50 protein-coding genes, 2 tRNA genes and 1 riboswitch (1 of these 53 running past the window's edge) are annotated in these 57671 nt (G+C 69.1%); of the genes, 33 read left to right on the top strand and 19 right to left on the bottom strand.

Features of this window, described 5'->3' with window-relative positions:
* Positions 1-220: 220 nt before the first annotated feature.
* The 3 genes from ACIN94_RS28160 to ACIN94_RS28170 all read right to left on the bottom strand — a co-directional run bounded on the left by ACIN94_RS28160 (position 221) and on the right by ACIN94_RS28170 (position 5132).
* Positions 221-2191, bottom strand: a complete 1971-nt coding sequence (locus ACIN94_RS28160) for a hypothetical protein (RefSeq protein ID WP_400712271.1) — start codon at positions 2189-2191, stop codon at positions 221-223.
* A complete protein-coding gene (locus ACIN94_RS28165; RefSeq protein ID WP_400712274.1) occupies positions 2188-3930 on the bottom strand; it encodes a hypothetical protein in 1743 nt (580 codons plus the stop codon). Before ACIN94_RS28165 ends, ACIN94_RS28160 begins: the two co-directional genes overlap by 4 nt.
* Before the next feature lie 62 nt (positions 3931-3992).
* Positions 3993-5132, bottom strand: coding sequence for a hypothetical protein (locus ACIN94_RS28170; protein WP_400712277.1), 1140 nt, complete (start codon positions 5130-5132; stop codon positions 3993-3995).
* Between the two features lie 785 nt (positions 5133-5917).
* Between ACIN94_RS28170 and ACIN94_RS28175 the strand changes: the two genes are divergently transcribed.
* The 4 genes from ACIN94_RS28175 (at position 5918) to ACIN94_RS28190 (ending at position 9258) form a co-directional block, all read left to right on the top strand.
* Positions 5918-6133, top strand: a complete 216-nt coding sequence (locus ACIN94_RS28175) for a hypothetical protein (RefSeq protein WP_400712280.1) — start codon at positions 5918-5920, stop codon at positions 6131-6133.
* Positions 6134-6176: 43 nt separating this feature from the next.
* Complete coding sequence (locus ACIN94_RS28180; protein WP_400712283.1) at positions 6177-6407, top strand: hypothetical protein; 231 nt, start codon at positions 6177-6179, stop codon at positions 6405-6407.
* A gap of 161 nt (positions 6408-6568) precedes the next feature.
* On the top strand, positions 6569-7060 hold the full coding sequence (locus ACIN94_RS28185) for a hypothetical protein (RefSeq protein WP_400712286.1): 492 nt from the start codon (positions 6569-6571) through the stop codon (positions 7058-7060).
* 73 nt (positions 7061-7133) lie between these two features.
* A riboswitch (M-box (ykoK) riboswitch) is annotated at positions 7134-7310 on the top strand.
* 286 nt (positions 7311-7596) lie between these two features.
* Positions 7597-9258: an NRAMP family divalent metal transporter gene (locus ACIN94_RS28190; protein WP_400712289.1), complete on the top strand. Its 1662-nt coding sequence runs from the start codon at positions 7597-7599 to the stop codon at positions 9256-9258.
* 98 nt (positions 9259-9356) lie between these two features.
* Here the strand turns inward: ACIN94_RS28190 and ACIN94_RS28195 are convergent, their stop codons facing one another.
* From ACIN94_RS28195 to rpmG, 8 genes are all read right to left on the bottom strand, one after another.
* The gene (locus tag ACIN94_RS28195) at positions 9357-10409 is read right to left on the bottom strand and encodes a serine hydrolase domain-containing protein (RefSeq protein WP_400712292.1); all 1053 of its coding nucleotides are present in this window, start codon (positions 10407-10409) and stop codon (positions 9357-9359) included.
* A gap of 293 nt (positions 10410-10702) precedes the next feature.
* Positions 10703-11638, bottom strand: coding sequence for an ornithine cyclodeaminase family protein (locus ACIN94_RS28200; protein ID WP_400712295.1), 936 nt, complete (start codon positions 11636-11638; stop codon positions 10703-10705).
* 38 nt (positions 11639-11676) lie between these two features.
* Positions 11677-11901, bottom strand: coding sequence for a 30S ribosomal protein S18 (gene rpsR, locus ACIN94_RS28205; protein ID WP_400712298.1), 225 nt, complete (start codon positions 11899-11901; stop codon positions 11677-11679).
* A complete protein-coding gene (locus ACIN94_RS28210) occupies positions 11898-13049 on the bottom strand; it encodes a CobW family GTP-binding protein (RefSeq protein ID WP_400712301.1) in 1152 nt (383 codons plus the stop codon). The genes rpsR and ACIN94_RS28210 overlap by 4 nt, the downstream gene beginning before the upstream one ends.
* 28 nt (positions 13050-13077) lie before the next feature.
* Complete coding sequence (rpmF, locus tag ACIN94_RS28215) at positions 13078-13242, bottom strand: 50S ribosomal protein L32 (protein ID WP_400712304.1); 165 nt, start codon at positions 13240-13242, stop codon at positions 13078-13080.
* Between the two features lie 9 nt (positions 13243-13251).
* Positions 13252-13551, bottom strand: a complete 300-nt coding sequence (gene rpsN, locus ACIN94_RS28220; RefSeq protein ID WP_400712307.1) for a 30S ribosomal protein S14 — start codon at positions 13549-13551, stop codon at positions 13252-13254.
* Entirely contained in the window at positions 13551-13787 is a 237-nt protein-coding gene (gene rpmB / locus ACIN94_RS28225) for a 50S ribosomal protein L28 (RefSeq protein ID WP_400712310.1), read from the bottom strand. The genes rpsN and rpmB overlap by 1 nt, the downstream gene beginning before the upstream one ends.
* A 43-nt stretch (positions 13788-13830) precedes the next feature.
* Positions 13831-13995, bottom strand: coding sequence for a 50S ribosomal protein L33 (gene rpmG / locus ACIN94_RS28230; protein ID WP_400712313.1), 165 nt, complete (start codon positions 13993-13995; stop codon positions 13831-13833).
* Positions 13996-14161: 166 nt separating this feature from the next.
* Here rpmG and ACIN94_RS28235 point away from each other — a divergent pair, with 166 nt between their 5' ends.
* Both ACIN94_RS28235 and ACIN94_RS28240 read left to right on the top strand, forming a co-directional pair.
* Positions 14162-15145, top strand: a complete 984-nt coding sequence (locus ACIN94_RS28235) for a permease (RefSeq protein WP_400712316.1) — start codon at positions 14162-14164, stop codon at positions 15143-15145.
* Positions 15146-15150: 5 nt separating this feature from the next.
* The gene (locus ACIN94_RS28240) at positions 15151-15882 is read left to right on the top strand and encodes a TIGR03943 family putative permease subunit (RefSeq protein WP_400712319.1); all 732 of its coding nucleotides are present in this window, start codon (positions 15151-15153) and stop codon (positions 15880-15882) included.
* Between the two features lie 83 nt (positions 15883-15965).
* Here ACIN94_RS28240 and ACIN94_RS28245 read toward each other — a convergent pair whose 3' ends face one another.
* From ACIN94_RS28245 to ACIN94_RS28255, 3 genes are all read right to left on the bottom strand, one after another.
* The gene (locus tag ACIN94_RS28245) at positions 15966-17381 is read right to left on the bottom strand and encodes a glycoside hydrolase family 43 protein (RefSeq protein WP_400712322.1); all 1416 of its coding nucleotides are present in this window, start codon (positions 17379-17381) and stop codon (positions 15966-15968) included.
* Positions 17382-17405: 24 nt separating this feature from the next.
* A complete protein-coding gene (locus ACIN94_RS28250) occupies positions 17406-19895 on the bottom strand; it encodes a beta-L-arabinofuranosidase domain-containing protein (RefSeq protein ID WP_400712325.1) in 2490 nt (829 codons plus the stop codon).
* A 92-nt stretch (positions 19896-19987) separates the two neighbouring features.
* Positions 19988-23248, bottom strand: coding sequence for a discoidin domain-containing protein (locus ACIN94_RS28255; RefSeq protein ID WP_400712328.1), 3261 nt, complete (start codon positions 23246-23248; stop codon positions 19988-19990).
* Positions 23249-23525: 277 nt separating this feature from the next.
* On the opposite strand from ACIN94_RS28255, the gene ACIN94_RS28260 reads away from it, so the two are divergent.
* The 8 genes from ACIN94_RS28260 (at position 23526) to ACIN94_RS28295 (ending at position 33201) form a co-directional block, all read left to right on the top strand.
* Positions 23526-24569 carry a LacI family DNA-binding transcriptional regulator gene (locus ACIN94_RS28260; protein ID WP_400712331.1) on the top strand — a complete coding sequence of 348 codons (1044 nt, stop codon included), beginning with the start codon at positions 23526-23528 and terminating at the stop codon, positions 24567-24569.
* Positions 24570-24689: 120 nt separating this feature from the next.
* Positions 24690-25862 carry a hypothetical protein gene (locus ACIN94_RS28265; RefSeq protein ID WP_400712334.1) on the top strand — a complete coding sequence of 391 codons (1173 nt, stop codon included), beginning with the start codon at positions 24690-24692 and terminating at the stop codon, positions 25860-25862.
* Complete coding sequence (locus tag ACIN94_RS28270; protein ID WP_400712337.1) at positions 25859-28066, top strand: tetratricopeptide repeat protein; 2208 nt, start codon at positions 25859-25861, stop codon at positions 28064-28066. The genes ACIN94_RS28265 and ACIN94_RS28270 overlap by 4 nt, the downstream gene beginning before the upstream one ends.
* Positions 28063-28962, top strand: coding sequence for a PP2C family serine/threonine-protein phosphatase (locus tag ACIN94_RS28275; protein WP_400712340.1), 900 nt, complete (start codon positions 28063-28065; stop codon positions 28960-28962). Before ACIN94_RS28270 ends, ACIN94_RS28275 begins: the two co-directional genes overlap by 4 nt.
* A complete protein-coding gene (locus tag ACIN94_RS28280; RefSeq protein WP_400712343.1) occupies positions 28959-30248 on the top strand; it encodes a VWA domain-containing protein in 1290 nt (429 codons plus the stop codon). The genes ACIN94_RS28275 and ACIN94_RS28280 overlap by 4 nt, the downstream gene beginning before the upstream one ends.
* A 2-nt stretch (positions 30249-30250) precedes the next feature.
* Positions 30251-30916: an FHA domain-containing protein gene (locus tag ACIN94_RS28285; protein WP_400712346.1), complete on the top strand. Its 666-nt coding sequence runs from the start codon at positions 30251-30253 to the stop codon at positions 30914-30916.
* Between the two features lies 1 nt (position 30917).
* Complete coding sequence (locus tag ACIN94_RS28290; protein WP_400712349.1) at positions 30918-32363, top strand: hypothetical protein; 1446 nt, start codon at positions 30918-30920, stop codon at positions 32361-32363.
* 13 nt (positions 32364-32376) lie between these two features.
* Positions 32377-33201, top strand: coding sequence for a glutamate ABC transporter substrate-binding protein (locus ACIN94_RS28295; RefSeq protein ID WP_400712352.1), 825 nt, complete (start codon positions 32377-32379; stop codon positions 33199-33201).
* Between the two features lie 274 nt (positions 33202-33475).
* Here ACIN94_RS28295 and ACIN94_RS28300 read toward each other — a convergent pair whose 3' ends face one another.
* On the bottom strand, positions 33476-33676 hold the full coding sequence (locus ACIN94_RS28300) for a hypothetical protein (protein WP_400712355.1): 201 nt from the start codon (positions 33674-33676) through the stop codon (positions 33476-33478).
* Between ACIN94_RS28300 and ACIN94_RS28305 the strand changes: the two genes are divergently transcribed.
* Positions 33648-33956, top strand: coding sequence for a MarR family winged helix-turn-helix transcriptional regulator (locus ACIN94_RS28305; protein ID WP_400712358.1), 309 nt, complete (start codon positions 33648-33650; stop codon positions 33954-33956). The genes ACIN94_RS28300 and ACIN94_RS28305 overlap by 29 nt on opposite strands.
* Positions 33957-33962: 6 nt before the next feature.
* Here ACIN94_RS28305 and ACIN94_RS28310 read toward each other — a convergent pair whose 3' ends face one another.
* Positions 33963-35072: a LuxR C-terminal-related transcriptional regulator gene (locus ACIN94_RS28310; protein WP_400712361.1), complete on the bottom strand. Its 1110-nt coding sequence runs from the start codon at positions 35070-35072 to the stop codon at positions 33963-33965.
* 116 nt (positions 35073-35188) lie between these two features.
* On the opposite strand from ACIN94_RS28310, the gene ACIN94_RS28315 reads away from it, so the two are divergent.
* Both ACIN94_RS28315 and ACIN94_RS28320 read left to right on the top strand, forming a co-directional pair.
* A complete protein-coding gene (locus tag ACIN94_RS28315) occupies positions 35189-36577 on the top strand; it encodes an FAD-binding oxidoreductase (protein ID WP_400712364.1) in 1389 nt (462 codons plus the stop codon).
* A 177-nt stretch (positions 36578-36754) separates the two neighbouring features.
* Entirely contained in the window at positions 36755-36940 is a 186-nt protein-coding gene (locus tag ACIN94_RS28320) for a hypothetical protein (protein WP_400712367.1), read from the top strand.
* A 42-nt stretch (positions 36941-36982) separates the two neighbouring features.
* On the opposite strand, the gene ACIN94_RS28325 is transcribed toward ACIN94_RS28320, so the two are convergent.
* A tRNA-Leu gene (locus ACIN94_RS28325) sits at positions 36983-37071 on the bottom strand.
* Between the two features lie 165 nt (positions 37072-37236).
* Here ACIN94_RS28325 and ACIN94_RS28330 point away from each other — a divergent pair.
* The 3 genes from ACIN94_RS28330 to ACIN94_RS28340 all read left to right on the top strand — a co-directional run bounded on the left by ACIN94_RS28330 (position 37237) and on the right by ACIN94_RS28340 (position 41377).
* The gene (locus ACIN94_RS28330; RefSeq protein WP_400712370.1) at positions 37237-38544 is read left to right on the top strand and encodes a M20/M25/M40 family metallo-hydrolase; all 1308 of its coding nucleotides are present in this window, start codon (positions 37237-37239) and stop codon (positions 38542-38544) included.
* Positions 38545-38666: 122 nt separating this feature from the next.
* Complete coding sequence (locus ACIN94_RS28335) at positions 38667-39275, top strand: hypothetical protein (protein ID WP_400712501.1); 609 nt, start codon at positions 38667-38669, stop codon at positions 39273-39275.
* Positions 39276-39502: 227 nt separating this feature from the next.
* A complete protein-coding gene (locus ACIN94_RS28340; protein WP_400712373.1) occupies positions 39503-41377 on the top strand; it encodes a chaplin family protein in 1875 nt (624 codons plus the stop codon).
* A 200-nt stretch (positions 41378-41577) separates the two neighbouring features.
* Here ACIN94_RS28340 and ACIN94_RS28345 read toward each other — a convergent pair whose 3' ends face one another.
* Positions 41578-41763, bottom strand: a complete 186-nt coding sequence (locus ACIN94_RS28345) for a DUF5703 family protein (RefSeq protein ID WP_400712376.1) — start codon at positions 41761-41763, stop codon at positions 41578-41580.
* 157 nt (positions 41764-41920) lie between these two features.
* On the opposite strand from ACIN94_RS28345, the gene topA reads away from it, so the two are divergent.
* The 13 genes from topA to ACIN94_RS28410 all read left to right on the top strand — a co-directional run bounded on the left by topA (position 41921) and on the right by ACIN94_RS28410 (position 57387).
* Complete coding sequence (topA, locus tag ACIN94_RS28350; RefSeq protein WP_400712379.1) at positions 41921-44578, top strand: type I DNA topoisomerase; 2658 nt, start codon at positions 41921-41923, stop codon at positions 44576-44578.
* Between the two features lie 192 nt (positions 44579-44770).
* Positions 44771-46081, top strand: a complete 1311-nt coding sequence (locus ACIN94_RS28355) for a metallophosphoesterase (RefSeq protein WP_400712382.1) — start codon at positions 44771-44773, stop codon at positions 46079-46081.
* A 152-nt stretch (positions 46082-46233) separates the two neighbouring features.
* The gene (gene tmk / locus ACIN94_RS28360) at positions 46234-48300 is read left to right on the top strand and encodes a dTMP kinase (protein WP_400712385.1); all 2067 of its coding nucleotides are present in this window, start codon (positions 46234-46236) and stop codon (positions 48298-48300) included.
* Between the two features lie 21 nt (positions 48301-48321).
* Entirely contained in the window at positions 48322-49503 is a 1182-nt protein-coding gene (locus ACIN94_RS28365) for a DNA polymerase III subunit delta' (protein ID WP_400712388.1), read from the top strand.
* Positions 49504-49712: 209 nt separating this feature from the next.
* Positions 49713-50492: a hypothetical protein gene (locus ACIN94_RS28370; RefSeq protein ID WP_400712391.1), complete on the top strand. Its 780-nt coding sequence runs from the start codon at positions 49713-49715 to the stop codon at positions 50490-50492.
* Entirely contained in the window at positions 50489-51643 is a 1155-nt protein-coding gene (locus ACIN94_RS28375) for a glycosyltransferase family 4 protein (protein WP_400712394.1), read from the top strand. The genes ACIN94_RS28370 and ACIN94_RS28375 overlap by 4 nt, the downstream gene beginning before the upstream one ends.
* 200 nt (positions 51644-51843) lie before the next feature.
* Positions 51844-52359, top strand: coding sequence for a sigma-70 family RNA polymerase sigma factor (locus tag ACIN94_RS28380; RefSeq protein ID WP_400712504.1), 516 nt, complete (start codon positions 51844-51846; stop codon positions 52357-52359).
* On the top strand, positions 52356-53036 hold the full coding sequence (locus ACIN94_RS28385) for a permease-like cell division protein FtsX (RefSeq protein ID WP_400712397.1): 681 nt from the start codon (positions 52356-52358) through the stop codon (positions 53034-53036). The genes ACIN94_RS28380 and ACIN94_RS28385 overlap by 4 nt, the downstream gene beginning before the upstream one ends.
* A gap of 114 nt (positions 53037-53150) precedes the next feature.
* Positions 53151-53999, top strand: coding sequence for a stage 0 sporulation family protein (locus tag ACIN94_RS28390; protein WP_400712507.1), 849 nt, complete (start codon positions 53151-53153; stop codon positions 53997-53999).
* A 103-nt stretch (positions 54000-54102) separates the two neighbouring features.
* Positions 54103-54948, top strand: a complete 846-nt coding sequence (locus ACIN94_RS28395) for an alpha/beta fold hydrolase (RefSeq protein ID WP_400712510.1) — start codon at positions 54103-54105, stop codon at positions 54946-54948.
* Positions 54949-55054: 106 nt separating this feature from the next.
* Positions 55055-56554, top strand: a complete 1500-nt coding sequence (locus ACIN94_RS28400; protein ID WP_400712400.1) for an alpha/beta hydrolase — start codon at positions 55055-55057, stop codon at positions 56552-56554.
* Positions 56555-56621: 67 nt separating this feature from the next.
* Positions 56622-56698, top strand: a tRNA-Thr gene (locus ACIN94_RS28405).
* A 209-nt stretch (positions 56699-56907) separates the two neighbouring features.
* On the top strand, positions 56908-57387 hold the full coding sequence (locus tag ACIN94_RS28410) for a hypothetical protein (protein WP_400712403.1): 480 nt from the start codon (positions 56908-56910) through the stop codon (positions 57385-57387).
* Positions 57388-57465: 78 nt separating this feature from the next.
* Here ACIN94_RS28410 and ACIN94_RS28415 read toward each other — a convergent pair whose 3' ends face one another.
* Positions 57466-57671, bottom strand: the final stretch of a protein-coding gene (locus ACIN94_RS28415; RefSeq protein WP_400712406.1) for a tyrosine-type recombinase/integrase. Its footprint extends 1024 nt past the window's final position; only the last 206 of its 1230 coding nucleotides appear in the window; the start codon falls outside the window, past its right edge — the gene reads right to left on this strand; the stop codon is at positions 57466-57468.

The raw sequence follows: 57671 nt of genomic DNA on the forward strand, positions 1-57671 counted from the left end.
GATTCCAGAGCGGCAGGCTGAGGAAGCACCTGCCGGTGGGTCTGCGATCTTGTGTTCAACGTAGCCATCAAAATGCACCTCCTTGAGCTGACGGCTGGGGCTGGTCAACGCGGGGCTTCAAAGCGCATTACCGCGCCTCAAGCCCCCTCCCTCAGGAGGGGGTCGTTGACAGCCAGGGTCCTTTCGAAAGAACGTGCACAGCGCAGGTGGGACGGGGTTGTCAGCAGGTGAGCCAGCGCACCGTCGTGGTGATCGAGTCGTTGAGTCCGTAGAAGGTCAGGGGGGCGGTGACGGAGGCGGGAACGCCACACCAGCGGCGGATCCGAAGGGCGCGCAGGTTGATCACGTCTCTGCGCCCCTGTTTCAGCGTGCCGCTGGACGGGGTCACGGCCAGTCCGGGTGCCGTTATCCGCCAGTCCAGGGATGCCTTGGAGTCGGTGAGGACCAGGCTGCCCTGGCCGAACTCGTCCAGTGTCACCACGGGTGGGATCCGTACCCGTTCGGCGAGCTCGTGCGGGACCGCGGGGGCGGCGTCACCGGTCGTGACGGTCCGGGTGACGGAGGACTCGAGCGATCTCACCGACCCCTGACCCCCGATGACCGGTCCCAGAAGGTTCATCCCCGTCAGGGTGCCCGTCGCGCCCGCGACCACGATGATGACGATCTTGATGGTCGTGCTCCGGACCCGTTCCCCCGCCCACGCGAGCGCCTCCGCGAACCGGACTCCGGGACCGAACCGCACCCCTTCCGGCTCGCCGATCGACTCGGCGTAATCCTTGATCGCGGGCGTCCGAGTGCCACCGGACCCGCGGGGGACGGCGGGGATGGCGGGGTCGGTGGCGGTCACGTCGTCCGGGCGGGCAGGCAGCTCACGCGCCCAGACCTGGGAGAGCAGTGCGTCGTAGAGGGGGGTGTCACGTCCGGGTGGGGGCGGAGTGGACGGCGGGCGGGGCTGGCGGGCCGGAACGGGCGGGAGTGTGGAGCGGTCCGGCAGCACGGGATGGTACGGGAGTCTGGAGCGGTCGGAGCGGCTCGGACGGTCGGGACGATCAGAGGAACCTGAACGGTCGGGACGGTCAGGGGAGGGCGGAGGGTCCGGGTGCTCGGGGGAGGCTGAACGGTCAGGACGATCGGGGGACCCTGAACGGTCGGGACGGTCAGGGGAGGGCGGAGGGTCCGAGGGGTCCGGCCGGGAGGGGCGGCGGGGTGTGGAGCGGTCCGGCCGGACGGGGAGGTAGGGGAGCGTGGAGCGGTCAGGCCGGGCGGGTTTCACGGCCCGCCCGGGCTGGGTCTCCTCCTGCGGTCTCTCGAGCCGCGGTCTCTCGGGCGAGCCGGGATCCGTCACCTGGGCCGGCTCGGGGCCGGCGCCGGACCGCGGTGGTTTCACGGCGGGTGGGAGGGAGCCGAGGAGTCGCTTCCGCACCTTGGCGGTGAGAGGCGAGATCCTTGGGTGAGAGATCATCTGCGGGACCGTGTAGCGGATGTTGATCGGCCGCGTACACGTGGAGCATTTGATCATGTGAGACAGCAGGTCCGCGCGGGCGCTGTCGAACTCGGGGGGTGAGAGCGTCCGCTGCTCCTCGGGCTCTTCGGGTTCCTCCGGTTCCTCGGATTCCTCGGGTCCCTCCGTTTCCTCGTGCTCGCGGAACTCCCCGGGAAACAGGGCGTCGACCAGCGGGGAGAGTTCCGGGCAGGTGTGACGGCCGTGGACGATGGCGTCCAGCCCGCTCACCAGGGTTTCGATCAGGTCCTGGGTGCGGGTCGCGAGCCTGATGACCTCCTCCACGGGCATCGCCAGCACGTGGGAGAGATCAACGGTCGCCAGCTCGTGGCGGTACATCAGCCTGAGCGTCTCGGTGCCCAGCGGGTCGACGATCGTCCAGACGCGCGTTATCAGCCGGATGTCCGGCATGCCCGGCCCGGCCTCCGGCACGTACTGTTCTCGGTAGCCGGGGGCGGCGCGGCAGTCACGCCGTAGTAAGGCCAGCAACCGCCCCCGTGCCGTGACGCCCCTGGGCGCAGGCTGGGCCTGGCAGGCGGCCAGCACGGAGGCGACCGCCGCCTGTGTCCGGTCAGGGGTGAGGTGGTAGACGGCGTAGTCCATCAGGTGCGCGCCGTGCTCGCCCACCCAGGCGGCCGCCCCCTGGCCGGGACCGAGCACGGCACGCCCAGCTCCAGGGGAGTTGCTCATGGGCCGGTGTACTCGGCCCGACCCGGGGTGGTCTGTCCGGTGTCGGGCTGTATGACCCAGCTCCGCTGGGTCTGTCCGGTATAAGGCTGTACGGCCTGGCCTCTCTGCATCTGTCCGGTGTCGTGTTGTACGGACCAGTCCTGCTGGGTCTGTCCGGTGTAAGGCTGTACGGCCTGGCCCTGGTTGATCCGTCTGGTGTCGGGATGCACGGCCTGGCCCTGGTGGGTCTGTCCGGGGTCAGGCAGGCCGGCCGGCTCCAGCGGGGTCTGTCCGGTGTCAGGCTGTCTACCCTGGTCCGGCTCGACCTGGCTGGTGCCGGACGGCACGGGCGGCAGGGTGGAGGGGTTCGTCACCACGAGTTCGAGGTTCCGCTCAGGCAGCCCGGTCAACTTGGTCCAGTTGCTGACCTGGCCGGGTGCCGGATCCGCGTAGAGCCAGCGGATGAAGGCGGGCCACTGGCACGAGTCGCGAGGTATGGCCGGGCCGCCGCTCTGGGCGGCCGAATCGAGTCCCTGGAGCTCGGCGGCCGAGTAGTCCCGGCACGGAGGAGTACCGGGCGGGGCGATGTTGAGATCCCATACGCCGTTCTCGTCCGTGTAGCGCATGTTCCTGTCCAGCCCCAGAGCCTCCTGAGCCCGCCGGAGAAGCTCCGGATCCCGGAAGATCGGCAGGGAGTTGCCGTCTCCGGCGACCTCGCCGTTCGGAAGTGGCGGAGTGGCGGGCTGCACGGTCCTGTCGGAAGCCTGGGGCAGGTTCTGGCCCGGACCGGGCTCAGGGGTGGGTAGCTGCGCGTTCTGAGGTGGGTTCTGGCCCGTGCCGGGATCAGGGGTGGGCAGTTGCATGTCCGGGGACGGCTCCGGCGTCGGCTGGGAGGGTCTGGCCCTGTACGACGGCCGGGCAGGCCAGGGGGTGTGTGAGGAGTGGTGGCGGTGCCTGCGGGCGTGCGAGGACTTCGGAGTCGCCGGGGGCTGGGCCGGTTCCGCGGTGGTGGGCGGAGGCGTGACGACCGGCTCCGCCGTGTCTGCGGGGACCTTGGGCTGGGCCGTGGTTGAGGGCGTCTTCGGCCCGTCACTGTCCGATGGTGCCGCAGGTTTGGGCGTCGACTTACCGTTCGAAACCTTGAGTGCGATCTGCGTCTCGGCCTGCTTCGCGGGCTGCTGGATCTGGCTCCCGCTCTCCGAGATGCTGCCGGCGACCTTCTTGGTCGGCGCGGGGGCGGGGACCGGCTTCGCCGGGGGCGCCTGCACCGCTGTCGTGCGGCCGGGGTCGGGGACGTTCCGCACCGGCGCCGCACGGGAGTCGGGGGCGGGCTGCGCCGCTGTCGAACGCTGGGGTTCCGGAGCCGAGGATGCCTTCTTGGGCGGGGCCGCCGCCGTGTCATCGGGACTTCCGGGCCGTTGCAAAGGGGCGATGGCACTGGCCAGCACGGCGAAGGATACGCAGTCCCCTCCGCTACCGCCGACCGCGTGCCCGTCGACGGTGGCGGTCAGGCAGAGCCGCGGATCCTTGGAAACCTTGCCCGTGATCATGCTGCCCTCGTCCGCTCCGGAGAGCGGGACGGCCTGATCCCCGTCGGCCGGCCCGCGGGACTTCCACGCCCGCGCACTGTCGTCGAGGTGGTAGGTGCCCGCCGCCAGACGCATCGTGTTCCCCTCGACAGGATGCGAACGGGCGGCGATGACGGTTCCCAGCCCGGCACCGACACCGAACACGCCGATGGCGATACTCGCGGTGATCACCGTCGCACGTGAGGGTTGACGTGAGGGTGTCATCATGGATGTTCCTCTTCTTCCAGGGGGTGTCAGTCGCCGTGGCTCTCCAGGACATCGCTCCACTCACCCAGCACGCGGACGGGCTCGGTGGAACCGGCGGGAGGGACATGGGCTACGTACATGCGTCCGTAGGTCGCGCTGACGGAGTGAGTGAAGGCTCTGTTCGCGGTGCGGACGGCGGCCGAACCTTTGAGGCTGACCTTCGCGCCCACGTACTGAGCCCTGCGTGCGTCGACGGAGCGGGCCGCGTACCAGACCAGGGCGCCCCCGTCGCTGGTCCTCAGTGCGCGGACCGGACCTTCCTGCTGGTAGGAGAGCCGGAGGGTCCAGCCCGCGTCCTCCAGCCGGGCCCGCTCCTGCTGCCAGAACTCCACGACCTCGCTGGTCCACGGCCCGTCGGCGAACATCGGGTCCGGTTCGGCGTCCGCCATGCTGGCCAGGTGCGCGGCGGCGACCTGACGCGGGGTCGCGAGCAGTCCGGGAGCGTTCTCCGGCAGGCTCGTGGCGTAGCCGTCGGAGTCGGCCGCGATCTTGGGGAACTGGGCGGGAGTGGACTGTGTGTCGGCCGCGGAGGCCACCAGCCGCCAGCCGGCGGGAGTGGAGCTCATCACGTCGAAGACCCGGGCGATCCCCGGCCTGTAGCAGATCGCCACGAACCAGTCGGGGGTGCCGTCGACATGCCGGGGAATCCACACCTTCGGATTGGGCCACATCCCGGATGCCACTCCGGTGCCCTCCAACCGGGCGGTCTTGAAGCTCGCCCGTGACATCTCCAGCGCGAGCCCGTGCTCCAGCTTCCCCATCGCTTCCTGGTCCAGCGCGATCTGCGCCTTTGACAGCTCCCGCTGGTAGCGGCCGTGGATGCCGTACACCTGCTTGGCGGAGAGCCCGAGGGGGTGGGCGGCAGCCGAGGCCTCGACGGCCGGGGGGACTGTGACCAGGACCCTCGCCTCTTCCGTGGCGACGGTCCTGGGCTTGGAAGACGGCTGCGGCGTGCTCCGGCCGTCCTGCCCGGAGCCGGAGGGGACCGGGGTCGGCGGGAGAGGGGTCGTTGCTTCCACGCCGGTCTCGGAGGGCAGCGGAGCCGGATTGGCGACCAGGGCCTGTGGCTCGGAGGGACTCCTCAGGGTGAGCCAGATCCCGGCTCCCGCGAAGATCGATAAAATCACTCCGGACAGAATGACCTTCCGCCAATCGAATGCGGCGAGTCGCTCAGGGTGCCAGTCCTGAGGATGATCCCATTCATGCTCGGCGGAAGCGTCACCGCGGCCAGAGGGCCCAGCCTGCCTATCTGGGAAATCTGATGCGCGCCATGACATAGGTCCAAATATTAGACTGACCGTGATCTGTTTGGAAGGTAAAGGGGTTGGATAATCGGCAGTTATGGCTATTGGTTTATAAATAATACATAAGCCATAATAGGGTGGGTCCGAAATCTGCAGGGCGGTGACCTGGGGATGTTCCGACAACTGGACCATATCGTGACATATCTTGACTTGTGCTCCTAGTGGCGCTGACTGCCCCGCCGGCTTTCCTGTTGATCCACTATTTCCCTGACCTGCTGCCGGTGTTCACCTCGCGTTGATTTCCGGATCGCTGGCCGGAGACGGGAGGGGTGAGAATGGAATCGTTTTCACGTTCGGATTTCCGCAGGGCCGTTGCCCTGTCCGGTATGAATGGCCTTCGCGTATTTGGTGGGGTGTCCCGGGGATGAAATGAGGTTTCGGTCTTTCCGGACTGCGCGCGGTCGGTCCAGCTCCCCCGTGACGCGGACCCCCTTGGTGAGCGTGTCGGCCAATCCGCCTCCGGCCTGCCGTACGGGGGCTGCCGGGCGCCGAGGTTGAGGAGGCGCGGCGTAGTCTGAAAGTGACGCCGGGTAGTTCCGCGGCGCCTCCTTCGCTTGGACGGCAGATCAATGGCGAACAGTGAGCCAACGTGCGAGCTCCATCTCCGGATGACCGGGCAGCCTCGCGACCTGATGCTCCGTCTGCACGGCGCCGAGCCCACCGAGGAGGAGCTGGCCGGATGGATGCGGGATGGCGCGGTGATCCGTCTTGAGGTCTCCGAGGCGGGGAGTCACCAGATGCCGTACAGCATGTTGGTGAACTTCAGCAGCGTCGCCTTCGCGTGGATCGTGCCCTTGAGGCCCGGCAGAAGAGTGACCTTCTAGCGGGGTATGGACCTCTTGAGGACAACCAGCGCGGGGGGCTGCCATGACCGTCTACACCCTGTCGATCGTCGAAGGCGACATCGACCACATCCCGTCAGGCGAGGACATCTTCTCCTCACACTCCCCGATCACCTTCGATGACCTGGACCTCTTCACCCTGATGTGGCTGACGGAGCACGGTTACGAGGAACCGGGCAGGAAGGTCGTGGTCACCTCGCCGGGCGGGAGCCTGGACGGGGTCCGTGTGATCGCCTCCCAGGACGTGGACCTCTGAGTGCCGTCTGCCGCCGGGTGGCATCACTCTCAGCGGCCGTCCCCGCCTCCGTCACCGGTGAGTCCACCACCTCCGAGGGGCAGAGACCCATGGGGGCCGGGCCGTACTCGCCGGCGCGTTCGGATATCGGAGCACCAGACGGTGAAGAGCGGAGTCGCGGTATGAACGACGAGACGGTAGCCCTGCTCTTCGACGTGGTCAGGCTGTTGGAGGTGAGCATCGTGGCACACGACTGCCCGGCCATGGTGGTCATGGACGGCGAGCGCCGGCTGGTGCTCAGCGACGAGGACTATCTCCGCGACGAGCCCGCCGCGGCCGCCTTCGAAACGAGAGCCGCCGCCGCGGCCCAGGAGGTCGGCGCCACCCGATGGGTGCTGGCCGTGCCCCAGGTGTGGGTGTTCAAACCACCGAACACGGTCGCCATGCGGGCGGTCTCCAATCACCCCCTGCGCGAGGACGAGCAGGAAGCGATCACCTGGATGAGCTGTGACCACGACGAGGGTGTGGACTACGGGCGGGTCGCATACACCCGGCCCGACGGCGAGCCGGTCTTCGACGATCCAGAGGTGTTCACCGTGGGAGTCCAGCCGCACCAGAGCATGCCGGGCTTCAAGATGCTCCAGGCCTACCTCGCGGACGGGCCGGGCGGGTGACCGGATCTCGCCTTCTTCCTTTTTGCCCTTCGATGGTTGTCGCGCCTGACAGGGCGTACCTACCCTTTTCAAGTAGGCACCTCGTTAGGTGAGGCGTCTGTCCGGATACAGGCCACTGACCCCACGACGTCGAGAGACGCCCAGGTTCAGGACACCTCTCCCCGGCTTAAGGGGTGAGGCCAGGTGGCTTCCCGCAGGAGTCCTGCGGGCATACGCCGGGCAGTGCCGAAGCTCTTACGAGATGTGGGGTGCGCCACCCGTTGTGAGGTGGGTTCCCCGTCATGGATGCGGCATCGCAGATTGCGGTGTCCGGCCGGGCGGAGGTGAGGACGTGTCAGGAAGTAGTCCGGGTCGAAGTCGAAGTCGGTCTGTCGTTCGCGTGTCCTCATCTGTTCTCGGCACGCGGTAGTCACCTTTCTCGCGTCTCGCACCTGCCCCGCCCCCCGGGTTCAGCCTGCGGACCCGCGCCCTGCGCGCGAGGAGGATGACCGCGCGCGTGCCCCCGACAGTCTGTTCCGGGCTGAGAGGGGTCCACCATGACCACCACCGACCCCACCCTGACCGGCGGCGGCATCGTCGAGCGCCGTGTCGCGGCGCTCGACGATGCCCACGTCGGCGATATCCGTGGCGCTCTGGGCACCATCCGGTACGGTGACACGGCAGCCCGGCGGGGCCTGTCGGCCAAGTTCAGGACGTTGCTGGCGATCCTCGGTCCCGGCCTGATCGTGATGGTCGGCGACAACGACGCCGGCGCGTTCGCCACCTACGGCCAGGCCGGCCAGAACTACGGCACCAAGCTGCTGTGGACGCTGCTGCTGCTGGTCCCCGTCCTGTATGTCAATCAGGAGATGGTGCTGCGCCTGGGCACCGTCACCGGCGTCGGCCACGGCCGCCTCATCCTGGAACGGTTCGGCAAGTTCTGGGGCGCGTTCAGCGTCATCGACCTGTTCATTCTCAATGCCCTCACCCTCGTCACCGAGTTCATCGGCATCACCCTCGCCGCCGGATACCTCGGCCTGCCGAAGATCCCCGCGGTGGTCCTGGCCGGGTTGGTGATCGTGGCGGCGGCCTTCACCGGGTCCTTCCGCCGCTTCGAGCGGATCGCCATCGTGCTGTGCGGCGCGTCGCTGCTGCTCGTCCCCATCTATTTCATGGCGCACCCCGCCGTCTCGCAGATGGCCCACGACCTCGTCGTCCCGTCGCTGCCCGCCGGTTCCGGCGAGATGGCCACGCTGATGCTGCTCGTCATCGGAATCGTCGGCACGACCGTCGCGCCGTGGCAGCTGTTTTTCCAGCAGTCCTACATCGTCGACAAGCGCATCACCCCCCGCTTCATGAGGTACGAGAAGGCCGATCTGTGGATCGGCATCGTCGTGGTGATGATCGGCGCGGCCGCGATGATGGGTTTCACCGCCGTGACCTTCGCGGGGACCCGGGGCTTCGGGAACTTCACCGACTCGGCGGGCATCGCGCACGGCCTGGAGGCCTACGCGGGCAGGACCGTGGGGGCGTTGTTCGCCATCGCGCTGCTGGACGCCTGCGTCATCGGCGCGTTCGCGATCTCCCTGTCCACCGCCTACGCCATCGGGGACGTCCTGGGCCTGAAGCACTCACTGCACCGGCGGGCCACGCAGGCCAAGGGGTTCTACGCCGTGTACGCCGGTCTGATCGCCCTGTCGGCGACCGTCGTTCTGCTCCCCGGCTCGCCGCTCGGCCTGCTCACCGAGGGCGTGCAGACCCTCGCGGGGGTGCTGCTGCCCAGCGCCTCGGTGTTCCTGCTGCTGCTCTGCAACGACAGGCAGGTCCTCGGGCCATGGGTGAACGACCGCAGGACCAACCTGTTCACCTCGGCGGTGGTCGGCGTGCTGGTCACCCTGTCGATCATCCTCACCGCCGCGGTACTGTTCCCCGGCATCACCGCGGCCCAGATATTCATGATCATGGGGGTGTGCGGTGCGGTCGGGGTGCTCGCCGCCGGGTACGCCCTCGTCCGTCGCCGCCCCGCCGCCGCGGGTCCGGCCGGTGAACCGATCGACCTCATCGCGAGGGGGGACTGGCGGATGCCGCCGCTGGCCATGCTCACCAAGCCGGTCATGTCCACCGGACGGAAGGTCGGCATGGGAGTTCTCCGTCTCTACCTGGCCGTCGCCATGGTGCTGGTCATCGTCAAGATCGTTCAGATGGCGCTTGGCCACTGAACCTCGTGACCGCGGAACCACTCATCCACACAGCCGTCCCAACGACGGCATGCCGGACCCCGACGGCTGAGGTCCGGCCAAGGCCGCGTGACGGGCCACTAGCTCCGGCTGTAGGCCGCCTGTCGCAACGTGTTGTCGAGCGCGTTGCGCGCGGCGACCGTCAGGTTCCGGTCGTAGGTGACGACCACCGCTATCCCGTTGTCCCACATGGCGAAGAAGGCGCTGAACTGCTGCGGGGTCGTCGCCGTCGAGCTCCAGTTTCCGAAGTGGAACAGGTTGTACCCCGACGCCGTGGGCACCACGTACATTCCCAGCGAAGCGGTCGGCTTACCTGGGGTGGTGAGAGCCCTGATGAATCTGTGGCCCGCCGGACTCAGGAGCCGGGCGCGAGGGTCGTAGGCGCGCGCGAACATCGCGTAGTCGACCGCTGAAATCTGCCAGCCGCCGAACGCTCCCATGGCACGTGTGCCTGAGCCGATGCTGCCCTGCGCACCGCGCGGCGCCAGTGCCGTCCGCTGGCAGTAGCTCTCGTAAGGTTCCCGGGTGATCGTCTGGATGACGAGACCGAGAATCGCGTAGTTGATGTTGTTGTAGACCTCGCTCGCGGGCGAGGTGCCGAGAGGCCGCGCCAGGGCGCGGCGGATGAGGATCACATCTGAGGAACCGGCGTTGGGAATTCCGGCGAGCCCGCTCTGCGTAGGGTCGAAGGTGATCCCGCTCGTGTGCCGGAGAAGCTGCTCGATGGTGATGTTGCCGACCGCTCTGCTCGACCAGGGCCCGGTGGCTCTCCGGAAGCTCCGCGGCAGCGCGCGGAGCTGCGTGTCGAACCGTAGCCGCCCGTTGTCGATGAGCGACATGAGGCACACCGCTGTGATCGACTTCGACAGCGAGGCGACGTTGGCCGGCGTCTCCGCCGACATCTCGTTGTAGCCGAACGAGCCGACGAGCTGGTTGTCGCGCATCACCGCGAGGCCGGCGTTGCTGACCCTGTTGGCGGACATCCACTGTCTGAGGGCGGCGTTGACGCGATCCTGCACGGTGGTCTGGGCGTGGACGGGAACAGGCGCCGAAACCGTGACCGCCACCGCCATCGTCATCGTCATCGTCATCGCGAGGGTGAGCATCATGACACGCTTGAGCTTTACGATCACAGACGACCTCCGGCGGGCGGGCTGTCGAGGCGGGGACCTGGGGTGTGGGACGCGGAGCAGTGCGATGAGCCGGGCTCCGTCTCTCCGATGATCTCTGCGGCATTGTGACAGCGGTTGACGGAGTCGCCGAGGACATCGTCACGTTCCATCCGGCGTGGCAGTCCCGTGAATGACTCCGGCGGTGACGTTTCCCTGGCTTCCAGGAGGTACCGGCAGGCCGTCGGCGAGGTGCCTGTCGGGCCGGGGCCGTTTCCGACGGTCCCGGCCCGGACCGCTTCCGCGCGGGCTGTGGGTCACTCCCACAGGGGGAGTGGCTGACCGGCGCCGTTTTTGACCGCGGCGGCGTAGAGCGCCTGCGCGGCGGTCACGTCCTGGATCGCGGTGCCCGTGGAGTCGTAGACCACGATCTCATCGGCGTTCCCGCGGCCTGGCGCGGCGCCGAGCACGATCTCGCCGAGTTCGGCTCTGACGGGGGTCTCGGGGCGGTGGTGCAGTTCGCCGACCTCGGCGCACTGGTGGGTGACGTCGGTGATCAGGGCGGCGCCCGCCAGCAGGTCGTCGTGGAGTTCGCGTTTGGCGGGGGCGTCCGAGCCGATGGCTGCCACCAGGGTGCCCGGCCGTACGTCCTGTAGACCCAGGTAGGGCTGAGTGGCGGGGGTCAGCGTGACGACGATGCCGGCCTGCCGTGCGGCCTCCGCTGGTGTCGCGGCGAGGTGCGCCCCGTGCTCGGCCGCGAAACGTCCGGCCTTGGCCTGGTCGCGTCCCCATACGATGACCCGCTCGATCGGGCGGACCGCGCGGATCGCCTCGATGTGGCTGGCGGCCTGAGCGCCGATGCCGAGCACGGCCAGCGTGGATGCGTGGGGAAGTGCCAGGTGGCGTACGGCCACCGCGGTCGCCGCGGCCGTACGCAGCCGGGTGACGGTGGCCGACTCGAGGAGCAGCAGTGGTTGGCCGTTCGAGCCGTCGAACAGAGCGATGACACCGACGATGCTCGGCAGGCCCAGCGTGGCGGGCCGGTCGTAGAAGCAGGCGCCGATCTTGACGCCGACCACGCCGCCGAACCCGCTGGCCTTGATGTGGAACTCGCCGGGCGGGCTGTCCAGGTGCGTCAGGCGGCTGGGCAGGGTGTCGCCACGGGCGTAGGCGGCGAAGGCTTCCTCGATGAGGTCGATGTAGTCGGCCGGAGCGAGCAGCCGCTCGATGTCCGACTGTGTGATCATGAGCATGCTTGAAGACCTTTCCTAATTTTTCCTACTAAGTCCATCTACCGGGGCCGGGAGGCGTAGGGGAGCAGGGCCATCTCGCGGGCGTTCTTGATGGCCCTGGACAGCTGCCGCTGCTGCTGGACGGTGACCCCGGTGACCCGGCGGCTGCGGATCTTTCCGCGGTCGGAGATGAACCTGCGCAGCAGGTCGGTGTCCTTGTAGTCGACGTGGCTCACGCCGTGCAGCGGGTTGGCCTTCTTGCGGGGTGTACGGCCGGCTTTCATGCGGGTGTCTCCTTGAGGTCGAGCACGGAGGCGAACGGGTCCTGGTAGCCGGCCCAGAGGTCGGAGCCGGCCAGCGCCTTCTCCTCGGTGAGCAGGCAGAAGTCCAGGAGTGACAGGATGCGGTTCCGGTCCAGGTCGGGGCCGGTGAAGACGAGATGCTGGACACGGTCGCCCAGGGGCGGCGACCAGTCGAGGGTGGCGGCCATGCGGCGGGCGGGGCTCGCCATCTCCCAGGCGGCCTCGGGCAGCGCGGCCAGCCAGGGGCCGGTGTCCTCGACCGAGACGATGCCCGCCACGGCGTCCCAGGCGAGCAGGCGCTCGTGCCGGTTGGCCAGCCAGAACCGGCCGCGGCTGCGGACGGTCTCGGTGACCAGCTCATCGACGGCGTCGAACAGCCGCTGCGGGTGCAGCGGGCGCAGCCGGTGCCAGACGACGGTGGAGATCTCCTCGGTCTGCGCGTCGCAGGGCAGCTGGGCGGTGGCCGGGTCGACGCGGGCGCCGAGCATTTCGACGTCGATCCCCGTGCCGGTGACCGACGGCAGGGCTGTGCCCAGCACGTCGGTCGGCGTGGTGGGAGCCAGGTGACCCAGCAGGGCCCGGGCGAGCTCGACGTCCTCCTCTTCCTCGCCGGACACGACGATGGCGGTGGCGTACTCGATCTGCCGGGCGAGCACCTCGGCCAGGTAGCGCTCGTCGCCGGCCGCTGCGAGTTTTCCGTGCTGGGCCAGGCGCTCGCCGCAGCAGATGTCGGCTGTCACACGCTCGGCGTCCAGGGCGGTCAGCACACCGGTCAGGCGCAGGGCGTGCACGGTGTCCTCGTGCCAGGCGAGCGCCTCGGCCACGGCGCGCGGCTCGACCGAGTCCCACAGTTCCGCGATGAGCAGGGGCGCCGAGCCCATCCGCGACAGCAACTCGGGGATGAGGTCCTCGCGCACGGTGCAGGTGACGCAGCCATGCGCGAGCCGTACCTCGTGCAGGTCCAGCACCCCCGCCGCGTCGCGGACGACACGCTCCACCCGCCCGGTGGTCACCTCCCGCAGGTCGTGGTGGACCGCCACCGATCCGGGATGCTCGGCGAGCAGGCGATCCACCAGGGCTGAACGCACTGCGGGATACAGGCCTGAAACGATGACGACGGGGACGGACATGCGATTTCCTTTCGCTGACGTAAGCCGCTCAGGGGGTGAGGAGACCCCGCTGGTAGGCGCGGACGAGACGGCGCGGCACCAGCAGTTCACGCCCGTCGACGGTGATCGGGACGAGATCGGGGGCGGTGGCCTTCCACTGGGAACGGCGGTGGCGGGTGTTGCTGCGCGAGGTCTTGCGCTTGGGGACGGCCATCGTGTGCTCCTACCAGCTGGACTTGGTGACGCCGGGCAGCTCGCCCCGGTGGGCCATCTCGCGGAACCGGATCCGTGACAGCCCGAACTTGGTCAGGTGGCCGCGCGGGCGGCCGTCGACGGAGTCGCGGTTGCGCACGCGGGTGGCGCCGGCGTCTCGCGGCTGACGGCTCAGCTCCCGTACGGCCTGCGCCCGCTCGTCGGGAGAGCCGGTGCGGATGATCTCCTTGAGTGTGGCCCGTCGCTCCGTGTAACGGATGACGACGGCCTTGCGCCGCTCGTTTGCTGCGATCTTGCTCTTCTTGGCCATCAGATCCGTTCTCCCCGGGCACGGATGCGGGCCACGGCCCGCTCGATGCCGATCTTGTCGACTGTCTTGACGGCTCTGGCGCTGAGCGTCAGCCGTACGTAGCGGCCTTCGCCGGGCAGCCAGTAACGCCGGTGCTGGATGTTGGGGTCCCACCGGCGGCGGGTGCGCCGGTGGGAGTGGGAGACGTTGTTGCCGAACACCGGCTTGGTGCCGGTGAGCTGACAGTGGGCGGACATGAGCTCTCCTTACTTGTCGGGGTGGGTGTCCTTCTTCGTCGGGCTATCGGTCCTCTCGGAACAGCACGTGCCGGCGGATGACCGGGTCGTATTTGCGCAGGGTGAGCCGGTCGGGGTCGTTGCGGCGGTTCTTGCGGGTCACGTAGGTGTAGCCGGTGCCCGCGGTCGACCGCAGCTTGATCACCGGCCGCACGTCGTTTCTGGCCAAGCGTCTTCGCTCCCTGGTCGTGGATGAGTTGTGCCATGATAGCGATAACCGTTTTCATTTGCGAAAGGAGGGGTGGTGTCCACCGCACGCTCCGCGACGACCCGCTCGACGAGGTGGGCGGTCGGCAGGGCGAGTAGCTCCCCCAGGCCGTACGATGTGTCGGCACATGACTGAAACGCGGCAGCAACTCGAAGTTCCCCCCGATGACTGGGGACGCAGGCAGAACACGGTGCAGATGCCGTGGATGTTCATGGCGATCGTCGCGGCCCTGCTGGCCGGTCGGTTCCTGCTGGCCCCGCATCTCACCTCACCGGCCCTGCAGACCTGGGCCACCGTGTTCGTGGCCATCTGCGTGCAGGCACTGCCGTTCCTGGTGTTCGGCGTGGCGCTCTCCGCGTCGATCTCGGCTTTCGTGCCCGCCTCGTTCTGGACCAAGGCGCTGCCTAAACGTCCGGCGGTGGCGGTGCCGGTGGCCGGGCTGGCGGGGGTGGTGTTGCCCGGCTGCGAGTGCGCGTCGGTGCCGGTGGCCTCGGGACTGATCTCTCGCGGGGTCGCCCCGGCGGCAGCGCTGGCGTTCCTCCTGTCCTCCCCGGCGATCAATCCGGTCGTCCTGGTGGCCACCGCGGTGGCCTTCCCCGGTCAACCGATGATGGTGCTGGCCAGGTTCGCCGCATCGTTGCTCGTGGCGGTGTGCGTGGGCTGGCTGTGGCAGCGGTTCGGCAGGACCGAGTGGCTGAAGATCCGCACCCACTCCCACTCGTCGTTCCTTGAGGCGATGCGGCATGACCTGTTGCATGCCGGCGGGTTCCTGATCGTCGGCGGCATGGCGGCGGCGACACTGAACGTGACTGTGCCACGCCAGTGGCTGACGACGGTGGCGGACGTCCCGTGGCTGGCGATCCTGGCGCTGTCACTGCTGGCGGTGCTGCTGTCGATCTGCTCTGAGGCCGACGCGTTCGTGGCCGCGTCCTTGTCGGCGTTCTCGCCTACGGCGAAGCTGGCCTTCATGGTGGTCGGACCGATGGTGGACCTGAAGCTGATCGCCTTGCAGTCGGGCACGTTCGGCCGGGCATTCGCGATCAGATTCATCCCCTTGACCTTCATCCTCGCGCTACTGGCGAGCATCCTCATCGGGGGAATCCTGCTGTGAGCCGGATGTCGCAGAACTTCGTGCTGCTGCTGCTGGGATGTGCGCTGTTGCGCATCTCACTGTTCTCGACGACGTATGTGAACTATGTGAAGCTCGGTTTCCGGCCCCTCCTGATCGCTTCCGGTTTCGTGCTCCTGTTGCTGAGCGTGATCGGCTCTGTGCAGGCCTGGCGCAAGTCCTCCCAAGCGCGGGGGGAAGACAACCATCACCCGCACGACGGGCATGACCATTCGCATGGCCCGAAGGTCGCATGGCTGATGTGCCTGCCCGTTTTCGCCATCTTTCTGATCGCACCGCCGGCGCTGGGATCGTTCGCGGCCTCACGCTCCGATGAGGCACCCCCGCCGCCGCCCACTGAAGTGATCGACGCGTTCGCGCCACTCACCGGTCGGGAACCGACGGAGATGACAATCAGCGAGTTCATCGGCAGGGCGTGGGACGACAAGAAGAAAACCCTCGCCGGGCATCCGGTGCGCCTGACCGGATTCGTGTCCCCGGCCAAGAAAAAAGGTACGTGGTATGTCACCCGCATGGTCCTGGCCTGCTGCGCCGCGGACGCCTACGCGCTGAAGGTGAAGGTCTCCAACCAGCCGCAGCCTCGGGAGAACAGCTGGGTCGAGGTCACCGGCACGTGGGTACCGCCGAAATGGAGCAAGCTGCCCAACGGCGTCGTGTTCGCCGAACTCGCCGCCACCGACGTGCAGCCGGTCGAAGAACCCTCCGAGCCCTACGAGTAACCCGTCGCGGCGCGAGCACAGCGGTGGTGGGCCACCGCTGTGCTCGGCTCGCTCGGGCCGGTCGTACCGGTCGTACCGGTCGGTCAGGGAGACAGTGCCTGCACTTCCAGCAGGCCGGTCGAGTAGCCGCTACGGGAGGTGATGTTCAGCCTGATCCGGGTGGTGTTCACCGTCGTGAAGGTCACGCTGTTGAAGGTGTTGACGGCCACGCCGCAGGGACTGGCGTTAGGCACGTTCTGCCACGCCGACCCGGTCCAGTACTGCACGGAGCAGGACGCCGGCAGGTCGATGCCCTGGTTGTCCTTGAACCAGTAGGCCCGTAGCTGGTTCAGCGACACCGCGCTGGACCAGTCGTACTGCACCCACTGCGTGCCCTGCTGCGGCCAGTTGCCGTAGACCGCGTGTGCCCGGTCGGCCGAACCGGTCGGGGTGTAGCCGTCGTTGATCGCGGCGAGGCTTTCCCACGGGGACACATAGGACGTCGACGCGGTCGCGGTCAGCGCCTTGTTGTTGCCGGGCGGTGTGGTGCCGCCCTTGGTCTGGATCACCTTCTGGATGGTGCCGTCGGCGTTGAAGTACATCTTGTCGACGGCGACCGAGCGCCGGAAGTTCCCGCCGCCGGGGGCGTCCGCCGTGTGGTAGACCATGTACCACTGGCCGTTGAACTGCACTACCGCCGCGTGGCTGGTGGTGGAGCTGACCTGGTCGAGGATCACGCCCCGCTGGGTCCACGGCCCGAGCGGGCTGGTGGCGGTGGCGTAGCGCTGGCAGGCGTAGCTGGACGAGGTGACGCAACCGTTGGTGTCATTGGCCGCGTAGACCATGTAGTAGGTGCCATTGCGCTTGAACATCCACGGCGCCTCCCAGAAGTTGGTCAGGCCCGACGGGGTCACCACGGCTCCGTCCAGTTCGATCATGTTGGATTTGAGCTTGGCCGCGCGCGGCCCCCAGTAGCCGCCCCAGTAGATGTAGACCTGCCCGTCGTCGTCGGTGAAGACGGTGGGGTCGATGTTGAGCGGTGACGAGTTCGGGGTGCTGTCGCTGATCAGTGGCCCGCCCTTGGCGTCGGTGAAGGGACCGAGCGGGGTGTCGCCCACCGCGACCCCGATGTCCATCCACCCGGGTCCCTTGCCGTTGACGGGGACGTACCAGTAGTACTTGCCGTTGTGCGGCTCCACCTCGCCGGCCCACGCGTCCGCACCGGCCCAGGAGAAGTTGCCGATGGACAGCTTCGCTCCGTTGTCGGTCCAGGTGTTCGCGTCAGTGGAGGAGAGCACGTGCCAGTCGCGCATGACGAAGTTGGTGCCACCGGGCGCGGCCTCGTCATGGCCGGCGTAGATGTACATGGTGTTGCCGACCACGAGAGCGGCGGGGTCGGCGGTGTAGATGGAGGTGATGACGGGATTGGCGGCCTGCGCACTGCCGACCAGACTCAGCACCAGTACGGTCGCCATCATCATGGCCGCCGGCAGGCGCCAGCGCCACGGGTGTCGTGCCATGGTGAATGCCTTTCACGGAGTGGCCTACAGGCCGGTGGAGTAGAGATCCCCGATTTCGGCGGCGCTCAGCGCGCGGCTGTAGATCCGCAGTGAGTCCACCGCGCCGGCGAGGTAGGGGTCTCCGCTGTACTGCGAGCGGCCGACCCAGTTCTGGGTGGTGCTGCCGAGGTCGGCCGGGCGCAACGTCATCGCCGTGTTGCGCGCCACCTCGGCCCCGTTGACGTAGAGCACCCCGAGGCCACCGGTGCCGGTCACGGCCAGGTGCGTCCAGGCGCCGGCCGCCGGCGCCGAGGGGGCCTCGATGCGCTGCTCGCCGCCGGAGCCGGTGGTGGTGATGGCGAACCGCGCGGTGCCCGCGCTGCTGCGTGGGGTCAGGAACATGTTGGCCGTGGCACCGGTGCCGAAGTCGAACACCCGCGACCACGTGCTGATCGAGGCCAACCGGACCCAGAGCGTGATCGAGAACGCCGTCGCGCCGGCGAGGATGCCCGCGGGCAGCGACACGTACTGCGCGTTTCCGCTGAGGTTGACGGCGTTGCCGGTCCGCCCCGTCACCCAGGTGGCGCCACCGGCCAGGGTGGCGGTGCGACCGTTGCCGGTGGCGTCGGCGGCGGTCGTGCCCGTGGTCTCATCGAAACGGTAGTGGGCCACGAAGGCAGGCAACGGTGTGGTGGTGACGTTCCAGTAGACGGTGTAGCGCTCCCCGTGCAGCTGGTAGAACGGGCGCAGGGTCACCGGTCCGGTGCTCGCCGTCGCCGTGTACCGGAGCGGTGTGGCGGTGGCCGCCAGCGTGCCCGGGTTCAGCGTGGGCAGGCTGCTCAGGTTGGTGTTGCCGTAGCCGCCGGCGAGCACGATCGGGCCGACCTTGACCGCCTGGACCGCCGGATTGTCCGGGGTGGACTCGCGGACCAGCGGTGTGGGCAGGCTGACGTCGACCACGTCCCCGCTGTTCCAGGTGCGGGTGAGCGTGGCGTACGTTCCCGGAGTGAGGCTCACCGCCTGCGGCGTGCCGTTGACGCGGATCTCCGCACCGGTGGTCCAGGCCGGGATGCGGATCTTGAGTGTCGCGGTGGATGAGCCGGTGATGGTGAGCCGGGTCGAGGCGGCCTCGGGGAAGGTGGTGTCCTGCCGGATCGTGAGCCCACGCGCCGTCCAGGTCAGCACGGAGGCGATGAAGAGGTTCACGTAGAGGGTGTCGCCGGAGTAGAAGTAGATGCTGTCGCCGTACTTGGTGTTGCTCTCCATGCCGGTGCCATGACAGCAGACGAAGCTGTTGTAGTCGTTGCTGTAGGTCTTGATGCCACCGGCGCGCATCGGCACGTAGTAGCACTGGAACCCGTGCGTGGAGTTCGGGTCCTGCGAGGCGAGGATGTGGTTGTAGAGCGCCCTCTCGTAGAAGTCCATCCGGTCGGCCCGGGAGGGGTCGGTGAAGAACAGCTGCCGGGTGAGCTTGAGCATGTTGTAGGAGTTGCAGCACTCGCAGGTGTTGTCGGACAGTTCGCTGGCGATGCGGTCGGGCGCCTTGAAGTACTCGCCGTTGGAGTTGCCGCCGATGGCGTAGCTGTGGTGGCGGGTGACGATGTCCCAGAACGCGGTGGCGATGTCGCGATAGCGGACGGTGCCGGTGGCGTGGTACTCGCGGATCGCGCCGATCACCTTCGGGACCTGGGTGTTGGCGTGGAAGTTGTTCAACGCGTCGGTGCCGGCCGCCAGCGGGTCGAACACCCTGGCGTGGTCGAAGTACTGCGCGGTGACGAGATGGGTGGCGTCGCCGGTGAGCTGGTAGAGGTTGGTGAGCACCTCGTTCATGCCGCCGAACTCGGTGTCGAGCATGTTCTGCCGCTGGGTGTAGCTGAGCCGGTCGTTGCGCAGCTTCACCCATGCGGCCATGCCCAGCAGGACGGTCAGCGCCTGCGCGTTGCCGGTGAGCAGGTGCGCGTCGAGCAGCCCTGCCATGATCTTGTGGATGGTGTAGTAGGGCGCCCAGACCGTCTGGCGGGTCTCGACCCGGTCGAAGAAGCTCTCCGGAAAGGCCGACAGGTATCCGGCGTTGAAGCCGGCGGTGGTGGCACGGGCCTGGCACTTGGCCAGCTCCGCCACCAGGTAGTCGCCGCTCGTCTTGAAGGAGGCGGTGCCGGTGGAGGCGTACGCCTGTGACAGCGCGGAGAGCAGGTGCCCGGTGGAGTGCCCGCGCAGTTCGGTGCTGGGCGACTCCCAGCCGCCGCAGGCGGTGGCGGTGGAGCCGAGCCCGACGTTGAGCCGGAAGGTGTGCAACAGGCGGTCCGCGTTCAGAAAGGACAGGTAGCTCTGGGTGCGCGCGGCGTTGGCCGCGAACGGGCCGCTGAGCAGGCGTACCGCGCTGAGCGGGAACGGGTAGACCGACACTCCGACGTCGGTACGGGCGGCGGCCGCCGCGGGCAGGACGACGCCTACCGAACCGGCGACGCCGGCGGCGAGCCCGACCGCACCGGCGTACAGGATCGTCCTTCGGGACAGGGCGGGTGGTTCTGGCATGGCTGTCTCACCTCCGTGGCAGGAAGGGACGGGATGGGGGGTGGGGTGGCGGGGGAGGCTTGTGGCCTCCCCCGTCACGGCGGGAAGAATCGCTACGGGCCGTACGCCTTGACCTCGAGCAGCCCGACCGAGTAGCCGGTGGCGCTCTGCAGCAGCACCCGCAGCCGGGTGGTGCTCACCGCGGTGAAGGTCACGGTGTTGTACTGGTTGGCGGTGACGGGATAGCCGCCGGCACCGGCGACGTCCACGTAGGCGCTGCCGTTCCAGTACTGCAGCTTCCATGACGCGGGCAGGCGGACGCCCTGGCCGTCGTCGAAGAAGTAGACCTGCGCCCGGTTGAGGGTCACCGCCGACGGCCAGGTCAGGGCCCCCCACTGCTCGCCCTGGTTGGGCCAGGTGCCCCAGCGCGGGTTGACCGTGTCGTTGGAGGAGGGAGGGTCGATGCCGTCGTTGAGGGCGGCGACCGACTCCCAGGGTGAGGTGTAGGAGGCGGAGGGCGTCGCCGACAGCGCCAGGTTGGTGTCGGCCGGCGGGCCCGTACCGCCGCGGTTGTAGATCTTGATCTCGGTGAGGCCGCTCTTCGCGCCGGAGGCGTTGGTCATCAGCACCCGGACCCGTTGCGCGGTGACCGGGGTGAACTGGACCAGGTTGTAGTTGCCCTGTGGAGTGCCCGGCGTCTTCACCTGGGCGCTGACGGTGGTCCAGGTACTGCCGTTGAGATACTGGATCTGGTAGGCCGACGGCGGCCGGTAGGTGCTGCTGGCCGGGCGGCTGTCCTTGAAGTGGAGCCGGACCTCGTTGAGCGTCTTGGCGCTGCCGAAGTTCACCTCGTACCAGTCCTGGGCGTTGGGTGAGCCGCCCGCGCCCCAGTAGGGCTCGTTGGTCGGGTATCCGTCGATCGCGGCGGCGGTGGTGGTGCCGGAGCCCGTGTAGGAGGCCGACACGGTGGCGCCCTGGGCGAGGTTGGTCAGGTTGGCGGTGAGGTCGACCCCGGCCTTGGCGAGTGCGTCGACCACGCGCGGGTCGGACTGGACGACCTGCTGCGGTGTCTGCAGCCCGGGGAACGCCGCGCTGTAGGCCACCGTACCGGTGGTGCCGGTGAAGGTGACCGCGCCGGTGCTGGGGTCCCAGACGAAGGGCACCAGTTGGTTGACGGTCACCACCCGGGTCCCGTTGACGTAGATGGAGTACCCCTGGGGCACACCGGCGTACTTGACCACGCCGTCAGCCGGGTCGTCCCAGACGATGGACAGGTCGGCGTTGCGGTAGCGGATGTTGTTGGCCGCGAAGTTGGGCCAGCCGATGTTGATCGGCGACAGCTCCACCTTGTTGTCGTTGCGGGGGCGCAGCCCGGCCGCATCCTCGATCAGTGTCCAGTTGCTGCTACCGAGGATGTTGTGGTGGATCCAGGACCGGTAGGTGATGGACGAGCCGTTCCAGTTGGCCCAGAACTCGTTGGCGTCCGGCCACTGGGTGTTGCCGCCGACGTACTGCGCCCAGGTGTTCCAGTAGAGCAGCTTCTTGTAGTCGTCGGTGGTGATGTACGAGCTGGGGTAGTTGCGGAGGGCCGAGGAGAAGAGCCGGAACTGCACGGTGGAGTTGATGGTGGAGAAGTTGTTGCTGCCGGGGTTGCCGGCCGCCGCCGCGGCCGCCTTGTCCTTCTGGTTGGCGGTGTAGAAGGGGAAGACCGGATACTCGGCGGGGTCGGTGAAGAGCCGTAGCGCCTCGCGGTAGGTGGAGGTGTTGGGCATCAGCCCCACCGCGTACGGGTAGAAGTTGTTGATCTCTTTCCACGGGTCGAGCGTGTTGGTGGCCACGTGCCGGTGTTGCAGCACCTTCGCGGTCGGATTCCACAGCACGTTGACGACCGCGTTCTGCACCCGGGTGGCGAGGGCGCGCATCTCGGCCGCCTTGGTGGGGTTGCCGATCGCGTCATACGCCTGCGCGGCGGCGAGCGCTCCGCTGTAGACGTACGCGGACTCGGTGCGGTCGAGGTTGCCGCTGCGCCAGTGGAACGACACCGCGTCGGCGTCGTTACCGGTGAGCGCGCCCCAGTCGTACTCGATCAGGCCGTTGTTGTCGTGGTCGTAGTAGCTGAGCTGACCCTTGGCGTCGCCCTCAGCGTACTTGGCGAGGTTCGCCGCGATGGCGGGCTGGCCGCCGTGAATCTGGTAGCTGCGCCAGGCCGCCTCGCCGATGTACTGGGTGTAGCTGTTGGACCAGTTGGCCGGGTCACCGGGATTGTCGAGGAACCGGCCGCCCTTGGAGACCTGTCCGACCGAGAGCCAGTCACCGTAGGCGTAGAGCGGGGTGCGCAGGTACTTCAGGTCGTCGATGTGCATCGGCTGGGTGAGCACGATGGCGTTGTTGTACCCGAGCGCGCCCTCGACCGAGGTGGGGAACTGGTAGGTCTGGCCGGGCAGGTTCGCGTCGAGATTGTTGAACCGCATCAGCCACCAGCGGTAGTAGTAGTTCTTCTTGATGGCCGGTTCGGGTGAGTCGAAGTACGGGATGTTCTGCGCCCACCACAGGTTGTACGCCTTTACGTGCGTGGCGAAGGCGGTGGTGTTGCTGTAGCCCTTGTACGTGTTGTATTCGCTCAGCGATTCGGGGATTTCGTTGGTGACGAAACCCATTGTCACCTTGGCGGTGACGGTGGCGCCGGCGGCGATGGTGACCGAGCGGTTGAGCCCGCCGCTGGAGACGGCGAACCCGTCACCTGACAGACGCGGGTAGATGGTGGTGAGATTGTTGAAGGAATTGACGGTGCCGGTCAGTTCGTTGCCGCTGCCGGAGGTGGCGTACGGCGAGGTGGCCCGGAGCTGCAGGGTGGTGGCGGCGGTCCCGTTGTTGGTGATCGCCAGGTTGGCCACGGCCACGTTGTTCTGGGTGATGAACTTGGTCTGCTCGACCCGGACGCTGCCACTGGTGTGCACGCTCTTGAAGTAGCTGGGCGCCTGCCAGCGCTGGCCGGCCTGCTCGGTGAAGGTGCCCGGCGTGATCGCCACGGTGAAGGCGCTCTGGTTGTTGATGCTCTCGATATAGGCCACTCTGCCGGCGAAGCCGAGCGTGCCGGGGGTATGGGTCTTCATGAACAGCGCCCGGCCGCGGGTCATCAGGATGCCGCCGTCGGCGTCGGAAGGGTCGCTACCGGGGCGGCTGAGCATCCGGTCGATCCAGAAATCGGTACCGGAACTCTCGGCGTTGTAGATGGCCTGCATCATGTTGCCGGTGCTGTAGCCGACCGGCGGCGCGGGGACGGCGGGGCCGGTGAAGGTGGGGTATCCGATGGTCTGAGCCGCGGATGCCTCATGTCCGACGGCTGTGAGTGCGCTGGTGATGAGGCAGAGCACCGCCCCTATGATCAATGATCTCGATCTGGATCGGGTCAACGCCGGCATCACGACACCTCCTCTGGGGGTGCGGATAGGGACTCTTTTCGAATTCGCCGCGGCCGGATGCCGCTCCTCAGTTCACGATCGGCTCCGAAAAGGTTTTCGGCAATATTGAATTTAGGTAACGAACTCCGGTACGGCCGATATTGAAGCCGGAGAGGCGTTCGGCATACGCTCAGGGCATGCGCGTGCCTTGAGCATGTCGGCATCTCGAAACATTTTCGAAAGGATTTCGGTGGGTCGACGTCGTTCCGGAATGGTGACCCTCGCCGACGTGGCCAAGCAGGCCGGGGTCTCCGTGGCGACGGCGTCCAAGGCCCTCAACAACCGGTCCGAGGTCGCCGAGGCGACCAGATCGCGGGTGCGGCGTGCCGCGGCGGAGCTGTCCTTCCAACCCAACGCGCTCGCCCGCGGGCTGATCTCCGGCCGCACCCGCACCATCGGGCTGCTCACCGACGAACTCGGTGGGCGCTTCTCCATGCCGGTGCTGCTGGGCGTGGAGAACGCGTTGGGCAACGAGGAGATGTCGGTGGTGCTCTGCGACGCGCGCGGCGACGCCATCCGCCGCCAGCACTACATCCGCACCCTGGTGGCCAGGCAGGTCGACGGGTTCATCATCCTGGGCGAGAGCAACGACGTGCGCCCGTCGTTGACCCGCGACATCCCGGTGCCGGTGGTGTACGTGTACGGCGAGTCCGACGACCCCGGAGACCTGTCGATTCTCGCCGACGACGAGGGTGGCGCGCGGTTGGCCGCCGGACATCTCATATCGCTTCGGCGACGACACATCGGACACATCACCGGCCCGGAGTCGTACCGTGCCGTCCGTGACCGGGTGACCGCCCTGCGCGGGTTGTTACGCGACTCCGGGCTCAGCCTGGCCGGTGGCGAGCCCTTCTACGGCGAATGGTCGCGCCGTTGGGGGCGGCACGCGACCCGCATGCTGCTCAACGCCGATCCCGATGTGGACGCGATCTTCTGCGGCAACGACCAGATCGCCGACGGCGCCTGCGAGGCCCTGGCCAACCTCGGCCGGCGCATCCCCGACGACATCGCGGTGGTGGGCTACGACAACTGGGAGGCGCTGGCGGCCGACGGCCGCCCACCGCTGACCACCATCGACCTCAACCTGGAGCAGCTGGGTGCCATCGCGGTGGAGCATCTGTCCGCCGCCCTGGACGGGCACCGCACGTCCGGCGTCATCCGCCAGCCGGGGCGGCTGGTGATCCGCGAATCGACCGGCGTTCTGACCACGGAGCTCCCGCTCGGACAGAGGTGAGCCGGCATGGTGTAGCGCGCGAATCCCTAAATTATGTAAAGAATAGGGTTAGCAATCTTGTCCATCCCAGCTTGGGGGGCGCAAGCGACGTTGACCATGCCAAGGGCCGGTGGCCCGCCGATGAGCCTCGAAGGAGTCGACTTCGAGCTGCGTCGCCGTGCCGAGGAACGTGACAGGATCTCGGACGACCTGCTCGACCTCGACTCGCACACGGGTTACCAACTGCTCAAGGGTGCGCGGCTGACCGGGGAGACCCGGCGCCGCTGGGACGAGGCAGAGGCCAGAGCGGTGACCCTGTGGTGGCTGTTCGACGCCTACCGGGGGGTGCTCGATCGCGCGCAGAAGCTCAGGGCCGGCAAGCCCGACCTGGCCGCGCTGACCGCGCTGACCGAGCTGCTCGTCGGCCCGTCGGTGGAGCTGAAGCCGGAGAACCTGCCCGTCGAGAAACGGTCGCTGCTGCGGGCCGCGGGCGAGTGGATCACGCTGGACACGGTGGTGGCGCGGATGGACGCCGCCTACCGCGACGTCGCCGAAACGGCCGCGGCCGCGAACGACGCCTGGAGTGCGCTGCTCCCGCGGCTCGACGAGGCCGATGTCGCCCGCCGCTCGGTTCAGGACCTGCTGCGCGACCTGGACGGCGATGATCCGGATCTGGGCCGCATCGGCGCCGGGATCGACCGGATCCGCGCGGCGGTCGCCGCCGACCCACTCGGCTCGGCCGCGCTCGGTGGCGAGCTCGACGGATTGCTCGCCGACCTCACCGCCCGTCGCGGGCTGCTGGAGCAGGCCGCGCGGATCCGGGCGGAGTACGGCGACCGGGCCCACCACCTCGGCGACCGCATCGCGCGGGTCGCCGAGGCCGAGAACGAGGCCCGCTCGATCCGGGACACGGTGCTCGTCAAGATCGCCTCACCCGTGCTGCCCGCGCTGCCGGACCAGGCCACCGCGTTGCGGGACCGGCTGGGCGCGCTGGATGCGGTCGGCGACCGCTGGCTGGAGCTGGTCGAGCGGCTGACCGAGCTGGAACGGGCCGTGGACGAGGCGCTGGCGCGGGCGCGGACCGCGACCGAATCGATGGCGGGCCTCATCGGCCGCCGTGACGAGCTGCGTGGCCGGCTGGAGGCCTACCACGCCAAGGTGGTCCGGCTCGGACATGCCGAGGACGCCGCGCTCGGTCAGATGTACGGGGAGGCCCGCGCCCTGCTCTGGACGGCACCCTGCGATCTGCGGCAGGCTACCGTCGCGATCGCCGCCTACCAGCGGGCGATCAGCCGGATCGGAGTAGCGGGATGATCAGTTGCGCCCAGCCGGGGTGCGGCGGCACGGTGGAGGACGGTTACTGCGACGCCTGCGGCCTGGCCCCACAGCCGGAGCCGGCCCCACAGCCGGCGCCGGCGCCGCCCACCAGACCATCCATCCCGCTGGACATGTCAGGTACGGCCCGCTCCGGCACGAGCCGGTCGAGCGGCCGGTCGAGCCGGGGCCAGCTCGGGATGGGCCTGGTCGGGGTGCCGGCCGTGCCGTACCGGGACCCGGCCGGGGTGGTGCTGGCCGACGCCCAGGTGCCGGAGGACCGGCGCTTCTGCGGCAACCCCGACTGCGGCAGGCCGGTGGGCCGCAGCAGAGGCGGCCAGCCGGGGCGGCCGGAGGGGTTCTGCCCGCACTGCGGCTGGCGGTTCTCGTTCACGCCCAAGCTCGTCGCGGGCGACCTCGTCGGCGGGCAGTACGAGGTCAAGGGCTGTCTGGCGCACGGTGGTCTCGGCTGGATCTACCTGGCGGCCGACCGGAACCTGGAGGGCCGGTGGGTGGTCCTGAAGGGACTGCTCGACACCGGGGACGTGGAGGCGCTGGCCGCGGCGGAGGCCGAGCGGCATTTCCTCACCGCGATGGACCATCCGAACATCGTCAAGATCTTCAACTTCGTCACCCACCCCGACCCCGGCACCGGGACGATGGTGGGCTACATCGTGATGGAGTACGTCGGCGGCGTGCCGCTCCAGGAGATGCTGCGCGAGCGGCTGCGGGAGAGCGACAGCCGCCAGGCGCTCCCGGTCGCCCAGGCCATCGCCTACGGGCTGGAGATCCTCAAGGCCTTCGGCTACCTGCACGACCAGGACCTGCTGTACTGCGATCTGAAGCCGGGCAACGTCATCCAGGTGGAGGAGCAGCTCAAGCTCATCGATCTCGGCGCCGTGCGGCGGATCGACGACGTGGACAGCGCGATCTACGGGACGGTCGGGTACCAGGCCCCGGAGATCGCCTCCAACGGGCCGTCGGTCTGTTCCGACCTCTACACGGTGGGGCGCACGCTCGCCGTGCTGAGCTTCCCGTTCAGCCCCGTCAGCGGCGGGTCCGCCGCTCCGTTGCCGGCGATCGACCAGAGGTACGAGTCCTACCGCCGGTTCCTGGAACGGGCAACCGACTCCGAGCCCGCCCGGCGGTTCCAGGGTACGGCGGAGATGTCCGACCAGCTCGTCGGCGTGCTCAGGGAGGTGCGCGCCGCCGAGGAGGGCGCCCCTTACCCCGCGCAGTCCGGACTTTTCGGCCCGGAGCGGCAGGCCGTCGGAACCGAGCTCGCCCCGGCTGCCACGGGGCAGGTCTTCGGCCCGCTCGACCGCCTCGCCGCCGCGTCCGCGCTGCCCGTCCCCCTGGTGGACCCGCTCGACCCCGCCGCCGGCCTGCTCGCTGGCCTCACTTCGGGAAACCCCGCCGAGCTGGTCGCGCTGCTCGAGTCCGCCCCGTCCACCCCGGAGACCACACTCGCGCTGATCAGGGTGCTCAACGAACTCGGCCGTCCAGTCCCGGACCAGCTGCTCGCGGACATCGCCGGGCAGCTGCCGGGAGACTGGCGGATCTGGTGGTACCGGGGGGTCGGGCAGCTGGCCTCGGGGGACCCGGACGAGGCGGCGCGCATCTTCGACGGACTCTATTCATGGCTCCCCGGCGAGGCCGCGCCCAGGCTGGCCCTCGCGTTCGCCCTCGAAGCCGGCGGAGCGGGCCAGGAGGCGGCCCGCCACTACGCGGCCATCTGGCAGACCGACCGGTCATACGTGAGCGCCGGTTTCGGCCTGGCCAGGCTCCGGCTGGCGGAGGGCGACCGCGCCGGCGCGACCACCGGCCTGGACGAGGTGCCCGCGACCTCCATCCACCGCACCGCCGCACAGGCGGCCGCGGTGGCGGCAGCCGTACGAGGACATGACCCTGCCGAAGGCGAGCTCGTCACCGCGGGCGAGCGGCTGCGGAGCCTGAAGCTCGACGCCCGGGACCGCGACGGGCTGCTCTCGGAGGTACTGCGGAGCGCCCTCGGCCGGGTCGTCACCGGTCAGGCCACCTCATCCGGGCAGGCGACGCTGCTGGGCACTCCGCTGCACGAGCAGGGTGTGCGCGCCGAGCTGGAGCGTGTCTACCGGGCGCTGGCCAGATCGGCGCGATCCGCGGAGGAGCGGCACGACTTCGTCGATCTGGCCAACACCGTACGCCCGAAGACGCTGTGGTGAGCGGCGCCTGTCCCGCCTGCGGGACGCTCGTGCTGGCGGGCGAGGCATTCTGCGAGCAGTGCGGCCACGTGCTGGGAGTCGCCGGCTGCACCGCGTGCGGCGCTCCGGCAGTCGGGGCCGACGGCTACTGCGAGAACTGCGGCATGCTCCAGCCCTCCGGGCGCGACCACGTCGAGATCGAGCTGGAGGTCGCGGCCGGGGTGAGTGACCGCGGCCTGCGGCACAGCCGCAACGAGGACGCCATGGCGCTGACGGCGGCGGGCACGGTGGCCGTAGGAGTGGTCTGTGACGGGGTGTCGACCTCGCTGCGCCCGGAGGAGGCGTCCCAGGCCGCCGTCGACACCGCCGTGGCCGCCCTCGCCAAGCAGCTGGAGGAGGGTGCCGACCCCGAGACCGCGACCCGGGAGGCGGTACGGCTCGCCGCCGAAGCCGTCTCCGCCCTGGCCGAGCCGGGCGAGGACGCGCCCGCCTGCACCTACGTGTCAGCGGTGGCCGACGGCCGGCAGGTCACGGTCGGCTGGGTGGGCGACAGCCGGGCCTACTGGCTCGGATCCGCATCCGAGGTGCTGACCGGTGACGACGCCACCCCGGGGACGCACATGCTGACCGCCTGGCTGGGCGCGGACGCGGGCGAGGTCGTGCCGCACATACGCACGTTCACCCCGGACGGGCCGGGCGTGGTCCTGCTCTGTAGCGACGGCCTGTGGAACTACTACCCCGAGCCGGCGGCACTCGCCGCCGTCGCCCTGAACGCCACCCCCAGAGCCGCGGCACAGCAGCTCGTGCGGCTTGCGCTGAAGGCCGGAGGACACGACAACATCACCGTCCTCGTGATCCCTTTCGGACCCGGGGATCAGGCCGAGGCCACCGTGGTCTTCCCGAAGGAGCAGCAGTGACCGACTTCACCATGCGTGTGGATCAGAACAAGTACCTTCCCGCGGGAAGCGAAGAGGTGCACGCGATCGTCACGGTCGAGGCGAGCGGCCCGATCGAGCGTGCCCCCGCGGTCGAGGCCGCCGAGATCATCATCATCGATACCTCCGGCTCGATGTCGCACGACAAGATCGCCGAGGCGAGGAAGGCCGCACGGGCTGCCATCGACACCCTCCGCGACGGCGTGCACTTCGCGGTCATCGCGGGCACCCACGAAACCGCGATCGTCTTCCCCGGCCGGGCGGAACTGGTGCCCGCGACCCCGCAGAGCAGGAACGCCGCGAAGGAGGCCGTCACCCGGCTGGTGGCCGACGGGGGGACCGCGATGGGCCGGTGGCTACGTCGCGCCGCCGATCTGTTCAGCGATTACCAGCAGGCGTACCCCGGCGCGATCAAGCATGCCATCCTGCTGACCGACGGCAACAACCAGCACGAGAACGATTCGGAGTTCGCCGCGAACCTGGCGTACTGCACGGGGAAGTTCGTCTGCGACTGCCGCGGTGTGGGCGTCGACTGGGTGGTCGCCGAGCTCCGCCAGATCGCCTCCGCCCTGCTCGGCAGCGTGATGGACATCCGCCGGCCCGAGGACATGGAAGCCGACTTCCGGGCGATGACCCAGGCGGCGATGGGCAAGACGGTCGCGGACGTGGCGCTGCGCCTGTGGACGCCGCGGGCGGCGAAGCTGAACTTCGTCAAGCAGGTCTCGCCGGCGCTGGAGGACCTGACCGGCCGCCGCACCGAGGTGGACGCGCTGACCGGCGACTACCCCACTGGAGCCTGGGGCGGCGAATCCCGCGAGTACCACATCAGCATGCGGGTACCCGCCGGGAACGTCGGCCAGGAGATGCGCGCCGGCCTGGTGAGGCTGGTCCTGCCCGAGTCCGGGGAGGTACTGGCCAAGGGGAACATCCTGGCGCAGTGGAGTGACGACCCCGTCCAGTCGACCCGCATCAATCCCCGGGTGGCCCACTACACCGGCCAGCAGGAACTCGCCTCGCTCATCCAGGAAGGCCTGCAGGCCCGCAACGACGGCGACCTGGACACCGCGACCGCCCGGCTCGGCAAGGCGCGCGGCATCGCCGAGAAGGCCGGCAACGAGGAGACCGCCAAGCTGCTCGACAAGGTGATCGAGGTCGACCCTGAGACGGGAACCGCCCGCCTCCGGCGGGACGTTGACAAGGCGGACGAGATCGCGCTCGACACCCGATCGGTCCGCACCGTCCGGATGCGCAAGGACCCGGAGGCCTGAGCATGGCGATCTGTCCGGTAGGGCATGACTCCGCGGACGAGGAGTACTGCGACGTCTGCGGTGCGCTGCTGGCGGGCACCCCGGCCCCGGCTGCCGCGGCTCCGGCCGTCCCCTCCGCCACCGACCAGCTGGACGACTGTCCCGACTGCGGGGCACCACGGGGCGGCCGTTTCTGCGAGGGCTGCGGCTACGACTTCGTGCTCGGCGGCGGGAACCGGGGGACGCAGTCCCCCACCCCGTCCACGCCGTCCATCCCGTCCACGCCGGCCTCCGGCTGGGTCGCGGTGATCGCGGCGGACCGTGGCCACTACGAGGCGATGATCGCGCAGGGCGGCCCCGACGCGGCCCGCGTCACGTTCCCGCCGTACTGCCCGGAGCGGCGGGTACCCCTGGCCGGGCCCGAGGTCAGGATCGGACGGCGCAGCCAGTCGCGGGCGCTGGCCCCCGAGATCGACCTTGCCGGCCCGCCCGAGGATCCCGGCGTCTCCCACCTGCACGCGGTACTGCTCGCACAGGCCGACGGGACGTGGCAGCTCGTCGACCCGGGATCCGCCAACGGAACCCTGCTCAACGGCAAGACGGTGGAGCACAACGCGCTGATCCCGCTCGGCGACGGGGACCGCATCCACGTCGGCGCATGGACCGGCATCACGGTCCGGAAGGGCTGAGATGGCCGTTATCACCCCCACCACCGTCGGCCCCGCGCCCGCGCCCATCCCTCCACCCGCGCCTACGCCCGCCCCTTTCCTGTCGCGCGCCCTGCGGCTGCGAACGGTTCCCGGACGGATCCGCGCCGGGGCCGGTGCCGCCGTTCTCGCCGTCGGCCTGCTGGCCGCGCTGATGGGCGTGGCCCTGGGGCACGCCGGGGACGGGCTGCAGGCGATCGGGCACACAGCGGGTCCGCAGGTGGTGGCCACCGCCGACCTGTACTTCGCGCTGAGCGACATGGACGCCCAGGTGGCCACCGTGCTGCTGGCCGGCGGAGAGAGCGGGCCCGGCCGCCAGGCCGCGCTGGACCGCTACGACCAGCGCCGCGCGCAGGCCGACAGCGCCGTGCTGCAGGCCGCCGACCTGGCTCGCGGCGACCCGACGGAGCAGATGACCGTGCGCGCCGTACTCGACGGGCTCGGCCGCTACGAGCGGCTCGCGTCGCGCGCCCTGCTCCTGGACGAGCAGTCCCGGCATGCCGCCGGACCACCCTCGCAGCCGGCTCTCGACGTCTACCGCCAGGCCACCGACCTGATGCGGCTGGACCTGCTGCCCAAGGCGTACAACCTCACGCTCGACAGCGGGACCGTCGTCAGGCACGCTTACGCGGCCGAGTCGTCCGCCGTGCAGGCGGGCCGGTGGTGGGTGACGCTCGGTGGGGCGCTCGCGCTGACCGTCCTGGTCGCGTTGCAGGTCTTCCTGGCCCGCAGGTTCCGCCGGGCGATCAACCCGGCGCTGCTGGCGGCCACCGTCGTCGTCGGCGTGCTGACCATCGCCGGGGTGCTCCTCCTGCAGCGGGTGTCCGACGAGCTGCGGACGGCCAAGAAGGATGGTTTCGACTCGGTTCTCGTGCTGTCCCGGGCACGCGCGATCGGGAACAGTCTGCACGGCGACGAGAGCAGGTATCTGCTCGACCCGCAGCGGGCGGACACCTACGAGCAGGTGTACCTCGACAAGTCACAGTCGGTGTTCTACGTCCCCGGCGGGAACCTGGACAAGTACTACGCCGCGGTGGACAACAGTGTCGCCGCCTTCCCCGGCAAGGCGGACTTCCTCGGCTTCTACGGCTCGGAGGCCGACCGTGTCACCCTGCCCGGCCAGCGCGAGGCCCTGGGCAAGGTGCTCACGCTTTACCAGCAGTTCCAGCACGCTGACCGGCAGATGCGGCAGTCCGCCACAACGGGCAAGAACGGGGACGCCGTGCGGCAGGCCATGGGTGCCTCGTTCGAGGCCTACGACGGCGCTCTGGTCGACCTGACCGCGCTACACCGCCTGGCGTTCGACGACGCCGTGGTGGCGGGCGACCGCGCCCTCGGTAGCTGGAACCTTCTGCTGCCGGGGGCGGCGCTCGCCGCCGCCCTGCTGATCCTGGTCGGGGTCCGGCCCCGGCTCGCCGAGTACCGGTGAAGGGAAGATGTTCATGGTCGCGCTGACCGGGAGGGGCCGTCTGCGGCGTATCACCGCCTTGGTGCTGCTAGGGGCCGTGACGCTGCTCTCGGCGACGGCCTGCGGCGCCGGCTCGTCGATTCTCGACAAGGACGTCCTGGTCATCGGGGTGAAGCCGGACCAGCCCGGGTTGGGGATGAAGAAGGCGGAGGGCAAGTTCGTTGGCTTCGACGTCGATGTGGCCGCCTACATCGCCCGGAAGCTGGGGAAGGACGCGAAGTTCGTCGCGATGCCCTCGTCCGAGCGGGAGAAGGCACTCATGGCCGGCTCGGTCGATCTGATCGTCGCCACCTATTCGATCACTCCGGAACGCAAGACGAAGGTGGCCTTCGGCGGGCCGTACTACGTTGCCCACCAGGACACTCTCGTACGTGCCCGGGAGAGCGCGGTCACCGGCGTGCGGGACCTGAAGGGGCGCAAGCTGTGTCAGGTGACCGGTTCGAACTCCTGGCGCCGGGTGAAGGAGGAACGGAAGATCGCCGTGGAGCTGGTCGAGGCCGCCTCCTACAGCGAGTGCATGTCCGATCTGAAGGCGGGGAAGGTGGACGCGGTATCCACCGACGACCTCATCCTGGCCGGCTTCGCCACCCCGGACCTGAAGATCGTCAACGCGCCGTTCACCGACGAGCGGTACGGCGTGGGCATCCAGGCCGGGGACCTGGACGGCTGCGAGGCGGTCAACAAGGCCATCACCGAGATGTACCTGGACGGATCCGCCAAGAAGCTGCTGCAGAAGTGGTTCGGGAAGTCCGGCCTGGCGCTCACCTTCACCGTCCCCCAGTTCGAAGGCTGCGGCTGACCGGCGGCTGACCTCCGTCCCCGACAAACCGCCCACGCACCGCTGGCCCTGCGGAACAGCTGCCGCTCAGCCAGCGCATCAGGCGGCTCGAGGACGACCCTCTCGCGTCGCCGTCCTCGGTCCACCTCGCCGATCTGGCCGGGCGGCGGCTCGCGCTCTTCCCGCTGAATGTTCTGACCGGAAAATAACGACCTCAGCCGGGCAGGCGGCAGCGACCCTGGCGGGTGATCGCCGATCGGGGCTGGTCGGGGCGGTATGGGTCAGGCAGCCTGGGTCAGAGTGACGGTGAAGCCGAGCGCTTGGAGTCGCCGCCCAGGTCGCGGTAGCGGGCGGTGGGGTCGGCCAGCAGGTGCCAGACGATGACCAGGATCGAGCGGGCCACGGCGATCAGGGCCTTGAGCTTGCCCCGGCGTTTGACGATCCGCCGGTAGCGCTCGCCGAGGAAGGTGTCGGAGCGGCCCGGCCGCACCAGCACGCTGCGCGAGCAGGCCACCAAGATGGGCTGGTCACGCAGCCGTCTCTCCCGGCACGCCACCCGGATGGAAGCACGCGGCCTCGTACGGCGTGAACCCGACCCGGCCGATGGCAGAGGCTGCTACCTCGTTCTGACCGAGCACGGCCTGGAGACGCTCGAGGACGCCGCCCCGGCCCATCTGGAGTCGGTACGGCGCCACTTCATCGACCGGCTCACGCCGGAGGATCTCGCCGCCCTCGAACACATCGCCCGGAAGCTGGAGGAATCTCGGGAGACCTGACCGCAATCACGGGCGATCTGAGCGATCGGGCGGGAGGGTGACGTCCACGTTGAGGCGCCCCCGGGTGACCGGGTATCCGTGCAGGAGGGCCGCGAGCTCAGACCGGCTCCGGGCGCCGGTCTTGGTGAAAACGGCCTTGAGGTGATCCTGCACGGTGAACGTCGACACGGAGAGGACCGACCCGATCTCTTTGTTCGTGAGGCCCCGCCCGGCAAGCGCGACGATCTGGCGTTCCCGGGCGGTGAGCCGGTAGACGTCGGAGAGCAGCTCCATGATCTCCTGAGGGCGGGTGGTTTCCAGGATGACGGAGACCGAGGTGTCTCCTAGATGCTCGGCGTGCGCGGTCAGCCATCGTCCCGTCCGAGTGCGGATGCGGACACGATGCGGCGTGCCGGAGGCGGCCCGCCGGTGGGCGGCGTACACCAGTGATGTGAGCGTGTAAGGCAGGTCGCCGAGGCAGCTGTCGTCGATCTCGTCGAGCAGGCGCCGGGCGGACGCCGATACGTGATCAAGTACGACGGTCTCGGCCACCCTGCACAGCATCAGCCCGGGCCCGTCGTCCTCGACTGGCGGGCGCCCGGAGAGCACCATGGCCCGGCGCAGCCCATCCGCGACGAGCTGGCTGATCGCGTGCATGACATCGAGCTCCCGGGCAGTGAAGTCGGGAATGTCAGTGCCCCGCATCAAGACCATCGCTCCCCATACCCGGCCGTCCGCGGCGCGGAAGCCGATGCGGACCTCGTGCCGGATATCGGAAGGGCTCAGCACGTCGCGGAAGCGATGGCTGCGCGCGAGATCACCACCCGTCGCCTCCGACAGGGTCCGTGCGGTCACGCCACTACGGACCAGCTCGCGCATGGTGAGGACGTCCGGGTCGGTGTCCTGCTGCTCGATCTCGGTCAACCGGCCGAGATGCTGGAACGGCAGCCCTTCGTCGTGGAAGCCGCCGGTGGGGTTTCCCGTGTCGGGGTCCATGGTCAATCCGCACCACAGATCGAATGGAACGACTCGGGCCAGCTGGTCGGCGACCTCTCGCTCGAGCGCCAGCGGGGACACCGCCCGGCGAGACAGGTCGGCCACGGCCTTCCGTACGTCTCGCACCTTCGCGCTTCTCATGTCGCCAGTATCGGCGCGGGTCCAGCGCCCCTACCATCCCTCAATCGAGGGATGTCGCCCCCGCGTCGCCTTGTCCCACGCTTGCCCACATGAACGCGTCAGACAGGAGGACTGGCATGAACATCGCCTACCGCGCCTCGGTTTCCACCCTGGACGGCTTCGAGGGCGAGCTGCTCACCCCACACGACGCCGGCTACGACAGGGCCAGGCGGATCTGGAATGGATCGATCGACCGCCGACCCGCCTTCATCGCCCGTTGCCGGTCGACGGCGGACGTGGCCGCGACGGTGGCCTTCGCCCGCCAGCACGGCCTCCCGATCGCGGTGCGCGGCGGCGGCCACAGCATCCCGGGCTACTCGGTGGTCGAGGGCGGCCTCATGATCGACTGCAGCCTCATGAAGGGGATCGCGCTGCACTCCGAGGTGCAACGCGCAGACGTGGATCCCGGCGTCCTCTGGCGGGAGTTCGACACGGCCGCGCAGGCGGAGGGACTCGCGACACCCGGCGGTGAGATCTCCGATACTGGAGTCGCGGGCCTCACCCTCGGAGGCGGCATCGGCTGGCTTTCCCGGCTGTACGGCCTCGCCGCGGACAATCTCCTCGGCGTCGAGCTCGTCACCTCGACCGGGGACGTCGTGACGGCCGACGACGACACCGATCCCGAACTGATGTGGGGGCTGCGGGGCGGTGGCGGCAACTTCGGCATCGTCACCCGTTTCACCTTCCGGCTACACCCGGTCGCACCCGCCTGGGCCGGCATGGTCATGTATCCGGGAGCGCTCGCCCAGGACGCCCTCCACATCTTTCACGAAGTCGGCGAGCGGGCGCCGCGCGAGCTGTCGCTCGTCGCGGCGCTGGTGTCCGCCCCTCCAGCGCCCTTCGTGCCCGCCGACGCCGTAGGCAAGCCCGTCGTCGGCATCGCGGCCGCCTACTTCGGCCCGCACCACGTCGGGCAGGAGCTGACCGCGCCTCTGCGCAGCCTCGGACGGCCGCTCATCGACACCTTCGGCATCATGGGGTACGCCGACCTGCAGAGGATGTTCGACGACGCCAACGTCCCCGGGCGACAGCAGTACGTCCGCTCCGACTTCCTCAAAGGACTGCCGGACGAGGCCATCGCCGCGCTCTCCCACCATGGCACCCGTCCGTCGTCGCCCCTGAACCAGGTACTGCTCCGACGTCTCGGCGGCGCCATCGGCGACAGGGACCGCGGCGCGACGGCCTTCGGACACCGGTCGGCGGATTACATGACGATGACCGCGGCCACCTGGGAGAACCCCGCCGAGGATCCCGACCCGCACCGCCGCTGGGTAGGCGAAACGTGGAACACCACCCGGCCGTGGGCCGACGGCACCTATGTCAACCACCTGGGGGACGAGGGCAGCGGCCGCATCCGCGAGGCCTACCTGCCCGACAGCTGGAGCCGCCTGACGCGGCTGAAGGCACGAATGGATCCCGACAACGTCTTCGCGCTGAACCAGAACATCCCACCGGCGGGAGCCTGACAGCGCCCACGCGCCCGGTCACGGCGGGCCTTCGTAGCCCGCCGGCGGATTGAATGGAAAAGTCGCAGGTAGGACGGCGACGAAGCGGTCCGGCAGAAGATCGCCGAGTGCGGCCGTAAGCTCGCCCAGCGCTGGGCTCTGGAAGCCGGAGCGGATCCCACCCTCATCGTCCAGTGGATGGCCGAGACCCAGGCCCAGCGCGTCGCGGCGCGAGCACAGCAGCGGCAGGCTACTGGCCGACGCCGTATGACAGGAGAGGAGATCAACGGAGTGATGACCGCACTCGGAGATCTTGTGGAGGTCCTTCAGGAGGCCGCCCCGGCCGGCAAGGCCAGATCGGGCTCCAGCCCCAGAAACAACTAGTGGAGGCTCAGGTTGTCCCTGGCCCCCACATGTGCAAAAGGTTGGTGTCCGAGGGGGGACTTGAACCCCCATGCCCCGCAAAGGGCACTAGCACCTCAAGCTAGCGCGTCTGCCTATTCCGCCACCCGGACGTGGTGCCTGCACGTGGGACCGTCATCCCTCGTCGGCGGACTTAGATTAGCAAACTCTTGAGCTTGCGTCATATCGGCCGGTAACCCGGTCCTGGGGGGATGCCGACAGGCCTCCTGCGGCGGCAGGATGGGAGGTGCAAGCCGTACCAAACGGAAGGAGTCGACATGACCGTGCTCAATGGTGAGGACGAGGTAGCCGGACTGTGCAGTGACCTGATCCGGATCGACTCGACCAACGCGGGCGACAATTCCGGCCCCGGTGAGCGGGCCACCGCCGAGTACGTGGCGGGGAAGCTGGCCGAGGTCGGGCTGGAGCCGCAGATCCTGGAGTCGGACAGCCGCCGGGCGAACGTGATCGCCCGGATCGCGGGGGAGGACTCCTCCCGCGGCGCGCTGCTCCTCCATGGGCACCTGGACGTCGTCCCCTTCAACGCCGACGACTGGACCCACCACCCGCTCAGCGGGGAGATCGCCGACGGCTGCGTCTGGGGGCGCGGCGCGGTCGACATGAAGAACATGGACGCGATGATCCTCGCGGTCGTCCGGCAGCGACTCAGCGAGGGGCGCCGCCCGCCGCGGGACGTGGTGCTGGCGTTCACCGCCGACGAGGAGGCCGGCGGCACCTACGGCGCGCAGTGGCTGGCCGACAGGCACAAGGACCTGTTCGACGGGTGCACCGAGGCGATCGGCGAGGTCGGCGGGTTCAGCGTCTCCCTTGACGATGCCCGCAGGCTCTATCTCATCGAGGCGGCCGAGAAGGGCATCGCCTGGATGCGGCTGACCGCCCGCGGCCGGGCCGGGCACGGCTCCATGCTCAACAGCGAGAACGCCGTCACCGAGCTGGCCGAGGCGGTCGGCCGCATCGGGCGTTACGAGTGGCCGGTACGGCTCACGCAGACGGTCACGACCTTCCTCACCGAGATCTCCAAGGCGCTGGAGCTCGAACTCGACCTGGACGACGCCGAGGCGACCGTGGCCAAGCTCGGGCCGCTGGCCCGCATGATCGGTGCCACGCTGCGCAACACCGCCAACCCCACCATGCTGGAGGGTGGCTACAAGGCGAACGTGATCCCGCAGGCCGCCACCGCGCATGTGGACGGCCGTTTCCTGCCGGGGTACGAGGACGAGTTCTTCAAGACGGTCGACGAGCTGCTGGGTCCCAACGTGACCAGGGAGTTCGTCTACCACGACATCGCCATCGAGACCGGGTTCGACGGACCGCTGGTGCGGGCGATGTCCGACGCGCTCCTCGCCGAGGACCCGGGCGCGCTCGCCGTGCCGTACACCCTGTCGGGCGGCACGGACCTGAAGGCGTTCAGCCGGCTGGGTATGCGCGGTTTCGGGTTCGCGCCGCTGAAGCTCCCGGCGGACCTGGACTTCTCTGGGATGTTCCACGGGGTGGACGAGCGGGTTCCGGTGGATTCGCTGCAGTTCGGGGTCCGGGTGCTTGACCGTTTCCTGGATGCCTGCTGAGGCTTTCCTTGGAAATATGTTGCACTGACCATGCGTAGTGGTAAAGTAACTCTCTGTTGAGGGGTTGGGTCTGCGAGAAGCAGACCCATTCCGGGGTGCGTTGGGGAGGTCACGTGGTGCGCATGCCGCAGGAGCAGTGGGAGGCGTTCTCGCCTGCTGCTCGGCGCGTGCCCGTGACCGCCTCGGCCGACGGCGCGGTCTCCGCGGTTGACCGGATGGCGCGGTTCGCGGCCGGCACCGGGCGGATCGTCAAGCGAGTCTCCGTGATCGGCGGCCTGCTGGCCGCCGGATGGCTGCTCGTCGTCGTCTTCGGGCTCCTCAGTGCCGCTCCGGCGGCCGCGGGCACCACCGTGGCGACGGGAACGGTCCGTTCCGACGCCCCCGACTCAGCCGCTTCCAGATCAGACCTGCAGGCCGAGGTCTTCTCCGCGGGCAGCGGAGGGCTGGCGGCGTCAGGAAACGCCGAGGCCATGGCCGGGCGGGGTGTGGACGGGCTCACCAGCCAGTCGGAGCCCGTATCCCCCGCACCCGCCACCGTTGACCACAGTTCTGGCATTGATGGATTCGTGCCCCAGAGCGGCAGCGAATCCGGCCTTTCCGGGCCATGCGTGGGGGACGTCGCGCGGTCCGTCTACGACCCGCGGTTGATGGCGCAGCGCGCCCCGCTGGCGTGCGCGCTTCCCCCTGTCGTCCGCACAGCGGCGGATGACCCTTCCTTCTCTCCTGACTGACTCCGTCCCGTAGACCGGCCCCATTCCTCAGCGGAGTGCGTCGGTCGCGGAGCGTGCCTCGCCCCACTCTCCAGGGGAGCCGCTCTGTCCATGACGGTGAGTAATTCCCATCCCTCGTGACGGCCGTCGGGGCCTCCGCTGTGCGGGCCCTCGTCAGGACCTCGTACGGCTCCGCACGCCGGGCACGAGACGTCAGGTATCCCCCAAGAACCGCAAGGAGATCAACTATGCGTACGTGGGTTAAGGGCACGACCCCTGCGGCCCTGCTCGCGCTGGGTGTCATGACTCTCGGCAGCGGTACGGCTTTCGCCGACACCTCCGGTGACAACTCGATCGGCGGCGGCAACCAGGTCAATCTTCCGATCACCCTGCCGATCGACATCAGCGGCAACGCCGTCGCCGTCGCCGGCGAGTCGGCCGCGTCCTCCCAGGGTGGTGCCTCCGTCGAGAACGTCGGCGGTGGCATTCCGGGCGAGACCTCCGGCCGGGGCAGCATCCTCGGCGGCAACCAGGTCAACGCGCCGATCACCGCGCCGGTCAACGCCTGCGGCAACGCGCTGTCCCTGTTCGGTAGTTCCCGGGCGGGCTGCAAGGGCGGCGCGTCCGTCCGGAACACCGGCCAGGGCGGATCGGGCGGCAACCGGACGGACGGTGACCACAGCATCCTGGGTGGTAACCAGGTCGTCGCGCCGATCACCGCGCCGGTCAACGTCTGTGGCAACTCGGTCGGAGTCCTCGGTGACGCCGTCGCGGGCTGCGAGGGCGGCGCGTCCGTCAGCGACACCGGCCGGGGCCGGGGCGCGGGTGGCAACATCACCTCCGGGCGGGGCAGCATCCTGGGTGGTAACCAGGTCGTCGCGCCGATCACGGCGCCGGTCAACATCTGTGGCAACTCGGTCGCGGTCCTCGGCGGGGCCTTCTCCGGCTGCAAGGGCGGCGCCGAGGTGATCGGCGGTGGCGGTCCCGGTGGGCCTGGCGGTCCCGGTGGGCCTGGTGGTCCCGGCCAGCCTGGTGGCCCTGGTCAGCCTGGCGGGCCCGGCCGTCAGGGCTACCCGGGCGGGCACGGCTGGAACGGTAAGCCCGGCGGGCATGGCTGGCACGGTAGCCACAGCTGGAACGACGGCCACGGCTGGCATGGCAGCCACAGCTGGAACGACGGGCACGGCTGGCACGGCTCGAGCGGCAACGACACCGACGGCCGTTTCGGCGCCGGCAGCGGCAACCAGGTCGTCGCGCCGATCATCGCTCCGGCCAACGTCTGCGGCAACGCGGTGGGCAACGCCCTGGCGGGCTGCCCGGGTGGCGCGGTCGTCGACAACCCCGGCCGGGGTGGGGGCGCGGGTGGCAACATCACCTCTGGGCGGGGCAGCATCCTGGGTGGTAACCAGGTGGTCGCGCCGATCACCGCGCCGATCAACGTCTGCGGCAACGCCGTCGCGGTCCTGGGCGGAGCCTTCGCCGGGTGCAAGGGCGGCGCCTCGGTCGTGGGCGGCGGCAGGGGCGCGGGTGGCAACATCACCTCCGGGCGGGGCAGCATCCTGGGTGGTAACCAGGTTGTCGCGCCGATCACCGCGCCGATCAACATCTGCGGCAACGCCGTCGCCGTTCTGGGTGACGCCGCGGCCGGCTGCCTGGGCGGCTCCCACGTCGGCGAGCCGGGCGACGGGCACTCCGGTCACTGGGCCCGGGTGGCCGGCGCCCGCCAGAACAGTGGCCTCGTGCCGGCGCTCCCCTTCGTCCCGGCGCTCGACGCTGCCCAGCTGGGCCAGAAGACGCAGGGTCCGGGCCTCCCTCTCGCTGGTGAGATGCGAGACATGGCCGCTCTGCCGGAGTTCCCGGTCATGCCCGGCGCCCAGGCGAGTTCCCAGCAGGCGCCGGGGTACGCCGGTCCGCCGCTGGCTCCCACGACCGGCCTGGCCCCCTCCACCCCGCTCGGCGGTGCGCTCCCGGTGAAAGGCCTCGACCTGATGAGCGCCGCTCAGCCCGTCGGAGTGACCGGGATGAACTCCGGCTCGCTGGTCGCCCTGCTGCTGGGCGCCATGGCCGCCGCCTCCGCCGCGCTTTTCGTGGCCACCCGCCGTATCCGTTTCGGCAAGAAGTAAGGCATCGGTAACCATCCAGTCATGTCCTCCCGGCTCCATCGGGGGAGACGCACAGACGCTTCGCCAGCAGTGAGGGACAGCCGCAGCCCTGGGCCGCGATGCCCCCCGTATGGCGAGGCAGAGTAGCTTTGCCCGTTCCGGGGGCGCGGCCCGGGGCGGGCAAAGCCATGTCTGGGGGGCACAGAGGTGGGGGCAGACGGTCACATCGTTCTGGTCACGCGTATGATCTTCCGACGCAGTCGGACGTCCCGGCGGCCGTCGGGATACAGTCGCAGACGGTCGAGTTCCCAGCCGCCGTATTCTGCGTGTTCGGTGAGAATCTGCCGAGCGGCGTCCCGGGAGGTGCCACGCGGAAGATGGAGAACCAAGTAGGAGTAGTCGAGCACAGCGATTAGTCTCCGAGGGTGGGCTGGGGGACGTCGGCACTCATAGGGCTTTATTGTGCGTCCTTGCGGCTTTCCTTGGAGTGTGCCCGATCGAGATCGGGTAACCCGAGAGGGAAGAAAACGGGGAACCAATGCGAACAGCGAGGTAGGAAGCAGCGTGCCAGCCAAGAACGGCAACGCCGGCGGAACCCGCCTGGTGATCGTCGAGTCGCCTTCCAAGGCGAAGACCATCGCCGGGTACCTCGGCCGCGGTTACGTCGTGGAGTCCAGCATCGGGCATATTCGTGATCTCCCCGAGAAGGCCGACGACATCCCGGAGAAGTACAAGGGAGAGTCCTGGGCGCGCCTCGGTGTCAATGTGGATCACGAGTTCGAGCCGCTCTACGTCGTCAACCATGACAAGAAGGCACAGGTGAGCAAGCTCAAGCAGCTGCTCAAAGATGCCGACGAGCTCTATCTCGCCACTGACGAGGACCGGGAGGGTGAGGCGATCGCCTGGCACCTCCGCGAGGTGCTCAATCCCAAGGTGCCGGTTCACCGGATGGTGTTCCACGAGATCACACCGCGGGCGATCCAGGACGCAGTGGACAACCCGCGTGCCCTGAACCTGCGGCTGGTCGACGCCCAGGAGACCCGGCGCATCCTCGACCGCCTCTACGGTTACGAGGTCAGCCCGGTCCTGTGGAAGAAGGTCAAGCCCCGTCTGTCCGCCGGTCGCGTGCAGTCCGTGGCGACCCGGCTGGTCGTGGAGCGCGAGCGCGAACGCCTGGCGTTCACCAGCGCGAGCTACTGGGACCTGCAGGGGCTGTTCGACACCGGCCGCGGCGAGGTTCCGCACGAGTTCACCGCCACGCTGACCGGCGTGGACGGAAAGCGCGTCGCCCAGGGCCGCGACTTCGCGAGCAACGGCACCCTAAAGAGCGCCGACGTGCTCCACCTGGACGAGCAGGCCGCGCGGGCACTCGCCGGGCGGCTGGGCGGTGCGGCCTACAAGGTCAACTCGGTCGAGCGCAAGCCGTACACCCGCAAGCCGTACGCACCGTTCCGGACGACCACGCTGCAGCAGGAGGCCAGCCGGAAGCTGGGCTTCTCCGCGAAGTCGACCATGCAGGTCGCCCAGCGGCTGTACGAGAACGGCTTCATCACCTACATGCGGACCGACAGCATCACGCTGTCGGAGACCGCCGTCGCCGCCGCGCGCAGCCAGGCCATCAGGCTGTACGGCGCGGCGTACGTGCCGGACAAGCCGCGTGCCTATGCCAGCAAGGTGAAGAACGCGCAGGAGGCGCACGAGGCGATCCGTCCCTCGGGCGAGGAGTTCCGCACGCCGGGCGAGACCGGGCTGACCGGCGACATGTTCCGGCTGTACGAGCTGATCTGGCAGCGGACCGTCGCCTCGCAGATGAAGGACGCGGTCGGCGAGTCGGTCACAGTCAAGGTGGGGGGCACCTCCAGCTCCGGTGAGCGGGTCGAGTTCGGCGCCACCGGCCGGACCATCACCTTCCACGGCTTCCTCAAGGCCTATGTCGAGGGCGCGGACGACCCGTCCACCGACCGCGACGACTCCGAGAAGCGCCTGCCCAGCCTGGACGAGGGTGACCGTCTCACCGCGGCCGAGCTCAACGTGCTGTCGCACGCCACCAAGCCGCCCGCGCGCTACACCGAGGCCTCGCTCATCAAAGAGCTGGAAGACCGGGAGATCGGCCGTCCCTCGACCTACGCGTCGATCATCGGAACGATTCTGGACCGCGGTTACGTGTTCAAGAAGGGCACGGCCCTGGTGCCGTCCTTCCTGGCGTTCGCGGTGGTCAACCTGTTGGAGCAGCACTTCGGCCACCTTGTCGACTACGACTTCACCGCCGACATGGAGAAGGTCCTCGACGACATCGCCAACGACCGGGCGGAGCGGGTGCCCGAGCTGCGGCGCTTCTATTTCGGCGACAACGGTGACGAGGGTCTGAAGGAGATGGTGACCGATCTCGGCGAGATCGACGCCAAGGAGATCAGCTCCTTCCCGATCCGGGGTACCGACATCATGATCCGGGTGGGCCGTTACGGCCCCTATCTGGACCGTGAGGGCGCCCGGGTGAACGTGCCGGAGGATCTGGCGCCCGACGAGCTGACCGCGGAGAGGGCCGAGGAGCTGTTCTCGCGCCCGACGGGTGACCGCGAGCTGGGCAGGGACCCGGTCACCGGTCACATGATCGTGGCCAAGGACGGTCGCTACGGCCCGTACGTGACCGAGATCCTCCCCGAGGAGGCGCCTCCGGCCGAGGGCGCGAAGAAGAAGACCAAGAAGGCGGACGCTCCCAAGCCGCGCACCGGATCGCTGCTCAAGGCGATGTCCCTGGAGACTGTCACCCTTGACGACGCCCTGCGGCTGCTCTCGCTGCCCCGGGTGCTCGGGGAGATCGACGGCCAGGAGGTCACGGCGCAGAACGGCAGGTTCGGGCCCTACGTGAAGAAGGGCACCGACTCGCGCTCGCTGGCGTCCGAGGAGGAGATGTTCACGGTCACGCTGGAGCAGGCCAAGGAGCTGTTCGCTCAGCCCAAGGCCCGAGGCAGGCGTGCCGCTACGGCGCCCCCGCTGCGCGAGCTCGGCGAGGATCCCGTGACCAAGAAGCCGATCGTGGTGAAGGAGGGTCGCTTCGGTCCTTACGTGACCGATGGCGAGACCAACGCCTCCCTGCGTAAGGGCGACGAGGTCGAGAAGATCACCACCGAACGTGCCGCCGAGCTCCTTGCCGACCGTCGTGCCCGTGGCCCGGCGCCCAAGCGGCCCACCACCCGCGCCAAGGCGAAGGCCAAGGCCTGAGAGAGGCCTCGGGAGAGGTCCGGGCCAGGTCTGGGTCAGGTCCCCGGCCAGGTCTGAGACAGGTCTGAGACCGGCCTCAGGGAACGCGTCCGCCGTCCCCGGCGTTCTTCGGAACGTGCCCGGGTGCGGTGGGCGTTCTTCGGGACATGCCGGGTACGGCGGGCGGTCCTGGTGTGGGAGAGGTGAACGGTCGTGGGTTTTGTGTCGCTGGTCGTGGGAGCGGTGGCGCTGATCCACTACTACCTCTGGCGCCGCCTGGTCCGCGCCACCACGGCCGAGGGCCGGACCCGCCGGGTGCTGACCTGGATCCTGGCCGGTCTCGGACTGCTCGTCCCGGTGACGCTCATCGGCTCCCGGAGTGAGTGGGGGCACTTCCTGGCCTGGCCGGGGTTCTTCTGGATCGCGCTGATGTTCTACCTGGCCGTGTTCCTGGTGCTCCTGGAGATTCCCCGCGCCCTGGCCCTGCTGGCCCTGCGCCGCTCCGGCCGCCACCCCGTCACCGCCCGCACCGCCCTCACCGTTCCGGCGCTGTCGGCGACCGGTTCCACGACCGGCACCGGTTCCGTGGGCGGCCCCGGTTCTACGGCCGGCGTTTCCGTGACTGACGCCGACGCCGACGCCGACGCCACGGCCGGGGGTGGGGACGGGGCCGGGGGTGGACCGGAGGCGATCGGCCGCAGGCTTTTCATCGCCCGTACGGCCGCCGCCGCCGCGGGGGTGGGGGCGCTGGCCACGGTCGGGACCGGGATCGGTACCGCACTCGGCGACCCGGTGATCGAGTCGGTCCGGGTCACGCTGCCCAGGCTGGATCCGCGTCTCAGCGGCCTCCGGTTCGCCGTGGTCAGTGACATTCATCTCGGTCCGCTCACCGGCACAGCCCACGCCGAGCGCATCGTCCGCATGGTCAACTCGCTCCAGGCGGACGTGGTCGCCATCGTCGGTGACCTGGTCGACGGCACGCTGGCCGAGCTCGGCCCGCTGGCCAGGCCGCTGAGGAGCCTCGAATCCCGCTACGGCTCCTACTTCGTCACCGGCAACCACGAGTACTACACCGCCAACGGCCCCGACGAGTGGATCGAGGAGCTCCGTCATCTCGGTGTCCGCCCCCTCCGGAACGAGCGGGTCGAGATCGCTCACGGGGGCGCGGTGCTGGACCTCGCGGGGGTCAACGACGTGACGGGCGGCTCCGCCGGTGATGGTCCCGACTACGAGCGGGCGCTCGGCGGCCGGGACCGTTCTCGGTCCACGGTCCTCCTCGCCCACCAGCCGGTCCAGGCGTCCAGGGCGGCTGAGTACGGTGTCGACCTGCAGCTCTCCGGCCACACCCACGGCGGCCAGATGGTCCCCTTCAACCTGGCCGTCCCGCTGCAGCAGCCGGTCGTCTCCGGTCTTGGCGAGGTGGACGGCACTCAGGTGTACGTCACCCGGGGAGCGGGCTTCTGGGGGCCGCCCGTCCGGGTCGGCGCTCCGCCCGAGATCACCCTTCTGGAACTCCGGGGCTAGAGATCCAGAAGTATGGCATCGGGGCATTCTTTTCGCGACTGACCCCTGCGGGGGACGGGCTGGACGTATTACCCTCATGCGACGAGCAGCCGGGCATATCCGCCCGGCGCATGCTTTCCCCAGCCTAGTGAGCACCTGGATACGCTGACATCATGACCACCCCTGGCCGGACCACCGCGCGCCGCAAGCCCCCTCATGTGCTGGCCAACGCTCCGTTCCGCAAGTTGTGGACGGCCATGTCGGTGTGCAGCCTCGGAGACTGGCTGAACATCATCGCGCTGACCGCGCTCGCCGGAAACCTCACCAGCGGGGCCGGTTACCGGGTCCAGAGCATGGCCATCGGTGGTGTTTTCGTCGCGAAGATGCTTCCGGCCATCCTGCTGGGGCCGCTCGCGGGCGCTTTCGCCGACCGGTTCGACCGCCGGCTGACGATGTTCTTCTCCGACCTGCTGCGCTTCGCGCTGGTCCTGTCGATCCCGCTGATCGGCAACTACCAGTGGGTGATCGTCGCCACGTTCCTGGTCGAGTGCGTCAACCTTTTCTGGGTCCCCGCCAAGGACGCCACGGTGCCGAACCTGGTGCCCAAGGAGCGGCTGGAGGAGGCCAACCAGCTCAACCTGCTGGTCACGTACGGCACCGCCCCGATTGCCGCGCTGCTCTTCGCGGTGCTGTCGGTCACCAACGACACCCTGGGCAGGTTCGTCCCGTACTTCGCCGGCCGCGACACCTACCTGGCGCTGTTCGTCAACGCCTTCGCCTACCTGGTGTCGGCCGTCATCATCTTCACGCTCAAGGACATCCCGAAGACCACCGCGGCGGGCACCACGATCTCCACGCCGTCGGTGCTGCGGCAGATCATCGACGGCTGGCGCTTCGTCGGCGGAAACCGGCTGATCCGGGGTCTGGTCATCGGCATGCTCGGCGCGTTCGCCGCCGGGGGCGCGGTGGTCGGCGTGGCGAAGATCTATGTGGGGGTGCTGGGAGGCGGTGACGCGGCCTACGGCGTCGTGTTCGGCGCGGTCTTCGTCGGTATGGCCTCCGGCATGTTCTTCGGGCCCAGGTTGCTTCGTGAGCTGTCCCGGCGGCGGCTGTTCGGGCTGTCGATCGTCGTGGCGGGGGTCGCGCTCGCCGCGGTCGCGCTCGTCCACAACCTGGCGATCGTCGTCATGCTCACCGTGGTGCTGGGGGCGTGCGCCGGGACCGCGTGGATCATCGGTTACACCATGATCGGACTGGAGGTGGAGGACGGCCTGCGTGGCCGTACGTTCTCCTTCCTGCAGTCCCTCGCCCGGGTCGTCCTGCTGCTGGTGGTCGCGATCGCCCCGACAGTGGCGGGTCTGTTCGGCAGGCACCGGGTCGTCATCGGCCGGGAGACGGTCTACGAGTTCGACGGCTCCAATCTGGTGCTGCTGATCGGCGCGCTGCTCGCGATGATCGTCGGATTCCTCGCCCTGCGGCACATGGACGACCGCAGGGGCGTGCCGATCATCTCCGACCTGGTCGCGGCGGTGCGCGGCGAGCGGTTCGTGCCCGAGGACGTCGAGCAGCCGCGCGGGATGTTCATCGCGTTCGAGGGCGGTGAGGGGTCGGGCAAGACCACCCAGTCCAGGCTGCTCGCGATCTGGCTCCGGGACCAGGGCTTCGACGTCGTGCAGACCCGGGAACCCGGCTCCACCAAGGTGGGCATGCGGCTGCGCGCGATCCTGCTGGACGCCGTGCACCAGGGGCTGTCGGCGCGGTCGGAGGCGCTGCTGTACGCGGCCGACCGGGCCGAGCACGTGGAGAAGGTGATCCGCCCGGCACTCTACCGGGGCTCGATGGTGATCTCCGACCGTTACGTGGACTCCTCGCTGGCCTACCAGGGCGCCGGCCGGGCGCTGGACCCGGACGACGTGGCCAGGATCAACACCTGGGCCACCGGCGGGCTCGTCCCCGACCTGACCGTGCTCATCGACACCCCGCCGGCTGTCGGCCTGACCCGGCTGGGTGGGGCCGCCGACCGGATCGAGTCCGAGCCGCTGGAGTTCCACGAGCGGGTGCGCCGCGAGTTCCGCTCGCTGGCCGCCGCCGACCCCGGCCGCTACCTGGTCGTCGACGGGACCCTCTCCCAGGACCAGATCTCCCTGCTCATCCATGACCGGGTCCGCGAAGTGATGCCCGACCCGGTGCCGCGGGAGTCGGAGGACGCCACCGGGACCATCCCCGTCATCCGTGACTGACACCGGCGGTAGGTTGAGGGCGTGGGAGTCTTCGATGACCTTGTGGGGCAGGAGCGGGCTGCCGTAACGCTCCGCCGTGCCGCGGCTGCCGGAGCCGAGCTCCTGGCCGGCGGGCGGGGGGCGGGGATGACCCACTCGTGGCTGTTCACCGGGCCTCCCGGATCCGGCAGGGAGGAGGCCGCGCGGGCGTTCGCCGCCGCGCTGTTCTGCCCCGACCAGGGGTGTGGCCACTGCGACATGTGCCATCAGGTGGCGGTCGGCTCCCATCCCGATCTGGAGATCGTCCGTCCTCAGGGGCTCTCCTACGGCATCAAGGACACGCGCCGGCTCATCCTCCGGGCGGCCGGAGCGCCGACTCTGGGCCGCTGGCGCATCGTGCTGTTCGAGGACGCCGACCGCGCCACCGAGGGCGCGTCCAACGCGCTGCTCAAGGCGATTGAGGAGCCACCGCCGAAGACGGTCTGGCTGCTCTGCGCTCCGTCCCCGGACGACATGATGATCACTATCCGGTCCCGGTGCCGGCTCGTCACGCTCGTCACGCCGACCGCCGCCGCGGTCGCCCACGTGCTGGCCACCCGCGAGAACGTGCCTCCGGCTCTGGCGGATTTCGCCGCCAGGGCCGCCCAGGGGCATATCGAACGGGCCCGCAGGCTGGCTCTGGACGAGGAGGCGCGCAAGCGCCGCGACGCGGTGCTCTCCATCCCCAAGGCGCTTACCGGGCTGGGAGAGTGCGTGATGGCCGCCGAGCGGCTGGTGAAGACCGCCGAGGAAGAGGCCGCCGCGGTCACCTCGGTGCTGAACGAGGCCGAGATCTCCGAGCTGCGCAAGATCTACGGTGAGGGGTCCTCCGGGAAGGGGCTCAACAGGGGCCTGATCCGCGGTGGGGCCGGAGCGCTCAAGGACCTGGAGGACCGGCAGAAGTCTCGCGCCACCCGTACCAAGCGCGACGTCATCGACGCGGCGCTGCTCGACCTGGTGGCCTTCTACCGCGACGTGCTGGCCGTGCAGTTCGGCGCGCCCGTGGAGCTGGCCAACGAGGACCGCCGGGCCGACCTGGAGAACCTGGCCCGCTCCTCCACCCCGGAGGACACCCTGCGCCGGATCGACGCCATCATGCTCTGCCGGGAGCGGCTGGCGGCCAATGTCAACCCGCAGATGGCCGTCGAGGCGATGACGATCTCGCTGCGGCAGCCCCGGCTCTGAGCTGAGCTCACGGCCCGCCGGACCTGAAGGCCGGCCGGTGAGGGGACGGGGAACGTCATGGCCGAGCTCCCCTTATCCAGTTTTTTTGCATTGGACGGAACCGTTCCCGGCTAATGTCCCTCAAATCATGGGTGTAGATCGCTAGGCTTCACAGCGAATTTCCACGTATTCGTTATAAATCTGGCAGGCAGTGTCCTGCTGGTACGGGGATGAGCGAGAAGACCGGGGGACTGTTGGAGAGCATGCAGGCGCGCCCGGAGGCGATGGGGCCACGGGGTGTGCGGGCCGTCACCAGCCGTGTGGACGGTGACGACGTGCTGAGAGTCGAGTGGCCGGAGCCGGTTGACGGAGAGATCGTCCTGCGGCATGTGGAGACCGGGGAGGAGCGCGAGGGCACCGGCCTCACCGGACTGCGGCCCGGCATCTGGATGGCGTCACACCGCGGCGAACCACTCGCCACCGATGATCCGGGGTTCTCCCTGGACGGACTGCTCGCCTACGCCGAAACGCCCCGAGACCGGGAGATCCGGGCATTTCGTACATCAATCGGCACCCTCGCCCTGACCGTCCGCGCGGTGGAACCGTACGTCGAGGTGACCGCCGTCGTCTCCGACGACGGCGTGATCGAGGTGAAGGGCACGCTCGCGTACGGCGAGCCGGTAGAGGGGCCGGCCAGGCTCGTGGCCGTGGCCAGGAAGGGGCCGCAGCCGGTCAGCGGGCCCGCGCTCTTCCGGGGACGGCACTTCGAGGGGAGTTTCCCGATCGCGCCGATGGCCGAGGCACAGGCGAAGCGGCGGATGTTCTGGGACCTCCACGCGGAGGTTGCCGGGGTACGGCTGCCGCTGGCGGCCCGTCTCGACGACGTCACCGAGAAGAAGACCCGGGTGCGCTTTCCCGCCCAGTACGTGGGGCAGGTCAGGGTGCGGCCCTACTACACCGACACCGACGGTCTCGCCGTCGCCCTCACGGTTGAGGAGAAGTCTCCGTGAAGATCTCCTTCCTGATCCTCAACGCCTACGGCATGGGCGGCACGATCCGGTCCACCTTCGACCTCGCCACCGAGCTGTCCGAGCGGCACGACGTCGAGGTGATCAGCGTCTTCCAGCACACCGACCTGCCCTTCCTGCGCCTGGGATCCAAGGTCCGGCTGCGCTCGCTGGTGGACCTGCGGGAGGGGGCCAGGGTCCGCTGGCCGTACACGAAGAAGGCGGAGCGGCTGAGCGGGCAGGAGAGCACGCTGATCCACCCCGAGGAGCGCGCCTACTCCTTCTTCACGGCGTGGAGCGACGACGTGCTCAGGCGCGAGTTGCGGCGGCTCCGCACCGACGTACTGGTCACCACCCGGGCCGGGCTGAACATCATGGCCGCCAGGTTCGCCCGCAGACGGGTCATCACGATCGCCCAGGAGCACCTGCACTTCGAGGCCCACGAGCCCGGCGTCTTCCAGGAGATCCAGCGGTGGTATCCGGAGCTGGACGCGGTCGTCACCCTCACCGAGGCCGACGAGCGGGACTACCGCGCCATGCTCGACCGGGCGCGGACCCGGATCTACACCATAGGCAACGGGCTGACCGGCGGGCCGCGTCCCCGCTCCAGGCAGGAGAACCGGATCGTGCTGGCCGCCGGGCGGCTGGTGCCGGTCAAGGGGTATGACCGGCTGCTCAGGGCGTTCGCCCAGGTGGTAGGGGAGCGCCCGGACTGGAAGCTGCGGATCTACGGCGAGGGCCGGGTCAGCGAAAAACTGGTCAGGCTGGCCGTCAAGCTGCGGCTGCACAACAACGTCACCTTCATGGGCCCGACCGGCGACATCGAGGGCGAGCTCGCCAAGGCCTCGATCCACGCGGTCAGCTCGCGGTTCGAGGGCTTCGGCATGACGATCATCGAGGCGTTCGCCTGCGGGGTGCCGGTGGTCAGCTTCGACTGCCCCCGGGGACCCCGGGAGATCATCACCTCCGGCCACGACGGGCTGCTGGTCCCGCCCGACGACGTGGACGCCCTGGCCGGGGGACTGCTCAAGATGATCGACGATGAGGAGGGCCGTCACCGGATGGCCGAGAACGCCCTCCAGACGGCCAAGGGCTACGACATCTCCACGATCGCGGAGCGCTGGGAGAGGTCCCTCGCCGACCTCGTGCACTGAGCTCGTCCGGTGCGTCCGGTGCGTCCGGTGCGACTCGCGGGCCGCGTGGAACCTGCGGGCCGCGTGGAACCTGCGGGCTGGATGGGAGTGCCGGGCCGGATGGAAGTTCCGGGCTGGGCGGAGCAGCAGACCGCCCGGTCCGGCGTCTCTCTGATGTGACTATGTCATTGTCGGGGACGACCCCAGAACCCGAAATCGAGATGCTCTCCCACGGAGAGCCCCTGGCCAGGGACCGGATCGATGTCGCGGCGCTGTTCACCGAGCATCACCTCGGGCTGGTACGGCTGGCGCTGCTCATGGTGGGGGACCAGGCCACGGCCGAGGACGTCGTGCAGGAGGCGTTCGCCCGCACCCACGCGGGCCGGGGCCGGCTGCGCGACCCCCACCGCGCGCTGGCCTACATCCGCTCGGCCGTACTCAACGGTTCCCGTTCCGTGCTGCGCCGCCGGGCGGTGGTGTTCCGGCGGGCCGTGCCGTACCAGCCGCCTGTCTGGTCCGCCGAGCACGCGGCGCTGCTCGGCGAGGAGCGCCGCGAGGTACTGCTAGCCCTGCGCGCGCTGCCGAGGCGGCAGCGGGAGGCGCTGACGCTCCGCTACTACCTCGACCTGTCCGACCTGGAGATCGCCGAGACCATGGGGACCGGCGCCAGCACGGCCCGGTCCACCATCGCGCGCGGGCTGGCCGCCCTCGCCCGCAAGCTTGGGGAGGAATCATGACCGCCACCGAGAACCGCCTGCGCGAGGCCCTGTCCGCCGCCGCCGTGACCGCCGTCGACGTCCGCCCGCTGACCACTCCGGCCCGCCGCCGGTCCCGGACCCCTCTCCGGATCGGTGCCGTCGTCCTTGCCGTCGCCGTGACGGCCTTCGGAGCCGTACGGCTCAGCGTGCCCTCCTCGGTACCGCGGGGGGAGACCATCATCGCCATGTCCATGAGCGGGGTGGAGCCGTCCGGGATGGCCGGGGTCTCGGTATTCCTCTGCAAGAAGTCCGACCCCTTTCCACACTGCAAGGACAGGGAGATCTCCACGGAGGACAGGGAGAACCTCCTGCGGATGCTGGAGGGCCGGCCCGAGGTGGAGGCCGTCACCTTCGAAAGCCGGCAGCAGGCCTGGGAGAACTTTCAGAGGGAGTATCAGGACAACCCCGAACTCCTGAAGGCGATAATCCCCAGGGACATGCCCGAGTCTTTTCGCGTCCGGATCAGGCCGGATGACGACTCCATGGCCGTGGCCCAGGCCGCGGGAGAGCTGCCCGGGGTGTCCAACGCCATCGACACGGCCTGCCTGTACGAACGCGCCTCCCTCATGTCGATCATCATGAGCAAGCTCCCGTGGGCGGAGGACAGGAAGCAGTGTTCGTACCCGGGGCATCCGGAGGTGACGGGTTCCGGATGAGGCGGTGAGCGGGGGTACGGCTTGCGCCCGCGGTTGTGATCATCGCGTATCCACGGGTATGGAGCGTAGGGTGAGCGCAAGCCGTACCCCCAGCAGCTTTGGAGCCACATGGGCATGATCATGGCGGTGAGCTTCACCCGCTACGGCCGGCTGTACTACCTCGATCCGGGCGAGCACAGCCCCAAGATCGGCGACAGGGTGCTCGTGCCCACCGAGGCCGGGCCGGAGGTGGCCGAGTGCGTGTGGGCGCCGCAGTGGACGAGCGAGGATATCGGCGGCCTCCCGGTGTGCGAGGGCCTCGCCGGTGAGGAGCACCTGGCGCGCGACGAGGGCAACAGGCGGCGGCGCGCGGAGGCCAGGAGCGTCTCCAAACGCCTGATCAGGCGGCATGATCTGCCCATGAAGGTGATCGGCGTCGACTACCTCGACTCCGAGAACATCTACACCGTCTACTTCTCGGCCCCCCAGCGCGTCGACTTCCGCGCTCTCGTCCGCGACCTGGCCCGTAACCTGCGCGCCCGGGTGGAGCTGCGCCAGATCGGCCCCCGCGACGAGGCCCGGCTCCAGGGCGGCATCGGCCCCTGCGGCCGTGACCTGTGCTGCGCGACCTTCCTCAAGGACTTCGAGCCGGTCTCGGTGCGGATGGCCAAGGACCAGGACCTGCCGGTCAACCCGCTGCGCATCGCGGGGGCGTGCGGGCGGCTGATGTGCTGTCTCAAATACGAGCACCCGCTCTACGTCGAAGCCAACGTCAGGATGCCCCGCGTCGGGCTGAAGGTGGACACCCCGGAGGGCTCCGGGACCGTGGTGGGGCGCAACGTCCCCTCGGACTCGGTGACGGTCCGGCTGGATGAGGGCGGGCGGCGCTGCGCCTGCCCCTCCGCCTCGGTCTGCTCCCCGCGCAAGCAGCACGACACGATGTACGGCGGGGCGGTGACGGTCGCCGAGGGTGGTCCGGAGTAGACGGTATTTTCCGGGAATCGTGCGATCGATCGCGACATTCTCTCTGCGAGACAACCGGGACGGTCCTGTGACAGACCGAGGGCGCGGAGGTACGGGCGTGGCGATGATCCGGCTGGGTGACACGGAGTTCGGCTACGACGAGGCCGGGAGCGGGCCGGCGGTCGTGTTGTTGCACGCCGGCTGTGCGGATCGGCGGATGTGGGCGCACCCGTTCCGGGTGCTGTCCGGGCGTTACCGGGTGATCCGCTATGACTGGCGCGGATACGGCGAGTCAGGTGACGCGACTGGCGAGTTCGCCCACCACGAGGACCTGCTGGCGCTGCTGGACGCGCTCGGGGTGGACCAGGCCGTGCTGGTGGGGAGCTCGGACGGCGGCAAGATCGCGCTGGACGCCACGCTCACCGCGCCCGAACGGATCACCGCGCTCACCCTGGTCGCCCCCGGCCTGTCCGGACACGTATGGCCGCCGTCGATGGCCGCTCGATACCGGGAGCGGGTGCACGACGTGATCGGGATCGACCGGCTCCGGAGCTACCGGGCGGGCGAGGTGGAGACCATCGACGTGGCGGAGCTGGAGGCATACGCCGCGGCCGAGACGGAGTTCCTGGTGGCCGGGCCGGGCCGCACCCGCGACGACCTCGACCCCCAGGTGTGGGAGCTGGCGCTGACGATGGACCGCCTGCTGAACGAGCGATCCTGGACCGGGCCGCACGGCAGCGCGCGCGGCCTGGTGCCCCCGGCGAAGGGGCGGCTGACGGAGGTCGAGGTGCCGATCCTGGTGGTCACCGGGCTGGCCGACGTGCCGGAGATCCTGGAGGTGTCCGACCTGCTGGCCCGGGAGATCAGGAAGGCCCGCCGCGTGGATCTCCCGGAGACCGGCCACCTGCCGCCGTTGGAGCGTCCCGAGGAGTTCACCGCCGCCCTGACCGACTTCCTGGCGACTCTCTGACAGCCGTCGCAGATCAGGAAGCCTGTCCAGCAGATGTGTCTGGCGATGCGGGCGTAGGATGCCCCGGTATTTGACGATGTGATTCGCTCCCCCCGAAAGGCACAGCGTGAGATTCCGCCGTACGGCCGCCGTCCTCGCGGCGCTGGCTCTCTGCGCGACCGCCTGCACCGGCACCGACCGCCCAGAGACCAGCGCCGACCGGCCAGAGACCGGTGCCGACCGACCAGGGACCGCTCTCGACTGGACGGACTGCGGTGACGGCTTCGAGTGCGCGAAGCTGGGGGTCCCCCTCGATCACAGCAAGCCCGACGGCGAGCGGATCCAGATCAGCATGGTCCGGCTCCCCGCCTCGGGTGACCGGATCGGCTCGATCCTCGTCAACCCGGGCGGCCCCGGCGGTTCGGGGATCGACTATGCGCGCAGCGCGCACTCAGTGCTGAGCGAGGCCGTACGGGCACGGTTCGACGTGGTGGGATTCGACCCGCGCGGGGTCGGCGAGTCCTCGCCCGTCCGGTGCCTGTCGGCGGGCGATCTGGACGCCTATCTCAGTCTCGACGGCTCGCCCGACTCGCCTGCCGAGGTCGCCGCGCTGGAGGAGGGCTCGCGGCGGTTCGCCGAGGGGTGTCAGGCCCGCTCGGGCAAGCTCCTGCCGCACGTCGGCACGGCCGACGCGGCGCGGGACATGGACCTGCTCCGCGAGGCCCTCGGAGACAAGGGCCTCACCTATCTCGGCAAGTCGTACGGCACGCAGCTCGGCGCGGTCTACGCCGGCCTCTTCCCGGAAAACGTCCGCGCGCTCGTCCTCGACGGCGCCGTGGACCCCTCGCTCTCCCCGGTGGAGCTGAACGCCACCCAGGCCCATGGCTTCGAGGTCGCCCTCGACTCGTTTCTCGAAGACTGCTTCACCGCCCAGGACTGCCCCTTCCGCGGTTCGGCGAAGTCGGCCCGCGAGGAGATAGCGGGACTGCTCCGCGGGGCGGATCGGAAGCCGCTGGCCAACGGGAGCGGCGACGGCCGTCAGATCGGTGAGGCCTGGACCGTGCTCGGCCTGGTCACTCCGCTCTACGACTACCAGGCATGGCCGGTCCTGCGCCAGGCCCTCGGCCAGGCGCTGAAGGGAGACGGGACCACGCTGCTGCGCATGGCCGACCTGCTGGTCGATCGCCGTAAGGACGGTACCTACTCCAACCAGACCGAGGCCAACATGGCCGTCAACTGTGTCGACGGCCGCTTCCCCAGCACCTCCTCCGCCCTCGCCGAGGCCGCCCACGACGCAGAGGCCCGGGCGCCGCTGTTCGGCGCGATGGTCATGTGGTCGTCGCTGCCCTGCACCTACTGGCCGGTCAAGGGGGCGCCCCAGCAGAAGATCGATGCTTCCGGAGCCGCCCCCATCATGGTCGTCGGCACCGAGCGCGACCCGGCCACGCCGTACGAATGGTCCAAGGCCCTGGCCGAGCAGCTCTCCTCCGGCGTGCTCGTCGGTTTCGACGGCGACGGTCACACCGCGTACCTGACCGGGTCGGCGTGCGTGGACCGCCTGGTCGACGATTACCTGATCAACCTGACGGTGCCCAAGGACGGGACCCGCTGCCCCAAGATCGGTTGATTCGGGGGCGCGGGAAGCACTCGAGAGCCTGTAGACTGCCGTAGGCCGTGCGAAACAGGTGCGGCACGCCGCCTTAGCTCAGTCGGCCAGAGCACTTCACTCGTAATGAAGGGGTCTGGGGTTCGATTCCCCAAGGCGGCTCCAGCTCAGAGGCCCTCCCGGTTCGTCCGGGAGGGCCTTTTGCGTGTCGTACAGCAGTGAAATACAGCAACGACGTCAGCCGACTACGGCTATAGCGTCGAATACACCTCAAGTCGATGATCGTGAACTGTCATACCTATCTGCTTGGGTGACCGGGAAGGCGCGGGCTCCTGTCCGAGGGGATGTGCTTTCTGGTGGAAGAGGTGGTTTGCGTGGCAGAGCTTCTTGCGAGTGTGGTGCATGAGGTACGTGAAGCCTTCTACGTGTTGGATGGGGAGATCCTCGAAGGCAACCAGCCGGACGGGCCAGGCTCGTGGGGCCAGGAGTCCAGCCCGCCGGGGCAGGACTGGTTGGATGTCGGCTCCAGTAGCGTGATCCTCTGGGGTTCTACTCGTGATGCCGCGCGTTACGTTCGGTTCGAGTTGTGGGGCGGACAGCCTCCCGCCGACCAGTCATGGCAGAAGTCATGGGAGGGGGAGCTTTTCCTGGCATCCGGGAAGATCCACATCATGAACTACAGCGAGGCTGACTTCCACCACCTCCTCTTCGACGTGGACCAGCGAAAAGCGACCTGGCGGGTTCGGATACAGACGAAGCTCCTGGAGAACGATCGCGAACCGGGTTTTCCCACCAACATCTATCAAGTGGACTTGTACAACATGCAGCTCTGGCAGTCGTCTGTAGGGATGTAGCGCAATCACTCCCGGCAATAAGAGAGGGATCCTCCGGCAGACTCCAGAGGATCCCTTGACGTCGTTGCAACGGCTTGATCAGTGGCCTCCGTCCAACCGCTGGTTCAGCCGATCGAGCGCCTTGCGGGTCTCCGGGGAGGGGACCTGCGTATAGACGTTCATGGTCACCGAGATCTGCGAGTGCCGGAGGATGCGCATCGCGACCCGAGGGTGAACGTCGAGCGCGGCCAGGAGTGAGGCGCAGGTGTGCCGGGTGTCGTGGACGCGGATCCGGGGGACACCGG

The organism is Streptosporangium sp. NPDC087985, assembly GCF_044741965.1.
Taxonomy (GTDB): Bacteria; Actinomycetota; Actinomycetes; order Streptosporangiales; family Streptosporangiaceae; genus Streptosporangium.

Coding starts and splice junctions, on each gene's coding strand:
- rpmF (WP_400712304.1), bottom strand. CDS start 13,242: ATGGCCGTCCCCAAGCGCAAGACCTCGCGCAGCAACACCCGCCACCGC.
- ACIN94_RS28240 (WP_400712319.1), top strand. CDS start 15,151: ATGTCGCAGAACTTCGTGCTGCTGCTGCTGGGATGTGCGCTGTTGCGC.
- rpsR (WP_400712298.1), bottom strand. CDS start 11,901: ATGAAAGCCGGCCGTACACCCCGCAAGAAGGCCAACCCGCTGCACGGC.
- ACIN94_RS28310 (WP_400712361.1), bottom strand. CDS start 35,072: ATGAGAAGCGCGAAGGTGCGAGACGTACGGAAGGCCGTGGCCGACCTG.
- ACIN94_RS28265 (WP_400712334.1), top strand. CDS start 24,690: ATGAGCCTCGAAGGAGTCGACTTCGAGCTGCGTCGCCGTGCCGAGGAA.
- rpsN (WP_400712307.1), bottom strand. CDS start 13,551: ATGGCCAAGAAGAGCAAGATCGCAGCAAACGAGCGGCGCAAGGCCGTC.
- ACIN94_RS28385 (WP_400712397.1), top strand. CDS start 52,356: ATGACCGCCACCGAGAACCGCCTGCGCGAGGCCCTGTCCGCCGCCGCC.
- ACIN94_RS28285 (WP_400712346.1), top strand. CDS start 30,251: ATGGCGATCTGTCCGGTAGGGCATGACTCCGCGGACGAGGAGTACTGC.
- ACIN94_RS28320 (WP_400712367.1), top strand. CDS start 36,755: ATGGCCGAGACCCAGGCCCAGCGCGTCGCGGCGCGAGCACAGCAGCGG.
- ACIN94_RS28290 (WP_400712349.1), top strand. CDS start 30,918: ATGGCCGTTATCACCCCCACCACCGTCGGCCCCGCGCCCGCGCCCATC.
- ACIN94_RS28185 (WP_400712286.1), top strand. CDS start 6,569: ATGAACGACGAGACGGTAGCCCTGCTCTTCGACGTGGTCAGGCTGTTG.
- ACIN94_RS28340 (WP_400712373.1), top strand. CDS start 39,503: ATGCGTACGTGGGTTAAGGGCACGACCCCTGCGGCCCTGCTCGCGCTG.
- rpmB (WP_400712310.1), bottom strand. CDS start 13,787: ATGTCCGCCCACTGTCAGCTCACCGGCACCAAGCCGGTGTTCGGCAAC.
- ACIN94_RS28200 (WP_400712295.1), bottom strand. CDS start 11,638: ATGCTCATGATCACACAGTCGGACATCGAGCGGCTGCTCGCTCCGGCC.
- ACIN94_RS28335 (WP_400712501.1), top strand. CDS start 38,667: ATGCCGCAGGAGCAGTGGGAGGCGTTCTCGCCTGCTGCTCGGCGCGTG.
- tmk (WP_400712385.1), top strand. CDS start 46,234: ATGACCACCCCTGGCCGGACCACCGCGCGCCGCAAGCCCCCTCATGTG.
- ACIN94_RS28245 (WP_400712322.1), bottom strand. CDS start 17,381: ATGGCACGACACCCGTGGCGCTGGCGCCTGCCGGCGGCCATGATGATG.
- ACIN94_RS28315 (WP_400712364.1), top strand. CDS start 35,189: ATGAACATCGCCTACCGCGCCTCGGTTTCCACCCTGGACGGCTTCGAG.
- ACIN94_RS28270 (WP_400712337.1), top strand. CDS start 25,859: ATGATCAGTTGCGCCCAGCCGGGGTGCGGCGGCACGGTGGAGGACGGT.
- ACIN94_RS28190 (WP_400712289.1), top strand. CDS start 7,597: ATGACCACCACCGACCCCACCCTGACCGGCGGCGGCATCGTCGAGCGC.
- ACIN94_RS28295 (WP_400712352.1), top strand. CDS start 32,377: ATGGTCGCGCTGACCGGGAGGGGCCGTCTGCGGCGTATCACCGCCTTG.
- ACIN94_RS28180 (WP_400712283.1), top strand. CDS start 6,177: ATGACCGTCTACACCCTGTCGATCGTCGAAGGCGACATCGACCACATC.
- ACIN94_RS28235 (WP_400712316.1), top strand. CDS start 14,162: ATGACTGAAACGCGGCAGCAACTCGAAGTTCCCCCCGATGACTGGGGA.
- ACIN94_RS28380 (WP_400712504.1), top strand. CDS start 51,844: ATGCTCTCCCACGGAGAGCCCCTGGCCAGGGACCGGATCGATGTCGCG.
- ACIN94_RS28330 (WP_400712370.1), top strand. CDS start 37,237: ATGACCGTGCTCAATGGTGAGGACGAGGTAGCCGGACTGTGCAGTGAC.
- ACIN94_RS28395 (WP_400712510.1), top strand. CDS start 54,103: ATGATCCGGCTGGGTGACACGGAGTTCGGCTACGACGAGGCCGGGAGC.
- ACIN94_RS28250 (WP_400712325.1), bottom strand. CDS start 19,895: ATGCCAGAACCACCCGCCCTGTCCCGAAGGACGATCCTGTACGCCGGT.
- ACIN94_RS28175 (WP_400712280.1), top strand. CDS start 5,918: ATGACCGGGCAGCCTCGCGACCTGATGCTCCGTCTGCACGGCGCCGAG.
- ACIN94_RS28160 (WP_400712271.1), bottom strand. CDS start 2,191: ATGAGCAACTCCCCTGGAGCTGGGCGTGCCGTGCTCGGTCCCGGCCAG.
- ACIN94_RS28210 (WP_400712301.1), bottom strand. CDS start 13,049: ATGTCCGTCCCCGTCGTCATCGTTTCAGGCCTGTATCCCGCAGTGCGT.
- ACIN94_RS28390 (WP_400712507.1), top strand. CDS start 53,151: ATGATCATGGCGGTGAGCTTCACCCGCTACGGCCGGCTGTACTACCTC.
- ACIN94_RS28370 (WP_400712391.1), top strand. CDS start 49,713: ATGAGCGAGAAGACCGGGGGACTGTTGGAGAGCATGCAGGCGCGCCCG.